The organism is Stenotrophomonas sp. GD03958 (assembly GCF_029839005.1).
GTDB lineage: Bacteria > Pseudomonadota > Gammaproteobacteria > Xanthomonadales > Xanthomonadaceae > Stenotrophomonas > Stenotrophomonas hibiscicola.
Genome location: NZ_JAOBZT010000006.1, coordinates 1 through 57345, shown reverse-complemented (window position 1 = coordinate 57345; position 57345 = coordinate 1). Strand labels below are relative to the sequence as shown.

Below are 57345 nucleotides of genomic sequence, written 5' to 3'. Positions count from 1 at the left end.
AACACCTCCTGCCCGAACGCAGCCAGCGCAATTGAACCTGCGCCCTGCTGCGACTACGCTGCGGGTCACTGGCCGTCGGTCACAGGCGGGAACCTGCTATGGATGCGCTTTCACGGGTCTCGGCCCAGGTCCTGGACAGCGCCCTGCCCAGCCTGCCGCTGTACCTGCTGCAGGCCACCGCAGTGATCGGCATGATCGGGGTGCTGTTGATCGCCACCCGCCGTGCCGGCCATGCCATTGAAGGCCGACGCCTGTATCTGGGCGTGGCACTGGGCCTGATCTACCTGTTCAATTCCTGGTTCGTGGCCCGTTACACCCAGGGCGTGGTCAAGCTGCACCTCGGCTTCGACATCCTGCTGGTCAGCGGCCTGCTCGGCGGCTGGCGCGGTGGCCTGGCCTGCCTGGGCGCCAGCCTGCTGGCCCGCTACCAGTTCGCCGGCACCCAGTATTTCCTGCCTGCCGGCCTCGAGGCCACGCTGCAGATGCTGGCCGGCGTCTGGCTGCGCAGGCGCCTGCACCCGCGCATGCTCAATGAACTCTCGCTGCGCATGATCCTGCACGCCTGGGGCGTTCGTATCGTCGTCACTGCATTAGGCCTGGCACTGGGGGTAGCAATCATCGGCGCCCATCAGCTACCCGTGGAGGAGTTGGCAATCCAGCGCCTGCTGGCACTGCCACTCTCACTGCTGATGCTCGGCGCGGTGTTCGCACTGGTCTACAACGATGCGCAGATCGATGCCCAACGCCAGCGCGAACAGGCCTGGCTGCGCATCGATCCGATCAGCGGCCTGCCCAACATGCGTGCGCTGGGCGAACGTCTGCAGCAGTACTGGCGAGACAACGACGGCCTCGGCAAGGCCTGCCTGATCGTGGCCGAGATGGGCAACCTGCGCGATCTGCGCCTGCGCTACGGTCCGCTGCAGGACAGCGGCCTGTGGCAGCGCGACAGCACCGAAGAAGTACATCGGCTGCTGCCCTCGCTGCCGGCCGGGCAACTGGAGATCTACCAGTTCGGCGATGCCGCGCTGGCGATCCTGGTGCGCGACCTGTCCTTGTCCGAACTACGTACGCAACCGCAGATCACCGAGCTGGCCAGCAACCTGGCCGAACGGGTGGGCCGCGATTGGCCGGGTTTCCGCCCGTTGTTCCGTTGCGCGGTAGTCGAACTCAAGCCCCCAACCAATACAGACGACGGTCACCTGCCGTTCCGGGCGATCACCCTGACGATGAGTGCGATCGAATCGGGCGTCGTGTTCTTCGACGACCCGATCCAGCGCGACAGCGAGATCGACGCCCTGATCGAAGTCGCTCTCGAACGCTGGCTGCAGCAGGGCGATGCACCGCTGTGCTACCAGCCCAAGCATCGCCTGCAGGACCGCCAGTTGGTCGGCGCCGAAGCGCTGCTGCGCATGCGCGATGGCGAAGGCCGGCCGATTGCACCGATGCGGGTGATCTCGCTGCTGCGCCGGCAGGGCCGGCTGGCAGACCTGGAATGGGCCACGCTGCAGTCGGCGGTGCACTTCCTGCAGCACTGCCGGCAGGACGGCGCGGCGCTGACCATCGCAGTCAATGTGTCAGCCGAATCCCTGCGCCTGCCCGACTTCGGCCTGCGCCTGCAGGAACTGCTACAACTGCATGACATCCCCGGTGCGATGCTGCGCCTGGAGATCGTCGAATGGACCGAAATCGTCGAGCGCGACGTGATCGATGCCAACATCACACAGCTGCTGGCGGCGGAGGTCACCCTGTCGCTGGATGATTTCGGCGCTGGCTATTCAACCCTGATCCTGCTCTCGCAGCTGGCCATCGCCGAGGTGAAGATCGAACAGGCGCTGATCGCCACACTGTCCGACGCCAAGTCGCAGTCGATCGTGCGCTTCATCGTCGAGGTTGCGCACCGCTGCGGCGCGATCGTGGTGGCCGAAGGTACCGAAACCCTGGCGCAGGAGCAGAAGCTGCGGGCCCTGGGCGTGGATGTCGGCCAAGGCTATCTGTACTCGGCGGCGCTGCCGGCCGACGAGTTCCTCCGCTTCGCCGCCAGCTAGACCGCGTAGAAACCCAGGAACATCGCAACCGCCGATTCGGCCACGCGCGCACGTTCCTGCGCGGTCAGCGGTGGCTGCCCCATCGTGACCTGCGGCCAGAACGCAAAGCTCTTCACCAGGCCGTGCAACTGGTGGCCGGCAAAGTCCGGATCCACCTCGCGCAGGCGGCCATCGGCAATTGCTGCGCGGATCCAGGCACTCTCGCCACTTTCCTTCTCGCCCATGCGGCAGACGATGGCCTGCGCGCGCTCCGGTGAGTGGATGACCTCGGCCATCGCCACCCGTGCCAAGTCGATGAAGTTGGCATCGCTGAGAAGTTCCAGCTTCTGGCCCAGCAACTGCAGCAGCTGCGCCTGCAACGGCTGGTCCGCGCGATACGGCAGTGCGTCGCTGGCCACGCTGCGTTCCCACAGCTCCTCCAGGATCATCGAGAACAGCGCTTCCTTGCTCGGGAAGTGGTTGTAGACGGTCCGCTTGGAGACCCCGGCCACCTCGGCGATGCGGTCCATGCTGGTCGCCTCGTAGCCCGATGCACGGAACTCCTCCACCGCCGCGCGCACGATAGCCTCGCGTTTGCGGTCGGTCAGGCGTTGCGGGGCACGGGGCATGGCGGGACCGGATAACTGAACGGACGCCACCATTTTACACCCATCAGTGTACTTTTGAAAAAGACGAAACTACACTGTGCAGTGTACCCAGCGGACGTCACCCATGAAGCGCCTGCTCCTTGTCCTCCTGCTTGGAATCCTCGCTGTGACCGCCTACACCTTCTGCAAGTCCTGGTCCCTCCCCGACTTCCCCGATTCGCCGCAGTACCGTGATGGCAAGTTCCGCAATGCCCTGCCCCGTCCGGCGATGGGCCTGCGCGACGGTGCGGAGATCTGGTGGACGTTCCTGTTCAACAAGCCCAAGGGCACCGTCCCGGCCCACCCCATTCCGGTGCAGCCGCTGGACCGCGCCACGCTGGACGCCGCGCCGGACCGCAGCCTGTTCCGGCTGGGGCACTCCACGATCCTGCTGAAGCTGCGTGGCCAGTACTGGCTGACCGACCCGGTGTTCTCCGAGCGCGCCTCGCCGGTTCAGTGGATGGGCCCGGCCCGCTTCCATGCGCCACCGATCAGCATCGACGCGCTGCCGCCGATCGCCGGTGTGATCCTCTCGCACAACCACTATGACCACCTGGACCATGCCGCGGTCATGCAGCTGGCTGGCAAGACCGCGCGCTTCATTGCACCGCTCGGCGTCGGCGACCAGCTGATTGCCTGGGGTGTGGACGCCAGCAAGGTCGAACAGCTGGACTGGTGGCAATCGACCGAGGCCAGCGGCCTGCGCCTGACCGCCACCCCGGGCCAGCACTTCTCCGGCCGCGGCCTGGGCGACAGCGACCGCAGCCTGTGGGCGTCGTGGGTGATCCAGGACGACGACTTCCGCATCTTCTTCAGCGGCGACACCGGCTACTTCGACGGCTTCAAGGCCATCGGCGAGAAGTACGGCCCGTTCGACCTGACCATGATCGAGACCGGCGCCTACGATCCGCGCTGGGCGTTCGTGCACATGCAGCCGGAACAGACGCTGCAGGCGCACCTGGACCTGCGCGGCAAGTGGCTGCTGCCGATCCACAACGGCACCTTCGACCTGGCCCTGCACGCATGGCAGCAGCCGTTCGAGCGCATCACCGCATTGGCGGCCGCGAAGAACGTGCCGGTGGCCACGCCGATGATGGGCGAAGCGCTGGACATGCAGGCGCCGCAGGCGGGTACGCGCTGGTGGGAGACGGTGGAGTTGTAACGCCTCGCTTTCCGGGTGGGTGCCGGCCGTGGCCCGCACTACACCTTTGGCTGCAACCTGCGCCCTTCGCGGGCCAGGTTGAGCTGCAGCGCCGCGGTAGCAAGCTCCGCCATTTCCGAGGTGACTTTCCCACTGCCGCGCGCCTGCAGCCAGTCGAGGATGTCAGCCAGATGCCAGATCGACGTCGTCCCTTCGTGGACCGGTGAAGGAAATGACTGCGGGTTGGCCAGCATCAGCTTGCGCATGTTCTGGCGCGATACCCCTAACAGGTCCGCCACATCGGTCAACCCCACCAGATCGGGGCTTACTTCGACCAGCTCGGCCCCCGGGACGGCACGCTGTACATCGCCCAATGCCGACGCCAGGGCAGCACCGGCATTGTCAGCCTCACGACAGAATGCCAGCGCCATCCGGCCGGGTCGCCCGATGCCCAGCAGCGCATCATCGCAACCCGTTTCCACAAGTCGCTGCTCCAGCATGCCGCCATCGTCGTACGCGTCCGGCAGGCGATACTTCAGGGTGAAATTGAATTCCATCATCTGCCCACCTCGTTTCGGCTCGCACCGTTCTCATTGCTCACGGCTGCAGTTCTCGACCACACGGCGCAGCGCTCTGGCGTGATTGCAGGTGTTGCGTGGCGTGCTCCAGATGCTCACGACGCAGAATTCCCCGCACCGGCATTTGCTGTCGTTGTAGGGGCAGTACATCCGCCCCCACGCATGGCTGCCGCCTACCCGCAATCTCCAACCCCTTGCTTCCGCAAATCGCAATGCGGCTTCAATGTCCTTGTCGGGGTGACGCACACGAGACATCCGCCTTCTCCGAAGTCTGCACCTGCCCAACGAAGGTTGTCAAATGACAACCTAATATTGAACTCCTTGGCCTCCACCCAAGCTAGCCCTTCCAGGGCGCGCGTCCAGAGCCATAGCCGTCAACGCGGTCATGCCTCCGACACGCCACGCACAGCCTGGCGCTATTGCAGTGCGTCATGTAACCGATTACATCCCTTGCTAGCGTAGCGCTCGCCCGATTCCGGCCGAACCTGCGAGGCTGTCCGTAATGACGTTGCGCGCCGAACGCTCCAAGGTCTCCACCCCGCTTTTCCAGTTGGGTCCTGCCGCGGCCCTGCTGTTGGCCGCGCTGGCCTACAGCGCGCAGGCACAGACCCTCCCCCCGCGCAGCCAATGGCAGGCCAGCAGTTCCTCGCAGCAGGTGCCGGCGATGGCGATCGGCCACCTGATCGACGGCGATCCGAAGACCGTCACCGGCGGCGCCTTCAGCCCCGGCCACTGGTTCCAGATCGACCTGGGCGCGCCCACCCAGCTGGCGGGCGCCCGCCTCACCTGGGATGTCTCCAACCCGGAAGGCTATTCACTGCAGACCTCAATGGATGGCACGCAGTGGCATACCGCGTACACCATGGCCGATTCACTGGGCGATGTGGAAACGCTGTACTTCGCGCCGCGGCAGGCGCGCTACCTGCGGCTGGCCAGCCCGCAGCGCACCTCCGATTGGGGCGTGTCGATCTTCGAGCTGGAGCCACTGGACAGCACGCTCAGCGCACGCGTCAGCGGCGTGGATGCAATGCAGGCAGCGGCACTCTGGCAAGGCGGCGGCACCGTCGCGATTCCGGCCGGCACGAATGGATCCCACGCGCTTGAGATCACGCTGCCCCGCGCTCAACCTACTGCGGGTCTGCTGGTTGAATGGGCTGATGGCGCGCGCGGCGCTGCCCGTTTACAGGCGCAGGACGGCCGGGGTCGCTGGCACGACTGGGCGCACGACGCTCAGGCGGCCAGTCATCGGCAGAGCTGGCTGGCCGCAGATAACGCCCAATCCCTGCGGGCGTTCCGGCTGAGCGTGGACGGCGCCGCACCGCAGGTGGCGCGACTGCGCCTGCTCGGCCCCAAAGCCGTAATGACACCGATGAAGCAGTACCAGATCGCCGCCAGTGGTGCGCAGCGCGCGTTGTTCCCGGCCTCGCTGCAGATGCAGCAGACCTACTGGACTGCGGTCGGCGTGCATGGCGGACGACAGAAATCGATCTTCGACGAGTACGGCAACCTGGAAGCGTTCAAGGGAGCGCCGCTGGTGCAGCCGATCTGGCGCAGCGCCAATGGGAGCACTGCAGGTGCCGCCGGGCAGAACGTGCAGCATGCATTGCGTGATGGCTGGAAGCCGATGCCCTCCGCCACCTGGTCGCCGCAGCCCGGGCTGGAACTGCGCAGCGAAGTGTTTGCCATCGAACGTGGTGGCCAGCCGGTGACCTTCCTCCGCCATCGCCTGCACAACACCGGCAGGACCCGGATCGACGGCACGCTCAGCCTGGTCGTGCGCCCGATGCAGATGAACCCGCCATGGCAGAACGGCGGGCTGTCGCCGATCCGCGATGTGGCCATCGACAGGCAATCCGTGCGCATCAATGGCCGCATGCTGCTGCAGTCGCTCACGCCAGTGGCTGCGTCCGGCGCGGCGCCGTTCGGCAGGGATGGCGCAACGGAAATCACCGCGATCCTCGCTGCCGGCCAGCTGCCCTCCACGCAACAGGCGCGCGACGACGAGGGTCTTGCCTCGGCTGCGTTGAACTACCGTGTATCACTGGCACCGGGCGCCAGCGATGCCATCGTGGTCGCGTTCCCGCTGGGCACTGCCGCCGGCGATGCCAACGGCATGCTGCCCGAAGCGCCTGCGCTTGATCTGGCTGCGCTGCCCAACGATGCCAATGCCGCGTTCGATTCCCTGGCCACGCAGGCCTCTGCGGACTGGCAGGCACGGCTGGGCCAGGTCGGGCTGCGCCTGCCCGATCCCTCACTGGTCGACATGCTGCGCGCGCAGGCCGCCTACATGCTGATCAACCAGACCGGCCCGGCCATGCAGCCCGGGCCCCGCAACTACAACCGCTCCTTCATCCGCGACGGCATGGCCACCTCGGCGGTGCTGCTGCGCATGGGCGAAGCACGCGTCGCGCGCGACTACCTGGCCTGGTACAGCGAACACGGCGTGCATGCCAACGGCCTGGTCTCGCCGATCCTCAACGACGATGGCAGTGTCAACACCGGCTTTGGATCGGACATCGAGTACGACAGCCAAGGGCAGTACGTCGCGTTGGTGGCCGATGTCGCGCGCCTGGATGGTGGACCGGAATCGGTGCGTGCCTACCTGCCCAAGGTGAAGGCCGCGCTGCACTTCCTGCAGGAACTGCGCGAACGCACGCTGGCGCCCGGCTACAAGGCCGACCAGCCAGCGCCGGAGCGCTTCGCGGGCATTCTTGCGCCGTCGATCAGCCATGAGGGTTATCCGTCTCCCACCCACAGCTACTGGGACGACTATTGGGGCCTGAAGGGCTGGCACGACGGCGCGTGGCTGGCCGAATCGCTGGGCGACCACGAGACCGCAGTGTGGGCACGCGAACAGTACAAACTGCTTTACGACGCGCTGCACGCCTCGATCCGGGCGACGATGGCGTGGAAGGGCATCGACTTCATTCCCTCCTCGGCCGACCTGGGCGATGGCGATCCCACCGGCGTATCGATCGCGCTGGACCCCACCGGGGCGCAGAGCGTACTGCCCGCAGAAGCCTTGCGTACCACCTTCGCCCGCTATCTCGATGACGTGCGCAAGCGCAGCCAGCCCGGTGCGCTGTATGCCTACACGCCGTACGAGATCCGCAACGTGCTGAGCTATGTGCACCTGGGCCAGCCGCAGGTGGCCGATGAGCTGCTGCAGGGACTGCTGCATGATCGGCGCCCGCTTGAGTGGCAGGTGCTGGCTGAGGTCGTGCACTCACGCCTACGTTTTCCGCGTTACCTGGGCGACATGCCGCATACCTGGATTGGTGCCGAGTACGGCCGCACGCTGTTCGGCATGCTGATGCGCGAAGACGATGATGCGTTGTCATTGCTGCCGGGCACGCCGCCGTCGTGGGTGGGGGGCGATGGGTTGGCTGTGGAACGCCTGCCGACAGCGTATGGCACGCTGCAGATGCAGGCGCGGCAGCGCGACGGCATGCTGACGGTCACGCTGGGCAAGGGGTTGCGCAGCGGGACGGCATTGAAGGTCTGGTGGCCGGCGCGCACCATGCCGAAGACGGTGCGTGTGGATGGGCGTAGCGTTTCCGACTTCGACGCCGAGGGCGTGCGCCTGGCGAAACCGTTCAGAACGCTGGAAGCGCGTTGGTAAAGCGGCCGAGCATGGCTCGGCTCTACAAAGACGGAGGTAGCGCCGGGCCACGCCCGGTGTCATTGCAACGTTGGCAATCCCGGCGGGTTGGTCTGCGACTGCGGCACGGCTTCCTCGGCCACGTTCCATCGCTTCAGCGCCTGCGCATAGGTACCACTGGCAATCTGCGTGTTCAGCGCCTGCGTCACCGCATCAGCCAGGCCGCTCCCCTTGCGGGTGGTCACCGAGATCGCCGCAGCGTTCGGCCAGCCACCGGGGAACAGGCCCGCGCGCCGCACCTTGCCGTCGCGTGCCGAGTACGCGCCGGTGGCATTGGGCTCGAACGAGACATCGGCCCGCCCGGTGATCACCGCCAACCGGCCGACCACCGCGTCATCGAAGTACTGGTACTCCACCGGCTTCAAGCCGGCAGCGATGTTCTGCTGGTCCCACTGCCGCAGGATCTGATCCTGGTTGGTGCTGGCACCGACCACCACCTTCAGCCCGGCAACGTCGGCCGGCTTTTCGATCTTCTGGATGGGCCCGTCGCTGCGCGTGTAGATGCCCAGCAGGTCGTAACGGTAGCTGGAGAAATCGAACTTCTTCTTTCGCTCCTCGGTGACCGTCACGTTCGACAGCACCGCATCGTACTTGCCCGATTCCAGCCCCAGCGGCCAGTCGGCCCAGGCCACCGGCACGACCACCAGCTTCAGGCCCAGCGCATCGGCGATCAGGCGCGCGATGTCCGGCTCGATGCCGACCACGTCCTTGCTGTCGGCGCCGTAGTCGGCCAGCGGCAGCTGCCCCGGATGGGTCGCCACGGTGAACGCCCCCGGCGTGACGAAGCGGTAGCGAGCCGGAATCAAGGCCTGCGCCTTCGGGTCGAGCGTGCCCTTCAGGATGGCGGTGTTCGCGCCGGCCAGGCTGGTCGCGGCCACGGCGCCGGCATCCGGGGTCTGGCGCACGCGCGAGTAGACGATGCCGGCGATGCCGACGACCAGCACGCCTGCGATCAACAAGGTGCTGCGTGAGGGGCGACGGGGTGCTGCAGGGCTCATGGCATTCCTTGAGGGTTACAGGGTCTTGGCCAGGAAATCGGCGGTGCGTTGCTGGCGCGGGCGCTCGAACAGGGCCTCGGGCGTGCCCTGCTCGATCACCCGGCCCTGGTCCATCATCACCACGTGGTCGGCCACGCGGCGGGCGAAGCTCAGCTCATGGGTGACGATCACCAGCGTGGTACCCGAACGGGCCAGTTCCTCGATCACGCTCAGCACCTCCGCCACCAGTTCCGGGTCCAGCGCCGACGTGGGTTCGTCAAACAGCAGCACCTTCGGCTGCAGCGCCAGCGCGCGGGCAATCGCGATGCGCTGCTGCTGGCCACCGGACAGCTGGCGCGGGAACGCATCGGCCTTGTCGGCCAGGCCGACCCGCTCCAGCAGCGTGCGCGCCTGCCGCTCGGCCTGCGCACGCGGCACGCCGCGCACCGCGATTGGCGCCTCGATGATGTTCTCCAATGCGGTCAGGTGCGGGAACAGATTGAAGCCCTGGAACACCATGCCCACCTCGGCACGCCGACGGCGGATCTCGCGCTCGGGAAGTTCGTACAACGTGTCACCCTCGCGGCGGTAACCGATCAGCTGGCCGCCGACGGTCACGTAGCCGCTGTCGGCACGTTCCAGGTGGTTGATCAACCGCAGCAGCGTGGATTTCCCGGCGCCGGACGGGCCGATCAGCACCGTCACGCTGCCGGCGCGCAGCTCCAGGTTCACGTCTTCCAGCACCGGCTGATCGCCGAACACCTTGCCCACGCCACGCAGCGATACCGCCGCACCCTCGCCCGCTTCCACCTGGGTGGCGATGCGCGGGCGGTTGGCCACGCGCGGCGCAGCATCACTGGATGTCCGCACCGGTGACGACACCCGCGACACCGAGCGCTCGCGCTGCAGCTGGCCGCGCGCGAAGCGCTGTTCCACGCGCCGCTGCAGCAGTGAAAGTACGGTCAGGATCACCAGGTACCAGACCGTGGCCACCATCAGCAGCGGCACCACTTCCAGGTTACGGCGGTAGATCACCTGCACGGTGTAGAACAGCTCCGGCAACGCCAGCACGTAGACCACCGAAGTGCTTTTGGCGAGGCCGATCACATCGTTGAACGCGGCCGGCAGAATCGAGCGCATTGCCTGCGGCAGGATGATGCGGCGCACCTGGCGGCCCCGCGGTAGGCCAAGCGCGGCCGAGGCCTCGTATTGGCCGTGGTCGACCGAAAGAATGCCACCGCGGATCACCTCGGCCGAGAACGCCGCCTGGTTCAGGGTCAGGCCCAGCACCGCGGCGGTGAACACACCGATCAGCTGCGTGGTCGGGTACGAGAACAGGCTGATGCCGGTGAACGGCACGCCCAGTTCGATGGTGCTGTACAGGTAGCCCAGGTTGTTCAGCAGCAACAACAGCACCAGCAACGGGATCGAACGGAACAGCCACACATAGCCCCACGACACCGCTGACAGCAGCGGCGAACCGGAGACGCGGGCCAACGCAAGCAAGGTGCCCAGTGCGAAGCCGAGGCCGGTACCGAGCGCGGTCAGCAGCAGCGTGCGACCCAGGCCTTCCAGTACCGGGCGTGCGAAGAACCATTCGGCGAAGGTGCCCCAGCCCCAGCGCGGATTGCCCAGCACGGACTGCAGCCCGATCAGGATCAGCGCCAGTGCCAGTACCGTGCCGAAGACCTGCAGCGGATGCCGGGCCGGCACGATCTTCAGTGCCGGTCCGGGCGCCGGACGAGCGGCGATGCCCTCCAGCGCGGTCGACGGTGTGCTCATGCGTGGGCTCCGTGCAGCAGTACCTGTGCAGGGGTAACGACAGGCGTCGTCGCCCGCAGGTGCTTCTCGAACGGCAGATGCGCAACGGTTTCCGGGTCAGCATTCAGATCGAACAGCGCGGTGTAACCGTGGCTGAGGTACAGACCAACAGCTTCAGGCTGGCGGAAGCCGGTGGTCAGGAACACCCGCCGGTACCCTTGCCGCGCAGCCTGCTCTTCCAGCTCCTGCAGCACGCGCCGCGCGATGCCCTGGCGGCGCAGCCCCGGCAGCGTCCAGATCCGCTTGAATTCGGCAGTGTCCGGATCGCGGTGCGGCATGAAGGCGCCACCCGAGATGGCAGCGCCATCACGCAGCAGCAGCACGAACGCCCCTACCGGTGCGGCGAAGGCCTGCGCCGGGTAGCGCTGCAGCTCCTCGCGGGCGCTGCCGCCGATGCGGCGACGCACGTCGGCGTAGCGGCTGTCGTACTCCTGCTCCAGGCCATCGAACAGCGGCCGCGCCAGTGGGTCATCCACCGAGGTATAGAGAAAGCGTTCGTTGCTGCTCATGCCACGTCCTTCACCAGATAGTCTTCGGCCAGCCGCGCCCACAGGCTGGCAGCGGGTGCAATGGCGGCGTCGTTGAACACATAGCGCGGGCTGTGCAACGGTGCGCTGTCGCCGTTGCCGACGAACACGAAACTCCCGGGCCGTGCCTGCAACAGGAAAGCGAAGTCCTCGCTGGCGGTGCGCGGCGCGAACTCCGGCACCACCTGTTCGTGGCCGAAGCCCTGTACGGCCACGTCGCGGATGTAGGCGGTCTGCTGCGGGTGGTTGATCACGCTGGGGAAGCCACGCGGGAACTCGATTTCGGCGCGTGCCCCGAAAGCGGCAGCGGTCTGCTCGGCAATCCCGGTCACCCGGCGGCGCAGCGTGTCGCGCACCTCGGGCAGGTATGCGCGCACGGTCAGCTTCAGCTCGACCACGTCCGGAATCACATTGGCGGCCTGCCCACCGTGGATCGAACCGACGGTGACCACGCCCATCTGCCGCGGGTCGACATTGCGCGACACCACACTCTGCAATGCAGTGATGATGTGCGCGGCGACCAGGATCGGGTCCACGCTGCCTTGCGGCTCGGCACCGTGGCCGCCCTTGCCGATCACCTTCAGCCGCGCCCAGTCGACCGACGCCATCGCCGGGCCGTCGACGAAGCCGAAGTGGCCGACCGGTACGCCGGGCCAGTTGTGCAGCCCATAGATCGCATCCACCGGGAAGCGCTCGAACAGGCCGTCGGCAATCATCTTCGATGCACCCGAGCCGGTTTCCTCGGCTGGCTGGAACACCAGCTGCAAGGTGCCGTCGATATTGCCGTGATGGGCCAGGTAATGCGCGGCGGACAGCAGGATGGCGGTGTGACCATCATGACCGCAGGCATGCATCAGGCCGTCGGTCTGGCTGGCGTAGGCCAGCCCCGAGTCTTCGTGGATCGGCAAGGCATCGATGTCCGCACGCAGCCCCAGCCGACGGCCGCCCTGCCCACGCTGCAACGTGCCGACCACGCCGGTGCCGCCGAGACCGGTGGTCACCTCATAGCCCCACTGCTGCAGCAACTCGGCCACACGGGCGCTGGTGCGGCGCTCCTCGAAGGCCAGCTCCGGGTGGCGGTGCAGGTCATGGCGGATCGCGATGGTTGCCTCGGCGCGTGCCGCGATCTCGGGCAATACGCCAGTCGTTTGGGAATCCCGCCGGGCATGGCCCGGTGCTGCCGCAGTTTCTCCGCTCATTGCCCTACCCCGCCTTCCGCGCCGGCTCGGCATCGGTCGAATGACGGCTGGCCTTGTAGGGCAGGCCCAGATGTTCGCGCAGGGTCTGCCCCTCCAGCTCGCGCTGGTGGTAACCGCGCGCCTGCAGGATCGGCAGCACCTGGGTCACGAAATCGTCCAGGCCTTCGCGCTGCGCCGCAAAACCGAGGATGAAGCCGTCGCTGGCACCGGCGTCGAACCAGCGGATCAGCTCATCGGCCACGTGCTCCGGCGTGCCGATGAAGTTTGGTCGCGGGCTCACCGCTTCCAACGCCACCTGGCGCAGGCTCAGGCCCTTCTCACGCGCATCCTGCTTGATGCGGTCGGTGGTGGAACGGAACGAATTGCTGCCGATGTCACCCAGCTCCGGGAACGGTGCATCCGGGTCGTACTGGCTGAAGTCGTGGTGATCGAAGAAGCGCCCCAGGTACGCCAGTGCATCCTCCAGCGTGGCCAACGCGGCAATCGCCTGATACTTGGCCTCGGCCTCCTCGGCGGTGCGGCCGACGATGGGGCCGATGCCCGGGAAGATCTTCACGTCATTGCCGCTGCGGCCGTGGGCGATCGCCGAGTTCTTCACCTTCTGGGTGAATGCACGGGTTTCTTCCAGCGACGGCGAATGGGTGAACACCGCATCGGCGTACTTGCCGGCCAGCGCGATGCCGTCGTCAGACGAACCGGCCTGGAAGATTACCGGCTGTCCCTGCGGCGAACGCTGGATGTTGAGCGGGCCTTCCACCTGGAAGAAGCGGCCCTTGTGGTCGAGGCGGCGGAATTTCTCCGATGCGAAGAAGGTGCCGCTGTCGCGCTCACGCACGAAGGCGTCGTCATCCCACGAATCCCACAGCCCCTGCACGACGTCCAGATACTCATCGGCGATCTGGTAGCGCAGCGCATGCTCCGGGTGTGGCCGGCCGTAGTTGCGGCCCGAACCCTCCAGTGGCGAGGTCACCACGTTCCAGCCGGCGCGGCCGCCACTGAGCAGATCCAGTGAAGCGAACTGGCGGGCGACAGTGAACGGGTCGCTGTACGAGGTCGACAGCGTGCCGGCCAGGCCGATCTTCTTCGTTGCCGTGGCCAGCGCCGAGAGCAGCGAGATCGGCTCGAAGCGGTTGAGGAAGTGCGGGATGGACTTTTCGTTGATGTACAGGCCGTCGGCAACGAAGCCGAAGGCGATGCCGTTTTCCTCGGCAGTGCGCGCGATGTCGATGTAGAACTGCAGGTTGACGCTGGCATCGGCCGGATTGGACGGATGCTTCCAGGCATGCATGTGGCTGCCGGGGCCCTGCAGCATGATGCCGAACGGAATGTGGCGCGGGGTGGTGCTCATGGGAATCTCTCCTGCAGGTCAGGCCACCGCCGCGCGCGGCGCGGGCGACAGCAGTTCAAGGGATGTCAGGCGTGCGTCGAGGTCGGCCACCGGTGCATCGAGGATGAATTCACCCACGCCGAAACGCCGGTGCAGCGCATCCAGTTCGCCGCGCACGTGCTGCGCATCACCGGACAGCACGCTGGGGCGCGTCTCCTCGATGCGGAAGTCGGCCACCCCCACCTGGCGCGCGTACTCGGCAGCTGCCTCGGCGCTGGGCAGGTTCACCGCCTGCCCGGGACCGAGGTGCAGCTTGTAGACGCGCAGCGCACCGATATGGCGCGAAGCGACTTCCGCAGTCGGTGCGGCGAAGGCCACCGTGGCCAGCAGCGGCGGCTGCGAGGCGACTCTGCGGTAGGCGTCGAACGCGGCCTCGATGTGCTTCGGATCACCATCGAAGTGCGCGGCGTAGACGAAGCGCCAGCCCAGCTCGGCCGCCTGCCGTGCACTCTGCGGGCTGGCACCGAGCAGGAAGCGCTCCGGCGCCTGCTGCGGAACCGGCCGCGCCAGCACATCGGCTTCGGCGCCGGACAGATAGCCCTCAAGATCGCGCAGTTGCTGGTCGAAGTCGGCGAACGCCGGGCGCCCGGCCGCCAGCGCGGCAGTCGACGCTGGCAGGCCGCCCGGTGCCTTGCCCACGCCCAGATCCACGCGCCCTGGCGCCAACGCTGCCAGCAGGTTGAAGTTCTCCGCCACCTTGTACGGCGCGTAGTGGCGCAGCATCACCCCGCCGCTGCCGACACGGATGCGCCGGGTCTGCGCCAGCACCCACGCCGCAAGCACCTCCGGTGCGGGACTCGCCAACGTCGGCGCGGCATGGTGCTCGGCAAACCAGTAGCGGTGATAGCCCAGCTGTTCGGCGCGCTGCGCCAGCTGCAGGCTGTTGCGCAGCGCCTGCTCCGGCGAGGCGCCTTCGGCCACCGGGCTCTTGTCCAACACGCTGATCTGATAGCTCATGGTCGCGTCCTCGCTCAGGGATGGGCCACGGGAATGCCGAGCAACCCGTTCAGCGCGGCCAGGATCGGCTCGGCACCGGAGATGTACTGGCGGTCCTGGTGCACGCCACTCGCGAGGTCACTGCGCACGCCCTGCGGCAGCAACAGCTTCGGCAGCGACTGGTCCTGCTCGCCGATCTCGGCGATCACCTCCCGGCGCGGCCGTGCGAAACCGATGCGGCGCACGTCCAGCTGCGCGTCCAGGCCTTCGATGCTCGACAGCGCACCTTCCAGCAACAGGCTGTGCCGGCAGAAGAAGCGCTGGCCGGGAATCTGTCCGTCCTCGAACTCACGGTCGAGCAGGAACAGGATGGGCTTGTCGGTTGCGTCCAGACTCACGGGGTCGTCCTCATCGGGGGGCGGCAATGCGATGCCGCTTCGATATCGATGCTAGAGATGACGGCGGTCGGCACGGCGATGCCAGGCGACAATCGGCGGTCAGATCCGGCCATGCAGATGCGCCTTGGCCATAAGCAAAGCGCCGCCGGTTATGCCGTCAGGCGATCCTTCGCAGCGGCGCCGGTACCGCCAGCGCCTGCGAAGCCAGATGCCCTGCCGCGCGCTCGGCCGCCAGTGCGATGCGCGCCTGCAAGGCTGCACTGTTGATCTGCTCGCCATCGAAGTCGGCAGGCGTGGCATACACCCCGATCGGCAGCGTGTGCGCCTGCAGGAAACTGAACAACGGCCGCAACTGGTGGTCGATCACCAACGCATGGCGCTCGCTGCCGCCGGTCGCCGCCAGCAACACCGGCGTATCCACCAGCGCTTCCAGCCCGATGAAATCGACCAGGTGCTTGAACAACCCGGGATAGGAACCGCGATACACCGGCGCCGCCACCACCAGCAGCCCGGCCGCCTCGATTGCCTGCAGTGCCTGCTCTACGGCTGGCTCCGCTTCATCGCGCGACAGCGACTGCCCCAGCGAACGCGCGATCGGCGCCAGCTCCACCAGCTCCACGCTGGCATGCACCCGCTGCTGCAACGACGCCAACAAGTGCCGCACCAGCAGCAACGTGCGCGACGTCGCCGAGCTGGTCGGTGACCCCACCACTGCCACCACCTTCAATGCAGAAGACATGAACTGCTCCTCGATGATGCCGAACTACGTCCGGCCGCCTTTGGCGTGATCCTCAAAACCGGTAACTGACCCGCCCGTACCAGTACGCGCCGACGTTGCTCAACACGTCGCCGTTGTCCCAGGTCGTCTCGATGCTCGCCACATCGGTGGCACTGCGCGCGTACTCCGGCACCTTGCGGGTGCGCTTGTCGAACACGTTGTTGATGCCCAGCGCCGCACTCCAGCCCGCACCCAGTTCCACGCCACCGGAGAGATTGGTCACCAGCACCGGCGGCTGTTTGTACTCCACGCCGTTGTTCAGGCGCTTGATCGGGCCGTAGTAGGTGAAGTCGACGTTCGAGCGCCAGCGCCCTTTCTGCCAGCCCAACCCCGCCACCTGCGTGTAGCTGGGCGTACGGAAGCGCAGCGCGTACTCGCTGCTCTTGGTCAGCAGGTTGATGTTCGGCAGCCCCTGCAGCGCCGCCGGAATGTCGCTGACCTTCTGGATGGTGGTGCGCCCCACGTTGGCCGCATAGCTCCAGCGCAGCTTGCCCCACACGGTTTCCTGGTTGGCCTCCAGGGTCAGCTCGACACCGCGTGTGCGGGTATTGCCCACGTTGGTGAAGTAGCTGGCATAGAACGCATCACCCGGCAGGATGCTGATGCCGGCCGAACCCAGCAGCGCATCGATGGTGTTCTTCTGCGCCGCAGTCAGCACCGTGCCGCTGTTGTCGGTGATGCGCGCTGGATCCTGCGCGTTGTAGCCGATCTGGCTGGACTGGCCGAGCTGGCCACGGATGTCGATCTGGTAGGCATCCACGGCCAGGTGGAACGCCGGGCTCGGGTCCCAGGTCACGCCCAGGCTGTAGTTGGTGGCTTTCTCGGGCTTCAGCGGCGTCGCACCCAGCGCAACCGCCGCCGGCGAAGACACCTGCGCCACCAGCGTGGTGCCGCACGGGCAGCTGCCGGTGGCCTGGTAGTACTGCGCGCCCAGGCTGGGCGCGTGGAAACCGTTGCTGACCGTGGCACGCACGCCCAGCGCGTCGGTGAAGTCGAAGCGCGTGGTCAGGCGGCCGGTGGAGACACTGCCGAAGTCGGAGTGATCTTCCCAGCGCGCGGCCGCATCCAGATACCAGCGCGAGGTGATATTGGTGGCCGCGCCCACATAGACCGCCTTGCTGTTGCGGGTAGCCTTCACCGCGTCCGCAGTGGAATAGCCGACGAAGGCCGCAGCACCAAAGCCGGTATACGACTCCCACTGCCCCGCCCCACGTTCGTACTGTTCGTGCTGGTACTCGGCACCTGCGCTCACTTCCAGCGGCGAGGCGAACGCAGCCACCTCGAAGCCACGGCGCAGGTCGAGGTTGGCGATACCCTGCTGGTAGTCCAGCTTGCCGTCGTAGAAGTCGGTAGGCGAACCGGGGTATGGCAGCGAGTAGTTCACCGAGTTGCGGGTATAGGTGCGCACCGTGCTGCGGTTGCCGGTAAGGCTGGCGTCGTAGTCCCAGCCTGCGATCTGGCCTTTCACGCCCGCGGTGCCGGTGTACTGCTTCTCCTTGGTTTCCAGCACCGGCAGGAAGCCATCGGGAAACACGCTCAGCACGCCTGGAGCCTTGTAAGTGGTGAAGATGGTCGCCGGCAGACGGAAGTTCTGGATCGCCTGCGCGGTGCGGTCACTGGCCGTAGCGTTAGCGTAGAACTGCGCGCTTTCGCCCAGGCCATGGCCCGCATTCACTGCGAAGGCCTTCAGCGCATACGATGGCGAACTGAGGATGGTGTTGGCCTCGGCATCGCGGTCGGCCTCGGCCGGGTTCGGCGATGCACCGGCCGGCAGCCGGTTGTTCGGACGCAGTGCGACCAGGTTGCCGTTGGCATCCACCGCCGGATAGCTCAGGTAGCCATCGATGTAACGGCGGGTACGGATCGCGTGGTGCTGCCGCGTGGTCTCGCCGGACAGGTTGACGAAGCCATCGGTACCCCACGGCAGGCCCACATTGGCACGCACGCTGGTTCGCGAGCCATCGCCATCAATGCTCTGCCCGCTTTCCACGGCAAACTCGCCACCGTGCGCCTGCGACTTCAGGATCACGTTGACCACACCGGTAATCGCATCGGAGCCATAAATGGCCGACGCACCATCACGCAGCACTTCCACATGGTCGATGGCCGACACCGGAATCAGCGCCAGGTCGGCCCAGGCGTGGCCTGGGAAGCCGCCGCCGTTGGCACCGCTCACATAGGCACTGGCATTGCGGCGCTTTCCGTTCACCAGCACCAGCGTGTAGCCGGGCGACAGGTTGCGCAGCTGGTAGCCACGGATCAGGCTCTCCTGGTCGCTCTGGTAGCCACCAATCTGGCTGAGCGACGGCAGTGCGCGCTGCAGTGCTTCCAGCAGGTTGGCCTGGCCGGTCGCGGTGAGGTCTTCGGCGGAGATCACGTCGATCGGCGTGGAACTGTTCTTCACCGTACGCGTACTAGTGCGCGAGCCGGTCACCACCACGGCATCCAGCGTGGACGCGGCCACGTTGGCCGTCGCGGCGGCGGCAGCAGGATCCGCATCGGCTTCAGCCGCATGGCTGGGCGAAGCGGCGAGGATGGCTGTGATCAGGACAGCGAGAGTGCTCAGGACAGGGGCGTGGGCGACAGGCATGGGGGCTCGTGGGGGTGGGCCGGAAACACGCTTCCATTCAAGGGCCTGTTCACCCACCGCGACAGGCGCGATCGCGTCACCCAACCGTCATATCCGGCCAGCCACATGACTGCTGGTAATGAGGTTAGGCAGCCGCAACGGTGCGCGGCTGCCTGTAGAGCCGAGCCCACGCTCGGCTGCTCCTCGCGACGGCGTCAGATGCATCCCCCTGCCGGTATTGAGCCGAGCGTGGGCTCGGCTCTACAAGAGGGGAGCGACCGCTCCATATGCCTGGTCGGCATCACCTCATGCCCGCGCACCACTCAGCGCCATGCATCTGCACCCGTAGCATCAAGCCATGCCCAGCCCACCCGCCGACCCCGCTGCGCCGCTCGTTGCCATCGTCGCCTGCCACGGCCAGGGGCTGTTCGAATTCGGCTGTGCGGTGGGCCTGTTCGCGCCGATAAGACCCGAGCTCGGCGTGGCCTGGTATCGCACCCAGCTGTGCGCGGGTGAACCCGGTGCGCTGCGCATGCTTGGCGGAACGCAGGTGCAGCTTCCCTACGACCTCAGCACAGTTGATGATGCCGACATCATCGTCATTCCCGGTTGGCGCGAGCCCAGCGAGCGCCCGCCACAGGCGCTGCTTGATGCACTCATCCGTGCCCACGGCCGTGGCGCGCGCATCGCTTCGATCTGCTCCGGTGCCTTCGTGCTGGCGTGGGCCGGGCTGCTCGATGGCCGCCAGGCCACAACCCACTGGCGCCTCACCGAAGCACTCGCACGTGACTTCCCGCGCATCGATGTGCGCGAGGATGTGCTGTACGTGGATACCGGCAGCATCATCACTTCGGCCGGCTCGGCCACCGGCATGGACATGATGCTGCACATGGTGCGCAAGGATTACGGCGCGCGCGTGGCCAACCTGGTGGCCGAACGGCTGGTGCTGGCGCCGTGGCGCGACGCCGGGCGCAGCCAGCGCGTCAGCCGCGCCATTCCCAACGGCGAGCCCACGCGGCTGGCGAAACTGATGGAATGGATGCGCCGCAACCTGCGCGAGCCGCACTCGCTCGGCAGCCTCGCCGAGCAGGCCGCGCTCAGCCAGCGCACGCTGCAGCGGCAGTTCCTGGAAGCCACCGGCCTGTCACCCATCGACTGGCTGATCCGCGAACGCGTGGCCTTCGCGCGCGAGCTGCTGGAAACCACCGACCGGCCCCTGCAGTGGATCGCCGAGCAAGCCGGCTTCGGCTCGCAGGAGTCCTTCCGCCGGCACTTCCGCGGCCAGGTCGACGCCAGTCCTGCCGAGTACCGCAACCAGCACCGCAGCGGTCTCGGTGCCGACCGCCTGGTGGGCTGTTGACCCGGTGCGCGGTGCCAGGCGTGGCGTGAGCAAAGCCTCACGACGGTGCGGGCTTGCGTGCGTATAGTGACGTGCGTCACAAGAAGCCCCTTCCATGCTCCATGCATTTGCTTACTCCAGCCGCATGTCGGCTGGGCTGTCCAATCACGCCCTCCGCCAGATCGTCTTGCAATCTGCCGCGTTCAATCGTCGGGTGGACGTTACCGGTGCGCTGATCGTCGACGGCCAGCGGTTTTTCCAGTACATCGAAGGCCCGCCCGATGGCATGGCGGCGGTCAGGCGCCGCATCCAGGACAGCCGTTCGCACGCCGCCGTCGCCCCGGTACTGGACATGGCAATCGGCGCCCGCGCCGTTCCGTACTGGGCGATGACCCACATCGAGACCGGACAGATCGTGGTATCCGGCCTGGTGAATGCGCGCTGGGACGAGTTCGGCCACGCCATCCCGGGCATGGACCAGCTCGTCGGCCTGCTCCGTCCGCATTTTCCACGCGTCGGCAGCGTCGGCGCGCCACGCGCAAACGCCTGATACACACTGAACCGTCGCCTTGCACGCGCACGCCGCCGCGGCCGCGCGCTGCGTTCAGGCGTCATCATCCAGATCCCCCTTCCCATTGTCTTCGCCACGCCCATCGCATGCCCGTACCCGCCCACCCTGCAACGGAAACACGCGCATCGCCTGCCGACCTGTTCGAGATCATCGTCGTGCGTGCAGGCACCGTCCTGTTCGCCATCGACGTCCAGGCGGCGGTCGAAATTCGCGGTCCGGAGAGACTCAGCCCTGCAGACCTCCATGGCAGGGCGACCCTGGAGGTCCGTGGGCAACCGTTACCCGTCGTCGACCTGCGCCGCATGAGCGGCCAACCGGCATTCGAGGGTGGCAGCCCAGCCATGCTGTTGATCAACGCCGGCACCGCACCCCTGGCGCTGGCCGTGGACGAAGTGCTGGAGATTGAGGCACCCGACGCGACCACACGCGTCCCCGAGCGTGCCGCGGGCCAATCGTTCGGCTTCTGCAGCGGGCACATTCAACTTGACCCGGCGCGCTCGGCTGCACTGATCGAACCGGTGGCACTGCTGGCCGCACTCGCCACGCAGGGGTGACCGGCGGCGTCTCAGGATCGTCCTGCCAAGGCACGGTTTCGCAGCCTCCAGCACTGCGCGGCAAAGCCGATCACGAACACCACCAGGCAGGCCAGCAGGGTGTGCAGCACCACCGGGGCCATCGGCGCCGCTGCAATCGGATGCGCTGCCGGCAAGCGGGTCAGCGTTTCGTTGACGCCGGGCACCAACGAGAGCAGGAAGCTGAACGACAGTGCGAAGGTCGACAGGTAACGCGCGGCGCGCCCCAGCCAGCGCAGCCGCGCGGCCAGCACGCCGCCGAATGCCACCAGCAGCACGACCACCCCGAAGGCGTGGCCCGGATTGAGCCCCCCGGTGCTGGAGACGGTGAACGAGGTGGCCACCGACAGCACCAGCCCCACCAGGTACAGCTTGCCCGCGCGGGTGGCGGGATCGATTGCGCGGTGGCGGATGAAGGCATACAGGCCGCTCAACACCGGGATCAGGCTGACAGCGGTATGGATCACGCCGAGCGTGGACAGAGGGTGCGACATGGACATATCTCCGGAACAGTATTAACCTACTAGTAGGTAGGCATTGGACTCAAAAAGAAGGCCCGCGTCGCCGCAGGCCCACCACACATCGCTCAGGTCGCCGCGCTCACCCGCGCGATGGCCAGCCGTGCCAGCGCAGCAAACGTCGCCGCATCGCCGAAACCGCGCGCGGCCAGCATCGCGCCATGCACCGATGACATGAACGCCTTGGCCTCGTCCGCCGCCGAACCCTGCAGGCGCAGTTGCCCAAGCGCCGCACCCTTTTCCAGGGTGAGGGCCAGCCAGCCGCTCAGGTCCTCGAAATGTCCACGCACTTCCTCGGCAATTTCCGGCGGAATCATCGGCGCCTCGGCGGCCAGCATCGCGCAGATGCAGAACGAGGACGTCTCCCCTGCAATACAGCTGGACCAGTACTCCACATACGCGCTGAGTTCCTGCAGCGGGTCGTCGAGCTGGCGATCCAGCAGCGCCAGGCCCTCGCGCGCCTCGGCCCGGTACAGCTCAACCACCGTGCGCACCAGGTCCGCCTTGCTGGGGAAGTGGTGATGGATGCTGGCCTTGCTGATGTTCACCCGCGCCGACACGTCGGCGTAGCTGAAGCCGTTGTAGCCACCAGCCTCCAGCAGCGAACGGGCGTGGGCCAGGATCTCTTGGGCCTTGGGCGAGAGCGGCTCTTTCATGCCGTCAACCTACTAGTAGGTTGACGCTCTGTCAACTATCCGCGGCCGGGTGGGCAGCATCTGGTACTGCCGGCCGCTGGCCGGCAACTGCACGCACCCAACTCCACCTGGATGCCGGCCAGCGGCCGGCACTACCACATCCGGGCGTTCATGGCCGGTTTTGACATGCAGGTAGTTACCTGCATATAGTCCACTCAAGGGCGGCACCTGCCGGCCCATGCGAGGAACCTGCAATGGTGGATATCGCACACCGGGTCGGCATCAAGGCCCCCGCAAGCCAGATGTATCAAGCACTGGCCACCCCCGAAGGCGTCGCCGCCTGGTGGGCAGAAGACGCCCATGGCGACTACAACGTCGGCGGCACGGTAAAGCTCCGTTTCACCAACAACGGCCAGGAAATCGGCGCCATGGAAATGCAGCTGGAACAGCTCATTCCCGGTGAGCTGGTGCTCTCTGGAAGTTCCTGGTCGGCCCTGCCGAATGGATCGGCACCCACGTGCGCTTCGCGCTGAAGCAGGAAGGCGACTACTGCATCGTGCTGTTCACCCACGAAGGCTGGAAGGAACGCGTCGAGTTCACCTCCCACTGCAGCACCAAGTGGGCGGTGTTCCTGATGAGCCTCAAAGCCCTGCTGGAAACCGGCAAGGGCCAGCCCAACCCCCGCGACGTCAGGATCGACAACTGGAACTGAAGACGCCCCGCATGAATGCAGACAAGGTGTTCAAGGCCCTGGCCGACCCCACACGCAGGACGCTGCTGGACCTGCTCTGCGAAGACAACGGTCAGACCCTCGGTCAGCTGTGCGAGCACCTGGACATGGCCCGGCAATCGGTCACCCAGCACCTGGGCCTGCTGGAAGACGCCAACCTGATCAGCACCGTGCGTCGTGGCCGCGAGAAGCTGCACTTCATCAACCCGGTGCCACTGCATGAAGTCTATGAGCGCTGGGTACGCAAGTTCGAGCAGCAGCGCCTGAGCCTGCTGCATGACCTGAAACGCGAACTGGAAGGAGAATGACGATGTCCGCAGAGTCCACCCGCTTCATCCACGTGATCTACATCGCCTCCACGCCACAGAAGGTGTTCGAGGCCATCACCCGCCCCGAGATCGCCCGCCGTTACTGGGGCCACGAGAACATCTCGGACTGGAAGCCCGGCTCGCGCTGGCAGCATGTGCGCGCCAACGAAACGCGCTCGGTCGAACTGGTCGGCGAGGTGGTGGAAAGTACCCCGCCCTCGCGGCTGGTCATCACCTGGGCCGCCACCTCGCAGGCCGACAACCCGGACGCCTACAGCCGGGTCACCTTCGACATCGTGCCCTACCAGGACATGGTGCGGCTGACGGTTACCCATGAGGAGCTGGAGCCGGGCAGCGGCATGGATACCGGCATCCGCCAGGGCTGGCCGATCGTGCTGTCGAGCCTGAAGTCGCTGCTGGAGACGGGCAAGGGGCTGGATGTGTTTGCCAAGCCAGCGTAGCCGTCGGGAGGGTTGGGCCGCGCGAGCGGCACCGGGCAGATGGCCCCCTGTCGCCGCCGCCGCGCAATTCCCAATCGCTCCCGCACATTGCATTTCATGGAACAATAGGGAGCACATGGTTCTCGAGTTCCGTTATGTCCCCCGCGTTGCTAACCGTCGATCAGGCTGCCCAGCAGCTCAGCCTGCACCCCAAAACCGTCCTGCGGCATATCCGTAGCGGCCAACTGCGCGCGACCCGCATCGGCAAGTCCTATCGCATCACCGCCGAAGACCTCGACGTGTTCACCGGCACCGTGCGTGAGCCCTCCGCTGCGCGCCCACAGCTGACCACAGTGGTGGACATTCCCGGATGCGGTGCGGCACGTGCCGCCGACCTGGTCCGTGCCCTGCATGCGCGCGTCACCGGCCGCGAGGCCGACGATGAGCCGCTGCGCATGGAGACGATCTATTCGCCTGAGCACGATGTGCTCAAGCTGATCGTGATCGGTGGCCTGGCAGGTTCCACGGCGCTGCTGGTCAGCCTGCAGCGTCTGCTGCAGGACCGCAGCGCATGAAGCGGCAGCGCCCCGGCATTCCCACGCAGCACGTACTTGCCGCCTATCGCCAGGTGCTTTCGGACTGGCCGGTACCACACGAATCGCACCATCTCGCCACCCGCGCCGGTTCGACATTTGTGGTCAGCTGCGGCCCGGAACACGGCCCTGCCCTGGTGCTGCTGCATGGCACCCACAGCAATGCCGCCAGCTGGATGTTCGATGCCGAACGTTGGAGCGAGTACTACCGCGTGCATGCCGTCGACATCATTGGCGAACCGGGCCTCAGCGAAGGCACGCAACCTGCGCTGGACAGCGACGCGCATGCGCAATGGCTGGATGATGTCCTCGACGCACTTGGCGTGGAAAGCGCAGCATTCGTGGGCCTGTCGTTCGGCGGCTTCCTGGCACTGGACTACGCGCTGCGAAGGCCTGCCCGGGTCAACGCACTGGTCCTGGTCAGCCCCTCGGGTATCGGGCGCCAGCGTGCATTCCTGCTCAAGGCGCTGCCACTGTTGCTGCTTGGCCGATGGGGACGCGAGCGCCTGCGCCGCGCGGTCATGGGTCCCGCGCCACTGCATGCACCTGCACGTGCGCAGCCGCTGCTCGACCTGCTGGCATTGATCCGTGCCGAGGTTCGGCCACGTCCGCTGCGCATTCCCCGCATCAGCGACGAGCGCCTGGCTACGTTGCATCCGCCGGCAGCCCTTGTCATGGGCGCGCGTGATGCCCTCATCGACACCCCTGCCGCCGCCGAACGTATGAAGCGGCTCGTCCCGACGGCGGACGTCACCCTGCTCGCAGACGCCTATCACTACATCCCCGGCCTGCGCGAAGACATCCTCGCCCGGCTGCGTCAACTGCAGAACCTCCAGCATGAATGATTCCATTGAACACATCGGCACCACCGGCCTCCTGCGCATCGCGCCGCAGGGCCCCGCACTCGATGCCAACGGCCTGCGCGATGTGGTCGGCGATGCCCTCGGGCATCAGGCCGAGTGGATTGCCGTGCCGGTGCAGCGCCTTTCGGCAGACTTCTTCGAGCTGCGCTCCGGCATGGCCGGGCAATGGCTGCAGATGCTGGTGAACTACCGCCTGCGTTTCGCCGTGCTGGGCGATGTCAGCGCTTACCGCGCACAAAGCGAATCACTGGACGCGTGGATCACCGAATGCAACCGCGGCCACAACGGCTGCTTCGTGTCCGACTGGGATGCCCTGCTGGCACGTCTTCCCGTGTCGGCCAGCTAGCGCGCCGTCCAGCCCCCATCCACCGGTAGCGCCGTGCCGGTAATCTGCGCCGCAGCGTCCGAGGCCAGGAACACCACCATTTCTCCCAGCTGCTCGGGCGTCACGAACTGCAACGACGGCTGCTTCTCGGCCAGCAGCGCACGCGCGGCGGACTCCTGATCCGTGCCCTCGCGCTCGGCCAACGCGGTGATCTGCTGCGCGACCAGCGCCGTTCGCACCCAGCCTGGGCAGATCGCGTTTGCGGTGATGCCGGTGCCCGCATTCTCAAGCGCGGTCACCTTGGTGAAGCCGACCACGCCATGCTTGGCCACCACATAGGCCGACTTGTTCACTGAGCCGACCAGTCCGTGCACCGATGCGATGTTGATGATGCGGCCGGCGCCCTGCTGCTTCATGTGCGGCAACGCCGCCGCCGTTGCATGGAACACCGCCGACAGGTTCAGCGCCAGGATCGCGTCCCACTTCTCGACCGGGAATTCCTCGATCGACGCGGTGTGCTGGATGCCCGCATTGTTCACCAGAATGTCGATGCGCCCCATCGTCGCCACGGCGTGGTCGATCAGTCCGCGCACTGCCTCGCCACGGGAAAGGTCCGCGCCATCATGCGCCACCCGTACACCGAACTCAGTTTCGAGTTGGGTACGGATGCGCTCGATTTCCGCCGCGTCGCCGAAGCCATTCAGCACGATGTCGGCACCTTGCCGCGCCAGCGCGGTGGCGATGCCAAGACCGATACCGCTGGTGGAACCGGTGACCACCGCAACCTTTCCACTGAACATGGGCAAGCTTCCATTGGGCGTAGGTGGCCAGTGTAGCTTCACCGGCGCGCCCCTTTAAGCGGCGCTACCTTGGTCAATCAACGGTTAAAACGCGTTGGGTAGCCGCCGAGGGAAGTGTCCAGCATTCATTCAAAACGGGCGGTACGCCTCAGAGGGGGCGCAGCCGTGGCCTGCTGGCGATGCTGTCCGACTCTCACAAGGGCAATGCATCCATGCTTTGCCCGGCGGATCGAAATCGAACAGGTCCGAAAATAGCTTCTGCGGCCGTTCTACTCCCCCCACCGCCAACCGGGCGGGGCGCCTTTAATCCAGCAGATAAGGACAAGGACCAACACTACGGTCCACGTGTAGAGCTGAAATGCGATGGGCTCGCGAAATGGAGAGAACAGAAACGGACCCGCCAGCAGCAGGCCGAATGCGACTGCGTACACAAGCCAGCCCTGCCATGCGCACGGTATCCCCCAACCCCATCCGTACTTTTTCCTGGTAAACCAGTACTTCCTGCTGATCATTGCAATCTTCCTCGATGGCCGCCGATCTCACGTACCTGATCCAAGCATGCTTTGAGCTGTTCGTGAAGGCGTCGGTCCAGAATCAAGTCAGTATCCCCTCTGGCTGTGACGAGAACAGAGCTACGGTCCGTGCGCAGCACGAAGACGTTGCGACCGTTCTGCATGCGGAACTTGCCAAGTTCAACGCCCCCTGTGCTGGTCCCAAGTTGCCGGTGAGGCAGCGTGATCCTTGAAGCATCGGAAGCGTCCTGCCACGAGACACTGGAAAGCGGGAGCTGCAGTCGGACAAACGCTGCTGACCCAATCAGCTGGCCATCTGTAACGGCGATGTACGCTGTCCGCGCTTGATATACGAGGCCAAAGGCAACTACGACAACAACGGCCAGCGCCGAGCCGAGCGCAATATTCCTGGCTGGCACCCCGCCAGAGCGGGATGCAAGCCATATTGCGATCAGAACCACGGCTGCTGCCACGCATATGCCGAGAGGAAGCGCGTAGGCGTGAATCAGGGATACATCCAGCGTCGATCGGCACATCATCAGGAACTACTCCGCAGAGATTGACCGCATGCCATAAACGTAAGTCGCCTCGACAATCGTCTCAAATGCATCTTCGTCACAGGTGACAAGGCCGACGTTTCGCATCGCGCGCAGAACCGAGCGGACCTCGTTCCATGTTACGGGCTTTGCGTGTTCATCGCAGATCATACTTGCACTGCCACGCATGAGAGTGCTTCGGCATCAGATACCGCGCAACAAACGCCCATTTCTCATCGATCGCATTGGCCGAACAGGAGCTGCGCGCAGTCATGCCATTGCAGTGACACTGTTCATACCGAACTTCAAACACGCTCTAGAAGAGAACGCTCGCTCGATCAACGGTCGCCAGCGGATTGGCCTTCCGCACCGCCTCCAGAAAGAGCAGGAAGTCGCGGTTGAACAGCGACAGGTTGTTGGTGAACGTCACGCACTTTCTACCCGATGCTCTGCTGAAGCACACCTGCCAGACATAGCGCGAATAGATGACGTCGGACGTTCGTGTGACTGAGGTGATCTGCGAAAGCGGAACCGCCGTGGGCACCGGCCCACGCCGCAGGTAAAAGGACTCCGCATCAAAGAAATAGTGCTCGCGATCCTCTTTGCCATCCACCATCACCAAGGTCATGGATGTTCCGGAGATCCGGCGAGGGGCATGCAAATGCAGCCCCGTCTCTACGGACGAGCGAGCAGTTACTGACATTCGCCGAAGGGTGAACCAGAGGATCACCAACGGAAGGGCCGCGAGGATAATGAAACCTACGGTCTTCAAAACAGTTTCCAGCGTGCTGGGCACACAGATCTCCAGGATGAACGTTCAGGCGATGCCCAAGTAGATCCACGCCATGCGTGGATGCTCTCCCTCAGCGCCCCATTACTTCCAATGATCCGGCCCCAGGAACGGCAGGCTCAACACAAACACCGGAACCGCCACCGGTACCAACGCGGCGCCCAGGACCTTGCCCGCCGCCGAACCCACACCCGGCTTGTCCTCCCTCTCCGGCAGGATCCGCTGCGCCCGCGCATTGATCGGCTGTGCCAGCTTACCCTTCTCCGCCAGTGCCGCAGCCTCCGGCAACTGCACCTGCTCGCCGTCGCCCTCGAACAGCGCGCTGTAATAGCTGCCGCCCTTCCGTGAAAGATTGCAGGCGCGATCAAACGCCAGCGCGTAGCGGGTCCGGTCCATCGGCAGGTAGTAGCGCGCCCGCTCCTCCACGGCCTTGGCCTCGCGCGGGGGGACCTCAATCCGCTCCAGCTTGAACTGCGCGGCCTGCTCCGGCGTCACCTGCTCCGGCCGCAGCAGCAGCGCATAGCTGCCGTGCACCTTGGCCTTGTTGGCCGGGTCGCGCCAGTCTTCATGGAAGTACATCTGCGCGCAGGCCACCGCCTCGCGCAGCGGGCTGTCCATCAGCGCCCGATATTCGCGGAACGGCGCGGCATTGAAGCGCATCGGCGCGTCATAGCGCGGCAGCAGGTACAGCTGTCCGTCTTCGGCCACAAAGGCGCTGGTGACCTCACGGTTCCAGACGTGTTCCTCCGGCCCGCTGGCGCAACCACCCAGCAGGCCAAGGCACAGGGCGGAGAGAATGAAGAAGGACGTTCGCATGTCGTGTTGAAGGCTTCCCTGGGAAAACGGCCCCGCCCGAAGAGCGGCGCCGGTCCGCCATGGTGCCACGCGCCACATCACGCGCCAAACCGGCCCAACCGCCGCATCACAGAATGGACCGGTAGGTGCCGCCCTCTACGCGCACCGCCGCGCCATTGGAGGCCGCGCCCAGCGGGCTGGCCAGCAGCGCCACCATCGCCGCGATCTCGTCGGCCTCGATCATCCGCGCGATCAGCGAACTGGGCCGGTAGGTCTGGAAGAAGTGCGCTTCAATCTCTGCATCGGTCATGCCCGGTCGCGGCGCGGTCTGGCGCAGGTATTCCACAATGCCGTCCGAGCGTGTGGCCGATGGCAGCACGCTGTTGACCGTCACCCCGGTGCCCCGAGTCAGCTCAGCCAGGCCACGCGACACCGCCAGCTGCGCCGACTTGCTCACCCCGTAATGCACCATGTCCGGCGGCGTGAACGCACCTACCTCGCTGGACATGAAGATCACCCTGCCCCAATTACGTTCCAGCATGCGCGGGAAGTAGTGCCGCGACAGGCGCACGCCGGACAGTACGTTGACCTCCAGCATGCGCATCCAGTCATCGTCGCTGATGTCGGCAAAGGCCTTCGCTTCGTAGTAGCCCAGGTTATTGATCAGGATATCGGTATCGGGCTGTGCCGCGAGCACGGCGGCCGCGCCCTCGGCGCTGGCCAGATCAGCCACCACCGTAGCCAGTTGCGCGCCCGGCGCCACAGCGCTGATCTCGGCCATGGCTGCCTGCAGCTTTCCCGGGTCACGCCCGGTGAGGGTCACGCTTACGCCTTCGCGTGCCAACGTGCGCGTGATAGCCAGGCCAATACCAGCGGTCGCGCCGGTGACGAGTGCGGTCTTGCCCGCAAGTTGAAGATCCACGAGGTTTATCCTTTGAGTAGGAAGTGGGCGTCCCGCGCGCCGAGCGCAGGACTCACCGAAAAAACAGATGTGCTGTCGGGCTTACTTCAACCGCTCCACCAACCGCTGCCCGACCTCCAGCGCCGAGGCCGGGTTCTGCCCGGTAATCAGCTCGCGGTCCACCACCACATGCCCGGTCCACGGCGTGGTATTGCTGCTGAACGTCGCACCCGCCCGCACCAACGCGAACTGCGGGTAGAACTTCATCTCGCCACCACCCAGCAGCGGCTTGGCCTGCTCCTCTTCCTGGTTGCTGATCACCGTCATCTGGTAGCCGCTGTAGATCCACTTCGGCGTGACCGGCGCCGCACCCGCTTCCAGCTTTGCCACGAAACCCGCCGCATCCGGCAGCGTGGAAAGCAGCGCGATGGGTCCGTGGCAGACCAGCGCGGTGGTCTTGTTGCGCTGGTGGAAGTCGGCCAGCAGCCGGCCCAGCGCCGGGCTCTTCAGCAGATCCTGCGTCGGCGCGTGGCCACCGGGAATGTAGACCGCATCGAATCGCGCGTAGCCCTGCTGCTCCACGCGCGCCAGGCTGACCACCGGCGAGGCCGTCGGCGAGGTCAGCGCCAGTTTCTCCAGCAGCTCCTTGTGCAGCGTCAGCTGCGCGGCATCGTTGCCGAAGTACGCCGGCGTCACCGAGGACGCATCCACCGTCGGCGCCCGCCCCTGCGGCGTGGCGAAGGTCACCTCGTGGCCCGCGTCCAGCAGCAGCTTGACCGGCTGCATCAGCTCGTTGAGATAGAAGCCGGTGGACAGCACCTTGCCGTCCTTCAGGTCCAGGTGGTTTTCGTCGGACAGCACCACCAGCACGTTGGCGGCCTGCGCGCCGGTGGCGGCCAGGGTCAGGGCCAGCGCTGCGGCCAGCCGGGTCATCAGGTTCATGGGGTAGCTCCTATCGGGGGATGGCCGCCACTTTATTCATCGCCCCAGCGGCGATAAATTGGCCCCATCGCAAAACATCTGTTCCCCGGAGAGCCAAATGAGCCGCAAGTTCGACTACCTGGGCGATGTGGAGGTGTTCCTGGCGGTGGTCGAGCACGGCTCGTTCACGGCCGGCGCGGTGGCGCTGTCCACCACGCCCTCGGTGCTGAGCCGCGCGGTCACCCGCCTCGAAGCGCGGCTGGGCCGGCAATTGCTGCAGCGGACCACCCGCCGCGTGGGCCTGACCGACGCCGGGCGGCTCTATCTGGAACAGGTGCGCACCGCCTTCGGCCTGCTGGACGACGCCGAGCGCGACGTACTGGTCCAGGACGGTGCGCTGGCCGGCCGCGTGCGCCTGAGCGTGCCCACCACCTATGGCCACTACCGGCTGCCGCCCGTGCTGGCGCGCTTTGCGCAGCAGTACCCGCAGGTGCAGGTGGAACTGAACATCACCAACCGCAACGTGGATCTGGTGGCTGAAGGCTTCGACCTGGCCATCCGCCTGGGCCAGCTGCCGGACAGTGGGCTGGTGGGGCGGAAGCTGGAGGATGCGCCACTGCTGCTGGTGGCCGCGCCGGACTACCTGCAACGCCGTGGCACGCCGCAGACGCTGGACGACCTGCAGCAGCACCTGTGCCTGCCGTTCGTGATGCCGCGCACCGGGCGGCTCGCGCCGTGGATCTTCCGCGACGGCGGGCGTGACGTGGACTGGCTGCCGCGTTCGTCCATCGAGACTTCCGACGATGTGCTGGGCGTGGTGTCGCTGGCCGAACAAGGGATCGGCATCTGCCAGAGCTACGAGTTCATCGTGCGCGAGCGGTTGCAGCGTGGGCAGCTGGTGGAAGTGCTGCCGCAACTGCGGGGGCGGTCAAGGCCGTTCTCGGTGATCTATGCGCCGCATCGGCGGCAGTCGGCGGCGGCGCGGGCGATGATTGAGTTGCTGGTGGGGAATGCGGCTGAGGATGGCGTTGGTTGAAGCTGCGAGCCTGTTAACGGTGTCGGGTTTGAACCGATTTTCTGGCTGTGCGGATGATCCGGCGCCGCTGCTTGGCGAGGCGGACTAAGAACTGTTGCAAAGAAGGCTGTCGCGCTATTCGCTTGTGGCATGGGCGATTGCGCCACTGTGATTCGCAGTCGACAGAGCATCTGCACGAATGCGTCTCTTGGCGTCGCGTGCTGCACGAATCGTGCGTGCAACAATAGTTCTTCGCTCTCGGATTCAGAGATTCCTTCGCGAATTTCTATTGGCATTCAGAGCGGCGGCGTAAACACCATGACGCGCCACCGACAACGGGTGGCCGGGTCTGCAAACCCGCATTGATGTACGCGTCTGTAGTTTGCGCTTGCCCGCCGGCACCGTCCTTAACCGGTGCCGGCGGGCAATCCGTCGGCCTTTCTGGCGGGCGGTGCGTGGGGATCTTCGGATCCACCGGTTCTATGACGCTACATCATCCGGTTTGCAGCCATGCATCGTCCGCCACCTCTTCACGGTGGCGCTGTTAAGCACAGCCACGGAAGCCGACGCCATGAACGAATCCGACACCTTCTCCTCGTACACCGTTGTTGAGCCCATCAACGACGACACTCCCCTGCCCGACCTGAACTCCCTGCTCGGCATCCTCAAGCGCATGCGCGGCTGCGAGGGGGCTGATGGGCACCCTTGGCCGGAAACCGATGTGTCGCCCGGCCGCCGCGTGAGCCTGGCGAGGACCGAGCGGGCATTGGTGGGGCTGCTGACGGTGCTGGAGGTGTTGCACGCCGCGGACCGCTGCCGGGTGGCAGCTGAGCCGGAGCGGCATTTGGATGAGGGGGTGGTGGATGGGTTGTTTCTGGCTTGCAGGGGGTTGGTTGAGTGGGCTTGCCATGAGGTGAGACCGGAGTGACCCGCAATGGCCGCCGTGCTCAGATTGGAGTCTGCTCACAAAGCGGAAGCCACCATCAAGTCACGGGCACGCGCCATCAGCAGTTCACGGCTGCCCAAGGAAACGCTGGGGCAAGCCAAGCTGAGGCATCAGACTCTGGCAAAATCCCTTCGGAACTCCGATATCTCGAATAGACTAACCCTAGCTATTCCTTTCGTTCGGGAACGGCTTCTTCGCGGATGATCATAGACAATCTCCGAAGCCACCTGATTATCAATATTGTAAAGAATAGCGCCGAGGCAGTGCGGCTTGGTGCCAATAGGCGCGATCCGCAAGTGTTGCCCGGGACGCTGAGCGGCTATTTTCTCAATTGCATAGTAGGCACTGAAGGGACAATTGGCGCGCGAGTAGGTTGCATTGCGCCAAGCTCGAGTTTCCTCCAAAGGGACCTGATTGCCGAGATACGTACTAAATGGGTATTCCTTCTTAAATCCCGGAACACCAATTATTGGAAAAACTCGATCAGGACTGGGCTCAATCTGATCAAGCATATAGGACAGTCTTGCTCCTTCGAAACCCATCAAGGGGATAAATATCGAAGATTCGTCATCGATAGACCGCAATGCAGCAAAGCCTGGAATTGGCTGAATTCCAGTTATTCTTTCGCTAAGATCAAAAAGAGATCCCACCCCGGGCGTAGAGCTCCTCGCGTAATCCTCCGGCTCGATATAAATACTCCTAATTTGCACACCAATCTCAATACATGCACGAACAATTGGCGCCCAAATGTGGGCGGGGATGCTCGTCAGATCGACATCAAGAGATCCACCAGTCACCGCTTGTATTGTAGATCTGAGCTGATCGGGGTCTCTCAAGTTAAGGAACGTACTACAGCCACGGAAATGACTCTCCGCCTGATTAAGATTATCCGTCTCCTTCAGCACCCAGAAGCTATCCGGGGCCCGCTCATTCATTGCCTGAACATGACTCCCCCTTTCTTCGGTACTATCACCAACGGCAATCACCACCTCCGAGCTTAAAAGGAGATCAGGAAGACTATTGAAAGTCTGAGAATAAATAGGACGATCAGTAATTCTTGTCATCGCCTCAGATCCCAAGATCCATCTGACTGGGCAATCCAAAAATCGAGCCCTCTCTATTTTGCCGGAGCAGCACTGCCCGAATCCCCTCGGCCTTGCCCTCCGACAGAGAAATTATATCATCCGAAGTAAGTAACATCTTGCGCTTCTGGCGATAGCTGTATTCGAAGTAAGCACTAAAGATGGGGTGCAGGGAGTAGTCATAATCTCTAATATCCTCGGATTGTTGCAACTTCGTGCCGGGCCGCCTGACCAATGCAAGATGCATCACGCACTGTTCAAGAAGTTCTTGTGCAGCACGGTCACCGCCAGCGCTTGGTGGAGATTCCAAGCGAAACTGCGTGACTTCCGGCGTATGCCCTAAGGGAGACAAGGCCATCACCTGGAAGACACGACCCAAGCTCAAGGCGAGCTTTGTCATTCGCCCGCCGAGCACTGAAAGACCTTCAAGCTCCCTAAGGTTCTTCTGTCCAATCAATCGCGCCGCCTCAGTCTGCGCTTCGATTGACACATGACTTGAAGGACCGGACTCGAGTTGAAGATAGATAGACCTATGAACCAGCTCAAGCAAGTACCTAATATTTCCATTTGCGAGCTTGCAGAGAACATCCCATCCACAATAATATTTTCTGAATCCTCGCTTACCCTGCTTAAGACTGAAGAGTATTGGAATTTTGTAATTATTAAGCCGGTCAGCGATGCTTGAATCCGTAGTCGTCCGCATGAGCTCGCGGACACGAGTGGGACTGCCATCTTCCAGCATAAAAAGACAATACTGCTCGAGAAGCGAGTATGTTTTGAATCGCTCCCGCTCTGCTGAGTCCATCACGGCAAACACACTTGCTACTGGCTCCTGCGCAACCCGCTCGATTCCTAGCTTAAGCGCTTCATCGTCCGCGCTTATTCCCGGGAAGAGCGACCTAACCACCTCGGGATCATCAAGCCTAGCCCGCCTTGCGCACACCTGCGCCGCAAAGACCTCAAACGAAGCCCCAGATGTTAGGCGCTCCGATATGTCAATTCTTCGGAAATCGGCTGGATCAATCAGCTGTTCAGTAGCGTTTACAGTGCATCGCTCACGGACTCCGAGTTCTTTCACGCCAATTTTAAAGGTATATGGCGGCCGCGAATGCTTGACAAGCGTATTAACAATTCTCTGCTGATAGTTGGAAAGATTCTCGAACTCATCAATAAGAAAGTAAAACGAGGCATCGCCCACCACACCCGAATCGGCAATGCTATCAAGGAGTGAGTCAATGGGCATTCCCAACGGAGTAAGTCTAAGGTTCGGCTTTCGACCTATCGAATTGATCGCGGTTTCAAAATCTGCCATCTCAGATTTAACAGCTAACAGAGCACCCGAAGCTGTACCCACTCGCATGCACGAGAATATTGTAGCAACCAAGTCCAGAACTTCAGAAGGCAGCGGGCGCTCACCCTCCTGATTGGATTCCCTCCAAGCGAAGAACTCCAATATTGACACGACTAACGTGAGATTAAGGTAGTGTCCAAAGAGTCGATCCCACTCACTTTGGTCAAGCTCTGGCCCTTGAAAGGCTGCGACACGACCAGTGTTGATCTTGTGATACAGACCAATGATCCCTAAATCATCCAATTGATCTTGAATCCGGTCCGGGGGAGTAGCGAGCCGAACACGATACGAGAGAGATTGCAGAGTTGTGGTTTTTCCAGTTCCTCGTCCGCCAATAAGGAAGCAGGGCTGCAACGTTAGCAGCTCTGGAAAGTATCCTGGCTGCGTAAACTGATGGGCAAGACTGAGCTTGTCGTGCTCAGCTCTAAAGCTTGAGAACACCTGCGCCATGCTGGCATCAATGAGCTGTGTAGGCACGATCACGTCCTCTTAATAAGCGGGTGCCAGTTTTCTTCATGATAGAAGATCGGCAAAGTTGCATCTGGCGTGGAGTGCTCAAAAGACAAGCAAAGTCCCAATTTCCCAAAACCCTGCCAATCATCTCCTTGAATGCCTGCGCGAGAACTTGCGGCGTGGATCATCTCAACACCCTGCTCCCTAAGGTCTTCAGGCCAGACCTGAGAATCTGGAGTAAGGGCGCTATCTCGCCCATCAAGCACATGGGCAGCACAAATCGATACTTGCGGCGCGACCTCCGCGACGCAGTCGACCCCCGACTTTGTAGCAATCAACGGTATAAAGTAAATGGAAGTGGAATGATGGGAAACCTCCCTCTTAAAGTTTGACTCATGAGCGGAAGAGATTGAATAGAACCTCTCCCAAGTAGCCGAGAACTGGTTTCCACTTCCCAGAAAATCGTCGACAAAGACAATCGGTCGGCCAGATCCGGACGAGAGAATACGCAGAGCGCGCTCCGGCGCAACTATGTTAGCTTCCGGTATTCCTAGCGCCGTTCTTGCCAGCCGAGCGAATATATGTCCGCTATCAGTAGTACTCGGAGTCTCACCCTCCACATGAGTTACCACTACATTCTGCCTGAACCACTCCCAATTCTCTCGTCTAGAGTCCGTCGGCCCGGTTAAGTATGGACTAGTACTTAGCTGATGAAATGCAGATATAAATAGGGCGGTAACAACGGATCTATTCAAGTACACGAAACCACTAAGAAGATGCCCAGCTAGAATTCGCTCATCTTCATTAAAGTTAGAAAGCCATCCACTCACATCCAAGTCTGCGGTATTGGGCCACAGATTTATGAGGCTGAAGAATTCCGCCTTGCGCAACGACAGTTCCGGCTCTTCCAGAATCCATTCCACTATTAGTTATCCTATTTAAGCAATGTCGAAAGCAGATTATTTAATCTAGACACTGTAATAAATGGTGCGCCCGTGCCGATGTATGCGGATTTCAGAGCCGCGTAATGCTCCATGAGAGCCTCAAAGATCGATTCGATCTCTTCGCGATCTTGGGCTTGGATGGCAATTACACAATCAGAAAGCTGAACCCGTCGCCCCGCCTCCAACATGCATACCTTCGACTTCGATGGCCTCCCGACGCGGTGGATTAGTATCGCGGGGCCTGTGATGACCTGAACTGGATCAACATGCAGGCCGGACCTGCCCACTCTGGAATTTGTAAGATTCGTGCTGTGTATGAATTCGACCCGGGGCCCTCCACGCTTAGGCTTTGCAGTGTGGACATGAACACGCCCGCGAGTGATGGTAGCGTGACTAAAGAGTGTCGGCGCCTCTGCCCTTCTTTCTTCACCCTCTAACAACTTTCGTGAAAGCCGCACGATAGCCGCCTCGGCAAAGCAACCCGGAAACGAGCCTCGCGGAAGCTTTTCTACTAGATGGATGGACCAATCACGCTCAAGGCGTAGTCTTGCACTACGATCTTTCTCCCCATACAAGGAAGAGATAGGGAGAATGGCACAGATCTCGGCGTGCGGTGACGCGTATGCAGTAGCGCGAAGTAGAAACCGCAACGCAATGCTTGGCACAGGTCTACTGTTCCCGGCGACAGCCTGCCCTCTCATGGAAAAGGGCGGATTCAGGAGAACCAGATCAACCGCCCCTTCGCGTCCAGCCAACGACTTACAGGACCTTACCGATCGCTCCAGCAAAAAATCACATGTTCCAGCTATCCAAGTAGGGTTCGCAGCTTTAATCTGACGTACAAGCTTGCTCTGTATGTCAGTTGCAATAATTACTGCAGATGGCCACCTATCACTTGCTGCGCGCAAGAGACTGCCGTCTCCGGCCGAGAAATCCGCAACCAGCTTCGGCAAGGAAATACTCGAGGCTGCTGCCACTCTTCTCGCAATCGTAGCTGGCGTTGGATAGAAATCAAAAACCATTGATGAAGACCTGGCCGAACCTTCCTGATTGAGACACTTAGCGCTTGATTCCAACATAGGATATCCTGCCTAGCTGACCACAGTTGACGTGGTGTAGCACTGAGTGACGTTCACCGAATCGCTCTAGGCAGCAACGGGGTGCGGACTTTCATACGTAGAAATTAGCATGTAGTCCATACAACAAGGGCGCCTCTCGGCGCCCTCGTTCGTTCAACTCATTCCCACTCAATAGTCGCCGGCGGCTTCCCCGAGATGTCATAGACAACCCGCGACACCCCCCGCAACTCATTGATGATCCGGTTGCTCACCGTACCCAGGAACTCATACGGCAGATGGGCCCAATGCGCGGTCATGAAGTCGATGGTCTCGACAGCCCGCAGCGCAATCACCCACTCATAAGCCCGCGCATCACCCACCACGCCCACCGACTTCACCGGCAGGAACACGGCGAATGCCTGGCTGGTCTTGTCGTACAGGTCCGCCTTGCGCAGCTCATCAATGAAGATGGCATCGGCCTTGGCCAGCAGCTCGGCGTATTCGCGCTTCACTTCACCCAGAATGCGCACGCCCAGGCCCGGGCCCGGGAACGGATGGCGGTAGACCATGGTGCGCGGCAGGCCCAGCTCGACGCCCAGGCGGCGCACTTCGTCCTTGAACAGCTCGCGCAGCGGCTCCACCAGGCCCAGCTTCATGTGCTCCGGCAGGCCGCCCACGTTGTGGTGGCTCTTGATCACATGCGCCTTGCCGGTCTTGCTGCCAGCCGACTCGATCACGTCCGGGTAGATGGTGCCCTGCGCCAGCCACTTGGCGTTCTTCAGCTTGCTGGACTCTTCGTCGAAGATCTCGACGAACAGGTTGCCGATGATCTTGCGCTTGGCTTCCGGGTCGCTCACGCCTTCCAGTGCTGCGAAGTAACGGTCGGCGGCATTCACGCGCACAACCTTTACGCCCATGTGCTCGGCGAACATCGCCATCACCTGGTCGCCTTCCTGCCAGCGCAGCAGGCCGGTATCCACGAACACGCAGGTCAGTTTCTCGCCGATGGCCTTGTGCAGCAGCGCGGCCACCACGGACGAATCGACGCCGCCGGACAAGCCCAGGATCACTTCGTCATCGCCCACCTGTTCGCGTACGCGGGCGATCTGGTCGTCGATGATGTTGGCGGCGGTCCACAGGGTCTGGCAGCCGCACACGTCCACCACGAAGCGGCGCAGCAGCGCCTGGCCCTGCAGGGTGTGGGTCACTTCCGGGTGGAACTGCACGCCGTACCAGCGCTTTTCTTCGTTGGCCATGGCGGCCACCGGAATGCGGTCGGTGGTGGCGGTGATGGTGAAGCCCGGCGGTGCAACGGAGACGTGGTCGCCGTGGCTCATCCAGACATTCAGCTTCGGCTCGCCGCCGTGGTCGCTCAGGCCCTTGAACAGTGCATCGGGGTTGATCACGTTCACTTCGGCGTGGCCGAATTCGCGCTGATCCGCTGCTTCGGTCGCGCCGCCCAGCTGCGCGGCCAGGGTCTGCATGCCGTAGCAGATGCCGAAGATCGGCAGGCCGCTGTCGAACACTTCCTGCGGCGCGGCCGGGGCGCCCGGCAGCGTGGTCGATTCCGGGCCACCGGACAGGATGATGCCCTTGGCGCCAAACGCGGCAATCTCGGCCGGGTTGTGGTCCCACGCCCAGATTTCGCAGTAGACGCCCAGCTCGCGGATGCGGCGGGCGATCAGCTGCGTGTACTGCGCGCCGAAATCGAGGATGAGGATCTTGTCGTTATGGATGTTGGTCATGGTGCCGTTCCAGTGGTGTTTTTCGCAGCGCCCGGCGCTTCAAGGCTCTGCGTCAGCGTGGCGATGAACGCCTCGCGTTGTTGAATATGTGAGGGATCTTCCTCGTCCCAGCGCAGCATCAGCAGGCTGTGCGGTGCGTTGGGGTTGGCCCGGTCGGCGCGCGGCAGTTCGCCGATTTCCTGCACTTCGGTGCCGGGCACGATGCGCCGTTGAAAGGCGTGCATCGGGTAGCCGGAATCCACGGCGTTGCCCCAGAACGCGGACTGTACGCTCATCCGTTTCGGCTCCAGCGGCCCCAGCTCGGCGGTGACCACAGGATCTTCAAGCCTGTCACCCAGATCGGTAACGCACCGCAGGATGACCTGCAGCGGGCGCTCGCCGGTACCTTTCAGCAGCCAGCGCTGTTCGCCTGCGGGCTGCACCTGCCAGCCCTTCGGCAGCGAAAACGCGTTCTGGCACGCCTGTACGTCCTGCAATTGCGAAACCGCCGCGCCCGGAGACCCGGAGCGCGGCGGCGGTTCGGACAACGAACAGCCTGCCATCAGCAGGCTGCCCGTAATCGCAAGAGCAGTTCGCAAGCGCATCAGGCGCGGTAGTTCGGCGGCTCTTTGGTGATCGTCACGTCGTGGACGTGGCTCTCACGCTGGCCGGCGCCGCTGATCTTCACGAACTTGGGCTTGCTGCGCATCTCGTCGATGGTGGCGCACCCCACGTAGCCCATGGTGGCGCGCAGGCCGCCCATCAGCTGGTGGATGATGCCGCCCACCGGGCCGCGGTACGGCACGCGGCCTTCGATGCCTTCGGGCACCAGCTTGTCGGCGGTGGCGGCGTCCTGGAAGTAGCGGTCCTTCGACCCCTTCTCCATGGCAGCCAGCGAACCCATGCCGCGGTAGCTCTTGTACGAACGGCCCTGGTACAGCTCGGTCTCGCCCGGCGATTCCTCGGTACCGGCCAGCAGGCCACCGACCATGATGGTCGAGGCACCGGCGGCCAGCGCCTTGCCGATGTCGCCCGAGTAGCGGATGCCACCGTCGGCGATCAGCGGGATGCGATCCTGCAGGGCTTCGGCCACCAGGTCGATGGCGGTCACCTGCGGCACGCCGACGCCGGCAACGACGCGGGTGGTGCAGATCGAGCCCGGGCCGATGCCGACCTTCACGGCGTCCGCGCCGCTGTCCAGCAGCGCCAGTGCGGCTTCGCCGGTGCAGATGTTGCCACCGATGACCTGCACGTTCGGGAAGTTCTTCTTGACCCAGCTGACGCGGTCCAGCACACCCTGCGAGTGACCGTGCGCGGTATCGACCACGATCACGTCCACGCCGGCGGCGACGAGCGCTTCCACGCGGCGATCGGTATCGCCACCCACGCCGACGGCAGCGCCGACCAGCAGGCGGGTCGACAGATCCTTGGCAGCGTTCGGGAAGTCGGTGTTCTTCTGGATGTCCTTGACGGTGATCAGGCCACGCAGTTCGAACGAATCATTGACCACCAGCACCTTTTCGATGCGGTTGCGGTGCAGCAGCTGCAGCACTTCATCAGACGCGGCGCCTTCCTTGACCGTGATCAGGCGATCCTTCTTGGTCATGATGTGGCGGACCGGATCATCCAGCTCGGTCTCGAAGCGCATGTCGCGGTGGGTCACGATGCCGGCCAGCTGGCCGTCGCTGCCCACCACCGGCACGCCGGAGATGTTGTGCGCCTGGGTCAGGGCCAGCACGTCGCGGATGGTGGTTTCCGGGCCGACGGTGATCGGGTCGCGGATGACACCGGCCTCGAACTTCTTGACCTTGGCCACTTCCGCGGCCTGCTGTTCCAGGCTGAGATTCTTGTGGATGATGCCCATGCCACCCAGCTGGGCCATGGCGATGGCCAGGCGGGCTTCGGTGACGGTATCCATCGCGGCGGACAGGATCGGAAGCTTCAGCTTCAGGTCTCGGGTCAACCGCGTTTCGAGGTTGACGTCCTTGGGCAGGATGGTCGAGTGGGCGGGGACGAGCGAGACGTCGTCGTAAGTGAGTGCTTCAGCCTGGATGCGCAGCATCGGCATACCCGAGATGTGGGGAAGCGCGACATTTTACCCTGTTTTCGTGCCGCGTGGCAGGGGGTAGATGCGACGCAGTGTCGCGCCGGCGGTGATTGGTTCAGGGCGGCTTGGGTGGGTGCCGACCTTGGTTGGCACCTACCAGGAGCGAGTCATCGGCCTGCCTTTGGTGGGTGCGGACCGTTGGTCCGCACTCCCCTTCAGACACCTGTGCCCCAGCATTGCGCCGACCAACGGTCGGCACCCACCTTAAGAGGATCACTCGGGCCGGCCTGGAACCGCCTTTGGTAGGTGCCAACCTTGGTTGGCACGATCCGTCCGGCACCGGCACCCCAGATGGGCCGATGGCTCCGATGGATGTGTGCCAACCAAGGTTGGCACCTACCAGGAGCGGATCATGCAGGGCATCCAAGCCACCCGGCATTTGCCTTGGGTGGGTGCCAACCTTGGTTGGCACGATCCGTCCGGCCCCGGCACCCCAGATGGGCCGATGGCCCTGATGGATGTGTGCCAACCAAGGTTGGCACCTACCAGGAGCGGGTCATCGGCCTGCCCGGCATTGTGCCGACCAACGGTCGGCACCCACCAACAGTAGATCTCCCCAATCGCAGGTCAGCTCAGCGCTTCCGCCGCTTCCAGCGTGTTCTGCATCAACGTGGCCACGGTCATCGGGCCCACGCCACCCGGCACCGGGGTGATCCAGCTCGCCCGCTGGGCGGCCGCCTCAAACCCAACGTCGCCCACCAGCCGGCCGTCGTCCAACCGGTTGATGCCGACGTCGATCACCACCGCGCCCGGCTTCACCCACTCGCCCGGCACGATGCCCGGGCGGCCCACCGCGACCACCAGGATGTCGGCGTTGCGCACGGCCTGTTCCAGTACGTCCTTGGGGGTGAACTTGTGGCAGCTGGTCACGGTGCAGCCGGCGATCAGCAGCTCCAGGCCCATCGGGCGGCCGACGTGGTTGCTCACGCCCACGATGGTGGCATTGCGGCCGCGTACCGGCTGGTCGGTGTGGCCCAGCAGCGTGGTGATGCCGCGCGGGGTGCACGGGCGCAGGCCGAACTCACGCAGGGCCAGGTGGCCGACGTTTTCCGGGTGGAAGCCGTCCACGTCCTTGCGCGGATCGATGCGCTGGATCAGCCGGCGCGCGTCGGGGATGCCCGGCAGCGGCAGCTGGATCAGGATGCCGTTGATCTTCGGATCGGCGTTGAGCTGGTCGATCAGGTCGAGCAGCTCGGCCTCGGTGGTACCGGCCGGCAGGTCGTAATCATGTGCTTCGATGCCGACCTTCTCGGCGGCGCGGCGCTTGTTGCGCACGTACACCGTCGAGGCCGGGTCGCCACCGACCAGCACCACGGCCAGGCCCGGGCGGCTGCCGCCGGCGGCCACGCGGGCGTCGACGCGCACCTTCAGGCTGTCGAGCAGGTCCTCGGCGATACGGCGGCCATCAAGGATGCGGGCAGGATGCTGGGGGGCGGAATCGGTCATTGGGAGCAGGCGTGGGGCGGCGGGGACGCTATTGTCCCTGATTCAGGCCCCCTCGCCCACCGCCGGCTTCGGCGATCCCCCACCTGCCTGGTAGTGCCGGCCGCCGGCCGGCAACCGGATCAATCAGGCCGCGCGCATCAGCGCGTCCTTCGCTGCGGCGGTGGTCGACAGGTCGAACACATCCACCGCGTCGATCAACCGGTTCGCCTGCTGTTCCAGGCTGCGTGCGGCGGCGCTGGCTTCCTCCACCAACGCGGCATTCTGCTGGGTGGTGCCGTCCATCTGGATCACGGTCTGGCTGACCTGTTCGATGCCCGCGCTCTGCTCCTGCGAGGCGGCGGAGATCTCGGCCATGATGTGAGTGACGCGCTGCACCGACGCCACGATCTCGGCCATGGTGTCACCGGCCTCGCGCACGCGCCGTGCACCGTGGCCGACCTGTTCCACCGACGCTTCGATCAACGCCTTGATCTCCTTCGCGGCTGCCGCCGAACGCTGTGCCAGGGTGCGCACTTCGCTGGCAACCACCGCGAAGCCGCGGCCCTGCTCGCCGGCGCGTGCCGCTTCCACCGCGGCGTTCAGCGCCAGGATGTTGGTCTGGAAGGCGATGCCGTCGATCACACTGATGATCTCGGCGATCTGCCGCGACGAGGTTTCGATCGCGCCCATCGTCGTCACCACCTGGCCGACCACGCTGCCGCCGTGAGAGGCAACGGTGTGCGCGCCGATCGCCAGCTGGTTGGCCTGGCGCGCATGCTCGGCGTTCTGGCGCACGGTGGAGGTCAGTTCCTCCATCGATGCCGCCGTCTCTTCCAGGTTGGCGGCCTGCTGTTCGGTACGGCGCGACAGATCGTTGTTGCCGGCGGCGATCTCCGCCGCCGCCGTGTGGATGTTGCCGGAGGCGTGCTTGATGTCGGTGACGATGGTTGCCAGCTGCGTAGCGGTGGTGTTGGCGTCGCCGGCGATACGCGCGAACACGCCCTGGAAATCACCGTGCATGCGCGCGCCGAGGCGGCCATCGGCAATCGCGCGCAGCATGCTGGAGACCTCGCCTAGGTTCAGTTCAGTGGTCTGCATCAATCGGTTCAAGCCGTCGACCATTGCGTGGAAATCATGCTCGAAGCGTGCGCTGTCGCCGCGCTGGCTGAAGTCACCGGCGGCGGCGGCTTCGGCCAGGCGGCGGATCTCGCCGTTGATCATGCCGAGATTGGCCTTGGCCGTATCCAATGCGTTGGTGATCACGGCCTTTTCGCCGGGCAGGCGTTCCATGTCCTGGCTGAGGTCACCGACGGCATAGCGGCCCATGATCGAGATCGCGCGCATCTTCACCTGGATGTGCGCGTCAACCAGCGTGTTGCAGTCGGCCACCATGGTGCCGAACGCGCCCGGGAACGCACTGGCATCCATGCGATGGCTGATGGTGCCGGCGTCATGCGCCTGCGCCATCGTCGCCTGTGCGTCCAGTACGCCGCGCAGCGTGGACTGCACCGCCTGCATCGCCTGCGCGAGGCGACCGATCTCGTCGCGGCTGCGCACCTGCACCACGTGCTGCAGATCACCAGCGGCCACGGCACGCGCAGCGGCTTCCACCGCCAGCACCGGCTGCACCACCGCGCGCCGCAGCCACCAGGCCAGGCCCATCAGCAGCAACACGGCGGCCAGCACGGTCAGCGCCGCGCACATCAGCAGGGTCTGCCGCGCCTGCTGCGACCGCGCCGCTACGGTTGCTTCGGCCACCTGCGTGGCATGCGTGCTCAGCGCATCCAGTGCGGTCGCCACCGGGCGGTCCTTGCCACGCACCAGATTGTCGCCGGCGGCGGGATCGTAGCCGGCTTCCGCAAACGCCTGCAGGGCGGCGTGGTAGTCCTTCTGCAGCTGCGTGTGCAGGCCCATGAAGGACTGTGCCAGTTCGCGCGTGCGTATGTCCGGGCTGGCTACGAGGCCCCTGGCCAGCTGCTCGACCAGGCGGCCCTCGCTGTCAAAGGCGTCCAGATGGCGCTGGCGCAGCGCGTCGTCGTGGCCGCGCAACAGCACGTTCTTCCATTCCTGCACCTGGCCGCGGAACTCGCGCTGCAGGCGTTCGGCGTCGCGGCTGTGCGCGACTTCGGGTGGAACCTCGGTGGACAGCTTCAACCAGGCGGAGGCCAGGCCCGCCAATGCGCAGAGCAGGACCACGGCCAGACCAACGGAAACCGCGCCGAGCAGCTTGGACTGCAGGCGCGGAGCACGGACAGACGCTTTCATGGAAGGGACTCTCGGGAAGGGGCAATGCGGTATCGACCTGTCCCCACGCGTCTGAAGTGCGACGTTCATCACATTACCGTTTCGTTTAGTGATGTGAAGGGGATGTTTCATAGGACAAATGTGTCCATATGGAACGAAAGAATACCCTCGACAGAGAATTTAAATGTAACTATCGTTGTTACATGAAATCAGCGAATCCACTGTCCGACGCCCTGCATGTGATGGCGCACCTGGTCGGCCATGCTGCCCCGCGCACGTCCGAGCAGCTGGCATCCTGCCTGCCGACCCATCCGGTGGTGATCCGTCGCCTGCTGGCGCAGCTGCACAAGGCCGGCTTGGTGCGCAGCACCCGCGGCCACGGCGGCGGCAGCCTGCTGGCACGCGACGCCGCGGCGATCACCCTGCATGACATCTACCTGGCGGCGGGCGCACCGCCGCTGGTCCAGGTCGGCGCACGCGACTCCGGCGGTGGCTGCCCGATCCAGCAGCTGGTCAACAGCGCCTTGCTCGAAGGGGCGCGCGAAGCGCAGCGCCTGCTCGAAGCGCGGCTGCAGGCGACCACGCTGGACCAGCTTGGCGCCGACTTCGCCCGCCATCTCGCCCATCACCGTTCCCTGGAAGGTCACCATGAATCCTGATGTGCTCATCGTCGGCGGCAGCTATGCCGGCATTGCAGCCGGCCTGATCCTGGCCCGTGCCCGTCGCCCGGTCACCGTCATCGACGCCGGTTCGCCGCGCAACCGTTTCGCCAGTCATTCGCACGGGGTGCTCGGGCTGGATGGCATCAGTGGCGCCGAGCTGCTGAAGACGGCGCGCCAGCAGCTGCTGGACTACCCCACGGTGCGTTGGGTGCATGCCGAAGCCGTGCAGGCCACCGCCCGCGCCGAAGGCGTGGAAGTGCGTACCGCCGATGGCCAGGTGCTGGCCGCGCGCAAGCTGCTGCTCGCCAGCGGCATCGCCGACCAGTTGCCGGCGTTGCCGGGCCTCGCCGAGCGCTGGGGCAGCACCGTGCTGCACTGCCCGTACTGTCATGGCTATGAAGTGGGTGGTGGTGCCATTGGCCTGCTTGGCGGTCATCCGATGTCCGCCAGCAAGGCGCCGCTGTTCGCCGACTGGGGCAATGTCACGTTCTTCAGCATGGGACTGGACATCACGGATGAGGAACGCGCCGCCATGCAGCAGCGCGGCGTGCAGATCGAGACGTCACCCTTGCTGGGCGTGCAGGGCGACCAGCCGACCTGGCTGGAAGTGGAGCTGGCCGACGGCCGCCGAATCGCCCAGCGTGCGTTGTTCGTGCCGGCCACCCAGGCGATGGCCACGCCATTGGTGCAGCAGCTGGGCTGCACGTTGGTCGAGAGCCCGCTGGGCGTGCTGATCGAGGTCGATGCGATGAAGCAGACCTCGGTGCCGAACGTGTATGCCGCAGGCGATGCGACGACGGTCGGCAACATCACCCTGGCCATGGCCGAAGGCGTGCGCGCGGGCATCGGCGTGCACCACGCGCTGGTGGCCGAAGACAGCATCGCGGGCTGAACGTTGCACAGGTAGAGGCCGACCTTGGTCGGCGCTGTTCCATCCACGCATGGCGTGGATCTACTGCAATCGGGTGCGGTGGGTGCCGGCCTTGGCCGGCACCGCTCCGTTACCCCTTCACGCACAACACCTGGCGCAGGGTGTGCACCACGTCGACCAGGTCCAGCTGCGCGGCCATCACATCGTCGATCGACTTGTACGCGGCCGGTGACTCGTCCAGCACGCCGCTGTCCTTGCGGCATTCCACGTGCGCGGTGGCCTCGCGATGCTGGGCCAGCGTGATCTGCTGGCGCGCGGCGCCACGGCTCATCACCCGGCCGGCACCGTGGCTGCAGCTGTGGAAGCTGTCCGCGTTGCCCTTGCCACGCACGATGTAGCTGCGCGTGCCCATGCTGCCGGGAATGATGCCCAGCTCACCCTCGCGGGCGCTGACGGCCCCCTTCCGGGTCACCAGCAGCTCCTGCCCGTGGTGCGTTTCCTTCTGCACGTAGTTGTGGTGGCAGTTCACCGCCATTGCCGCCAGCTGGAACTTCGGCAGCCGGTGGCGCATCTCGGCCAGCACGCGCGACATCATCGCCTCGCGGTTCTGCCGGGCGTAGTCCTGCGCCCACGACACGGCTTCGACGTAGTCATCGAACAGCGGCTCGCCTTCCATGAAGAACGCCAGGTCCTTGTCCGGCATGTGGAAGCCGAGCACGCGCCGGGCCAGTTCCTCGCGCGCCTTCTCGATGAAGTAGGTGCCGATCAGGTTGCCGGTGCCGCGCGATCCGCTGTGCAGCATCACCCACACCGTGTCCGTCTCGTCCAGGCACAGTTCGATGAAGTGGTTGCCGCCACCCAGCGTACCCAGCTGGCGGTCCAGCTTATCGGTGCGGATCCTGCGGTGCCTGTCCTTGATCTTCTCCAGGCCGGTGGCCAGCCCGGACTGCACCAGCCGCGTGTGGATGCTGTCGGGCATGCGGTGATGCTCGCCGCCGCGCCCGTTGCCGACCGGAATGCTGCGCTCGATGCTGTTGCGCAGCTGCCGCAGGTCGTCGGGCAGGTCGTTGGCGCGCAGCGTGGTGCGCACCGCCGCCATGCCGCAGCCGATGTCAACGCCGACCGCGGCCGGAATGATCGCACCGTGGGTCGGGATCACCGAGCCGACGGTCGCGCCCTTGCCCAGGTGCACGTCCGGCATCACGGCCACCCACGGTCCGACGAACGGGATCGCGGCGATGTTGCGCAGCTGCTCATGCGCCTGCGCTTCCAGCGGCACACCGTTTACCCAGCCCTTGATCGGCGTGGTGCCCTCGACGTGCAGCCATTGATAGTTGTGTTGAGTGTCCATGTCTTCGTGTATGTCCTTGATGGGCCGGGGGCGCGTCCCTGCGCCGCCGCTACCCCCTACCTGATCGTCACCAGCTGCTTCAGCACGCCATCCAGGCCGCCGAACACGGTGAGCGTGTCGATCTTCTCGGTGACCTTCTCCAGTGCCTCCAGCTCCTTCAAGCGCATCAGCACCGGGTTGTCCTCGATCAGCTTTGCGGTGTTGAGCTGTGATCGCGTGGCGTTGGCCTCCTCGCGGCGACGGATCACGCTGGCCTGGGCCTGCTTCTCGGCCAGCACCACGCCGTTGAGGATCTCCTTCATCTCGCCCGGCAGGATCACGTCCTTGATGCCGACGCCGAGCAACCGCACGCCGTGGCCCTCGATTGCCGCCTGCACATGTGAGGCGATCTCGCCGTCCAGCGCCGCCTTGTCGCCCAGCAGCTCGTCCAGGCTGCGCGCGGCAATTGCCTGGCGCAGGCCGAACTGCAGCTGCCGGTAGACGAACTCATCGGCATTGCTGAGCGTGCGGTGTGCACGCACCGGGTCGACCACCTGCACGGTCGCGGCCAGGTTCACCCGCAGGGTGACTTTGTCGCGGCTGAGCAGTTCCTGGCCGGACACGTCCAGCGAACGTGCACGCAGTTCCACACGCTCCACCGACACGTTGCCGTTGAAGTTCCAGAACGCGTGCAGGCCGGCGTCCAGCGTCTGCCGCAGCGTGCCATCGATGAACAGCAGGCCCACCGACTCGCTCGGCACGGTGCTGATCACCGCCACACGCGGCAGCACGCCCAGCTGGCCCAGGCGCTGCTGCACGTCCACCGGAATGCGCGGCTCGTCACCCAGCGCCATCACGCGCACCTGGGTGTCGACCGAACCGCGCCAGTACAGGCGACGGCTGCCCGGCGGCAGCACTTCATCGATGCGGCCATTGCGCAGCAACAAGCCGACCTCGCTGGCGCCGACATTGGCCAGCACGAAGTGCGTGTCCAGCTGTGCGCCCAGCGCTTCGATCAGGCTGTCCTGGTCGCTGCCAGTGTAGGCCGCGCCCTTCGATGCAGTGTGGATGTCCACGTGCGGCCGGCCGCCGAACGGCGAGGGGCGGTGCACGCCCGGCAGCAGGATCTGCTGGAAACGACGGTTGCGATACACCAGGCCGCGCTCGCCGTCGCCGATCACGACCTTGATGGTCCAGAACATGGGAGTCTCTCCTTGTATGGCTCTGGTGGTTCGACCCGTTGCGGATGAATCGCCATGACCCGGGTCGATCCGGTCGTGGCGAGGCTGCCTGCACATTACGTGCAGGCAGCGGAAGAGGGCGGCCATCGGCGGACGGTCCGCGCGCGGAGCCTTCGGTGCGCCGGCAGAGCTGCCATCGTCGTTCCCGGCAGGCAGCACCGGTGCGGAACGTGGCTGGCAGTGGCGGCGGGCCGGGGCCCGGCGTGCGGTCCGTTGCCGTCCACGCCCCGCCCGAAGGCGATGGCGGTGGACGGCGACGATGGCCGCTGGGGCTTGCGCCCCGGGTGTTGCTTCAAGTCATGACGTGACAGGTCATGTGGTTTGGAGTGGGAGTCGAACCCACGACAGACGGAATCGGGATCCGTTGCTCTACCCTACTGAGCTATCCAGTTGGGGACCGCGCGGAATCGAACCGCGTACCGGCGAACCGGCGCCTGCCTCCAGCAGGCGATCCAGGCGATGGCATGTCCGCGACCTCCGGCATACGCCACGGCAACGCCGCGCGCACCAGCCCGTGGTGGAAACGGGACCGTTGGAGAATCGAGGGTGCAGGCCACCGACATTATCGACGAACGATAATGTTTTGATGCGATGCAGATAATGTCCAGGCGCAGCCGATCGCGCGAAGTAAATCCTTCGGCGGGGCGGGAGAAACCTGTGTCAGTGAGCGGCGGGTTGCCGCGCGGGGTGCAGTTCTGGCATCGCGGGTCCTTGCGCCGACGCAAACGAAAACGCCCCCGGGACTTGCGTTCCGAGGGCGTCGTCAAGCCTCGGAGATCGGGGTGGCCGATCTCCGCAGGGCGGATATCAGGCCGTTGTAAGCTGGTCTTCCTTGCCGAACGCGCGCGCCAGCACGTCCATGCGCAGGCATGGCAGCAGTTTGGCGGTGGCGACGGAATGCGCGTTCAAGGGAAGTTTCCAGTGGTTGTTGAAACGAGGTGCGCACGATAAACCACGATTTACTCGCGCGCAACCATTTTGTTCAATTATTTTCTTCTTTACCGCGCGATGCCGGCCAGCGACCGGCACTACCTGACTGTGTCATGCCGGCCAGCGGCCGGCACCACCGGGTCTCAGGCTTCCGCGCTGGCGGCGTCAAGTTGCGCGATGTCCTGCACGCTCAGCGACAGGTTGGCCGCTGCCAGCAGATCGTGCAGCTGTTCGACGCTGGTGGCGCTGACGATCGGCGCGGTGATCGACGGCCGTGCGATCTGCCATGCCAGTGCGATCTGCGCGGCACTGGCGTTGTGCTTGCTGGCCACGTCATCCAGTGCCTGCAGGATGCGCAGGCCACGCGGATTCAGATAGCGCTTCACCACGTTCTCGCCACGCGCCGGGCTCTTGGCCGCATCGGCCGGCGTGCGGTACTTGCCGCTGAGGAAGCCGCTGGCCAGCGCGTAGTAGCCGATCACGCCGATCTGTTCGCGCTGCACCAGCGGTTCCAGTTCCTTTTCGTAGCCGGCGCGGTCATACAGGTTGTACTCCGGCTGCAGGGTTTCGTAACGCGGCAGCTTGTAGTCGGTGGACACCTTCAGGGCATCGGCCAGGCGCGTGGCGCTGTAGTTGGACGCACCGATGGCGCGCACCTTGCCGGCTTCGATCAGCCGGCCGAACGCGGCCAGGGTCGCTTCCAGCGGCGTCGACTCGTCATCCTCGTGGGCCTGGTACAGATCGATCACGTCGGTCTGCAGGCGGCGCAGCGAATCCTCGACGGCCGCATTGATGTTGTCCGGGGTCAGACCGGGGCGTTCGGCCCATTTGGCCACCTTGGTCGCCAGCACCACCTTGTCGCGCTTGCCGCTGCGCGCGAACCACTTGCCGATCAGCGTTTCCGATTCGCCGCCGGCGTTGCCCGGCACCCAGGCCGAGTACACATCGGCGGTGTCGACCAGGTTGAAGCCGGCGTCGACGAAGGCATCGAGCAGGGCGAAGCTGGCCTTTTCATCGGCGCTCCAGCCGAACACGTTGCCACCGAAGGCGAGCGGACGTACATGCAGGCCGGAACGGCCCAGTTCGCGGGTTGCCGTCATGGGCACGGACTCCTTGGGGGAAGTGCTCCAGAATAAAACGCGTAGTGTGACCGTGCTGCGGCGGTGACCACAAAACAGTGTTCCGCGCCGCGCACGCCGCTAACGTTTTGTGAACACCTGGGACGCCGCGGCTGCTAGTCTCGCCGCATCTTCCGCTGGAGTCGCTCCGATGATGCCTGCTTCGTCCCTGCGTGGTTGCCGCCTGCTGCTTGCTTCGGCCCTGCTTGCCGCCGTTCCCGCGTTCGCCGCACCGTCCACGGTGGCGCCGGCGAAGATCCAGGTCTCACCGGCCATCGATGCGGCGGTGAAGGCGTCGACCCGTGATGCCAACAACGTCAAGCGCGATGGCTTCCGTCATCCGGCGCAGACGCTGTCGTTCTTCAAGGTGGCACCGGAAAAGACCGTCATCGAGATCACCCCCGGCAACGGCTGGTACTCGGAGATCCTGGCGCCGCTGTTGCACGACAAGGGCCACTACGTTGCTGCGGTGGTCGATCCGATGGCGGTGCCCGAAGGCCGCGGCCGTGACTACCAGCAGCGCAGCCGCGACAGCCTGGAGAAGAAGTACGCCGGTGCGCCGGCACAGTTCGGCAAGACTGCCGTGGTCGCCTACGATCCGGCCAAGCCGGTGTTCGGCCCGGCCAATTCAGCCGATGTGGTGCTGACCTTCCGCAACGTGCACAACTGGCGCAAGGCCGGCCAGGCGCAGGGCATGTTCCAGGGCTTCTTCAACGTGCTCAAGCCGGGCGGCGTGCTGGGCGTGGTCGAGCATCGCGCCAAGGCCGATGTGGCCGATGACGATGACACCGGCTATGTCGGCCAGCAGCAGGTGATCGCAATGGCCGAAGCCGCCGGCTTCAAACTGGACGCGCGCAGCGAGGTCAACGCCAACCCGCGTGACACCAAGGACCACCCGAACGGCGTGTGGACGCTGCCGCCGACCAATCAGCACGACAAGGCCGATGATGCGAAGTACCAGGCGATTGGCGAAAGCGACCGGATGACCCTGCGCTTCATCAAGCCGTAGCGGGTGGCGCCGGGCTGCGCCCGGTGAGCGCTGCGGCGTCACAATGGACGTAACGTGTATCCGCCGGGCGTGGCCCGGCCCTGCTGCCAATGGAGTGGACAGTTGAAGAAGGTGTTCTATATCGCTGTTGCAGTGCTGGTGTTGGCGCGGCTGATTGACTTCGTGTTCTACGGTGGCCATGCCTACGACCTGGTGGCGACGGTGGGGTTTGCCGTGCTGTTTGCCGGTGCGCTGCTGGAGGAGCGTGCGCGTGCCATGAATCCGCCGCCGGTTCGCCTGCGGCGCCGGGCCAATGTCATCGCGGCGTGCGGCATCGCACTGGTGCTGGGCTCTTTCCTGCTGGAGTGGAAGGTCTTCGGTTGATCGCGCCGCAGCCTCGGCCGGCGTGATGCCCGGCAGCACCGGGGCCGCGCTCGGCCGAGGTTGCGCGGCATGGGACAATGCTGCACCCGCCGCCTGCCGTGCCCGCAATGCTGATCGCCTTCAACAAGCCCTTCAACGTGCTCTGCCAGTTCACCGACCGCAGCGTACCGCCGCGGCCGACGCTGGCCGGGTTCGGCCTGCCGCCGCGCGTGTATGCCGCCGGTCGCCTGGACCATGACAGCGAAGGCCTGCTGCTGCTGACGGATAACGGTACGCTGGCGCACAAGCTGACCGACCCCAGGCACAAGGCCGACAAGACCTACTGGGTGCAGGTCGAAGGCACGCCCAGCGATGAGCAGCTGCAACGGCTGCGCGATGGGGTGGAGCTGAATGACGGACCGACCTTGCCGGCGAAGATCGAGCGCCTCGATCCGGCGCCGTCGCTGTGGACACGCGATCCGCCGGTGCGCTTCCGCAAGACCGTGCCCGACAGTTGGCTGGCGATCACGATCCGCGAGGGCCGCAACCGCCAGGTGCGGCGGATGACCGCGGCGGTGAACCTGCCGACGCTGCGGCTGGTCCGCGTGTCGATGGGACCCTACCGCCTGGACGACCTGCAGCCGGGGCAGTGGCGGCAGATCGGCTGAAACAGGAAGGGCCGGATACCCTACGGTATCCGGCCCTCATAGCGGGCTGATGGGCTCAGTTCCTGCGGAAGGAAGCCGACCCCGGCAGACTCAGGCGTCGCTGCCGATATCGCTGTGCTCGTCCACCACGGTGTCGTTGCGGCGGTCACGCGCATTGATGCGCTGCGCCTGGCCATTCACCACGTGGCCGTTGGCGGCCTTCTTCTTCTGCTGCTTGCGGTACAGCGCATAGCCGAGCAGGCCGACACCCACCGCAGCGGCGGCAATGGTCACCGCCGGGTTGCGCCGGGCGAACTTGGTGGCCACCTTGCCACCGGTCTTGACGGCGCCCAGCGCCGCGCCGGTCTTGATCCAGTCACTGGCCTGCGGCCCAAGGTGGCGCAGGCTGCCACCGGCACTCTTCAGGCCGTCGCCGGCGCTGTGGGCCAGGTCCAGGGCGCGCTCCAGAGCGCGGTCGGTGATTACGGTCAGCTTGCTCATGCGGGGGTCCTTTGCCTCGGGTCGAAGTCCAGTGTCGCGTGTTGCCCGTAAACGGGATGTCAGTCGGGGTGGCACGCGGTGTGACTTTACCGCAGCCATTCAGGATCAGGCAGGCTCCGCACCCGGTAGTGCCGGCCGCTGGCCGGCAATGCTCTCCGCCTGGTGCCAAGGGGCTGCCGGCCAGCGGCCGGCACTACCAATCAGGTTCCGCGCGGCTTGGCCCGGTGCGTGGCCGTGGCCGTCCACGGGTCATCCGGCCACGGATGACGCGGGTAACGGCCCTTCATTTCCTTTCTCACCTCGGCGTAGGTGCTTTCCCAGAAGTTGCGCAGGTCCTGGGTGACCTGCAGCGGGCGGCCGCCGGGGGAGAGCAGGTGCAGGGTCAGCGGCACGCGGCCATCGGCGATGCGCGGCGTATCGGCCAGACCGAACAGTTCCTGTAGCTTCACCGCCAGCACCGGCGGCAGCGGATCGCCGCTCTCGCTGTCCAGCGCATAGGTGATCGGCCGCTCCAGTCCGGACGGCACGGTGATGCGGGTCGGCGCATGACGCTCGACCAGCTGCCGTTGTGACCACTCCAGTGGCGATTTCAGCGCTTCGCCGAAGCTGGATTCGTCCAGCGCATCCAGTCGCGTCTTGCCGGCGAACGCGGGCTGCAGCCATTGTGCGCGCGTGGCCAGCAGGACATCCTCGCTGCAGTCGGGCAGGCCGAGCTCGGGCATCCAGCGCCGCAGCGATTCCACCCGTGCCTGCCACTGGCGCAGGCCTTCGGTCCACGGCAGCGCCTGCAGGCCGAGCTCGGCCACCGCATCGGTCAGCGCCTGCGCGGCGTGCTGCGGATCGACCCGGCCGGCCGAGCGGCTGTCCAGCACTATGCGGTCGAAACGGGTCTCGCGCAGCGCAACCAGGGCGCGGCGTTCGCTGTCCCAGCGGACCACGTCTTCGGTGACGAAGCGCTCCGGCCACGCATGGCGCAGAGCACTTTCATCTACCGGTGCGGCACGCAGCAACAACGCATCGCGCGCTTCGAAGCGCAGTTCGCTGGCCACCAGCCACGGCTCGCCGCGCAGGTCGCTCAGCTCGTGCAGGCGCGCGCTGCGGCCATTGGCCAGGAGGTAGCGCAGCGGATCGCCGGGATGCTGGAAACCGATCCGGTCGGGAAAGGCGTGTGCAAGTAGATCGCCCAGTTCGTGCGCCTCGATGCTGGCCGGCGGCGCGGCATCACAGCGCAGGCGCCGCCGCCATTGCCTGGCGGCGGCATCGATCGCGGCCAGCCCGCTGCGGTTGGCGTCGCCCGGTGCACGGCCATTGCGGAACGCCGCCAGTGCACGCCAGCGCGCGGCCAAGGCATCACCGCCCTGGCGCAGCGGGTCGCGCGCTTCCAGCAGGGCGGCCAGATCGGCGGCCAGGGCCTGCGCACGTGCATCGCGCGCTGCCAGCAGCATGGCGGCCATCCTTGGATGCGTACCCAGCGCCAGCACGCTGCGTCCGAGCGCGGTGATCGCGCCACTGCTGGACAGCGCGCCCAGCCGCTGCAGCAGTTCGCGCGCCGCGCCCATCGGGCCGGCAGGTGGCGGATCGAGGAAGCGCAGGTCACTGCTGCCCCAGGCGGCCAGTTCCAGCGCCAGTCCGGCCAGTTCCACCTGGTCGATCTCGGCGCGGCGTTGCGGCTCCAGCCGCTGCGACTGCGGCCACAACCGCCAGGCCACGCCTTCGGCCACGCGGCCGGCACGGCCGGCGCGCTGGTCCGCCGAGGCCTGTGCGATGGCCACCACGTCCAGCCGGGTGAAGCCGCTGTTGGGGTCGTAGCGCGGCTCGCGCGCCTGGCCGCTGTCGATCACCACGCGCACGCCGGGCAGCGTCACCGACGACTCGGCGACGTTGGTGGCCAGCACCACGCGGCGGCGCCCATCGCTGGCCGCCTGCAGTACGCGCGCCTGCTGTTCCACCGGCAGTTCACCGTGCAGGGCCAGCACCTCCACGCCGGCATCCAGCGATTCCTGCAGGCCCGCTTGCACGCGTGCGATTTCGCGCTGGCCGGGCAGGAACACCAGCAGGTCACCCGGATGCTCGGCCAGGGCCTGCTGCACCGCGCGGCGCACCTGCAGTTCCAGCGTCTCATCGCGGCGCGCCGGGAAATGGCTGATCGCCACCGGGTAGCTGCGGCCCTCGCTGCTCAGCCGCGGCGCATCGAGGAAGCGTGCCAGGCGCTCGCCATCCAGCGTGGCCGACATCACTACCAGACGCAGGTCATCGCGCAGCTGCGCCTGCACGTCCAGCGCCAGCGCCAGGCCGAGGTCACCGCTGAGATGGCGCTCGTGGAATTCGTCGAACAGGATCGCACCGACCTCTTCCAGCATCGGGTCGTCCTGCAGCATGCGGGTCAGGATGCCTTCGGTGACGACTTCAATGCGGGTGCGTGCCGAGACCTTGTTCTCGAAGCGGATGCGGTAGCCGACCGTGCCGCCGACCTCTTCGCCCAGCTGCCGTGCCATGAACAGCGCGGCGCTGCGTGCGGCGACCCGGCGCGGCTCCAGCAGGATGATTTTCCGGCCTTGCAGCCATGGCGCTTCGAGCAGGGCCAGTGGTACCTGGGTGGTCTTGCCGGCGCCGGGCGGGGCTTCCAGCACCAGCCGTGGCTGCACGGCCAGGTGCTGCTGGATCTGCGGCAGCAGCGGGGAAATCGGGAAGAGCGGGGCATTCATGGGCAAAGGATAAGGGGCCATGGAGGCCGCAGGTACAATGCGCGGGCACTTTTCCCCCGCGATGACCATGCACCTGATCGATATCGGCGCCAACCTGACCCACGACTCCTTCGACCGCGACCGCGATGCCGTGCTGGACCGCGCACGGCAGGCCGGCGTGGTGCAGATGGTCATCACCGGTGCCAGCCGCGAGCACTCGCCGCTGGCCGTGCAGCTGGCGCAGCAGCACCCGGGCTTCCTGTATGCGACCGCCGGCGTGCACCCGCATCATGCGGTGGAGTACACCGAGGAATGTGATGCCGAGATGCGCGCGCTGCATGCCCACCCCGAAGTGGTGGCGGTGGGCGAGTGCGGGCTGGACTACTTCCGTGACTTCTCGCCGCGCCCGGCCCAGCACCGTGCCTTCGAGCGCCAGCTGCAGCTGGCGGCAGACAACGGCAAGCCCCTGTTCCTGCACCAGCGCGATGCACACGCCGATTTCATGGCACAGATGAAGAACTTCGAAGGCCGCATCGGCCCGGCGGTGGTGCATTGCTTCACCGGCGAACGCGATGAGCTGTTCGATTACCTGGACCAGGACTGGTACATCGGCATCACCGGCTGGCTGTGCGACGAGCGCCGTGGCGCGCACCTGCGCGAACTGGTGAAGAACATCCCGGCCAACCGCCTGATGATCGAGACCGATGCGCCCTACCTGTTGCCACGCACGCTGAAGCCGATGCCGAAGGACCGCCGCAACGAACCGATGTTCCTCTCGCACATCGTGGAAGAACTGGCGCGTGACCGTGGCGAGGACGTTGCAGTGACGGCGGCCAATGCGACTGCGGCGACGCGTGCGTTCTTCCGCC

General features: G+C 65.2%; 52 protein-coding genes, 1 tRNA gene and 1 pseudogene (1 of these 54 only partly in view). 21 read left to right on the top strand and 33 right to left on the bottom strand.

Features of this window, described 5'->3' with window-relative positions:
• Positions 1 to 35, top strand: the end of a protein-coding gene (locus N5C25_RS03390; RefSeq protein ID WP_251102379.1) for a LysR substrate-binding domain-containing protein. The gene continues 949 nt to the left of window position 1, outside the view; the window shows 35 of its 984 coding nt (coding positions 950-984); its start codon lies off the left edge, out of view; its stop codon occupies positions 33 to 35.
• Between the two features lie 63 nt (positions 36 to 98).
• Entirely contained in the window at positions 99 to 2045 is a 1947-nt protein-coding gene (locus N5C25_RS03385) for an EAL domain-containing protein (RefSeq protein ID WP_279936417.1), read from the top strand.
• Here the strand turns inward: N5C25_RS03385 and N5C25_RS03380 are convergent.
• Positions 2042 to 2653, bottom strand: coding sequence for a TetR/AcrR family transcriptional regulator (locus tag N5C25_RS03380; RefSeq protein WP_021202877.1), 612 nt, complete (start codon positions 2651 to 2653; stop codon positions 2042 to 2044). The two genes, N5C25_RS03385 and N5C25_RS03380, sit on opposite strands and share 4 nt — an antisense overlap.
• A gap of 103 nt (positions 2654 to 2756) precedes the next feature.
• On the opposite strand from N5C25_RS03380, the gene N5C25_RS03375 reads away from it, so the two are divergent.
• The gene (locus tag N5C25_RS03375) at positions 2757 to 3833 is read left to right on the top strand and encodes an MBL fold metallo-hydrolase (RefSeq protein WP_155029424.1); all 1077 of its coding nucleotides are present in this window, start codon (positions 2757 to 2759) and stop codon (positions 3831 to 3833) included.
• Between the two features lie 38 nt (positions 3834 to 3871).
• On the opposite strand, the gene N5C25_RS03370 is transcribed toward N5C25_RS03375, so the two are convergent.
• Positions 3872 to 4369 carry a DNA-binding protein gene (locus N5C25_RS03370; protein ID WP_071305819.1) on the bottom strand — a complete coding sequence of 166 codons (498 nt, stop codon included), beginning with the start codon at positions 4367 to 4369 and terminating at the stop codon, positions 3872 to 3874.
• Positions 4370 to 4402: 33 nt separating this feature from the next.
• On the bottom strand, positions 4403 to 4645 hold the full coding sequence (locus N5C25_RS03365; RefSeq protein WP_100053209.1) for a hypothetical protein: 243 nt from the start codon (positions 4643 to 4645) through the stop codon (positions 4403 to 4405).
• Positions 4646 to 4892: 247 nt separating this feature from the next.
• Between N5C25_RS03365 and N5C25_RS03360 the strand changes: the two genes are divergently transcribed.
• Positions 4893 to 8012, top strand: coding sequence for a discoidin domain-containing protein (locus N5C25_RS03360; protein ID WP_279936416.1), 3120 nt, complete (start codon positions 4893 to 4895; stop codon positions 8010 to 8012).
• Between the two features lie 59 nt (positions 8013 to 8071).
• Here N5C25_RS03360 and N5C25_RS03355 read toward each other — a convergent pair whose 3' ends face one another.
• The 9 genes from N5C25_RS03355 to N5C25_RS03315 form a co-directional block, all read right to left on the bottom strand.
• Positions 8072 to 9049 carry an ABC transporter substrate-binding protein gene (locus tag N5C25_RS03355; protein WP_279936415.1) on the bottom strand — a complete coding sequence of 326 codons (978 nt, stop codon included), beginning with the start codon at positions 9047 to 9049 and terminating at the stop codon, positions 8072 to 8074.
• A gap of 15 nt (positions 9050 to 9064) precedes the next feature.
• Positions 9065 to 10810 (bottom strand): amino acid ABC transporter permease/ATP-binding protein, encoded by a 1746-nt coding sequence (locus N5C25_RS03350; protein WP_279936414.1) that lies wholly within the window; start codon positions 10808 to 10810, stop codon positions 9065 to 9067.
• Positions 10807 to 11358 carry a GNAT family N-acetyltransferase gene (locus N5C25_RS03345; protein ID WP_279936413.1) on the bottom strand — a complete coding sequence of 184 codons (552 nt, stop codon included), beginning with the start codon at positions 11356 to 11358 and terminating at the stop codon, positions 10807 to 10809. The genes N5C25_RS03350 and N5C25_RS03345 overlap by 4 nt, the downstream gene beginning before the upstream one ends.
• Positions 11355 to 12575, bottom strand: a complete 1221-nt coding sequence (locus tag N5C25_RS03340; RefSeq protein ID WP_345781908.1) for a M20 aminoacylase family protein — start codon at positions 12573 to 12575, stop codon at positions 11355 to 11357. Before N5C25_RS03340 ends, N5C25_RS03345 begins: the two co-directional genes overlap by 4 nt.
• Before the next feature lie 4 nt (positions 12576 to 12579).
• Positions 12580 to 13923: an LLM class flavin-dependent oxidoreductase gene (locus N5C25_RS03335; protein ID WP_279936411.1), complete on the bottom strand. Its 1344-nt coding sequence runs from the start codon at positions 13921 to 13923 to the stop codon at positions 12580 to 12582.
• Between the two features lie 18 nt (positions 13924 to 13941).
• Positions 13942 to 14919, bottom strand: a complete 978-nt coding sequence (locus N5C25_RS03330; protein ID WP_279936410.1) for an LLM class flavin-dependent oxidoreductase — start codon at positions 14917 to 14919, stop codon at positions 13942 to 13944.
• 14 nt (positions 14920 to 14933) lie between these two features.
• A complete protein-coding gene (locus tag N5C25_RS03325; protein WP_279936409.1) occupies positions 14934 to 15296 on the bottom strand; it encodes a DUF3088 family protein in 363 nt (120 codons plus the stop codon).
• A gap of 157 nt (positions 15297 to 15453) precedes the next feature.
• Positions 15454 to 16035, bottom strand: coding sequence for an FMN reductase (gene msuE, locus N5C25_RS03320; RefSeq protein WP_024956916.1), 582 nt, complete (start codon positions 16033 to 16035; stop codon positions 15454 to 15456).
• A 52-nt stretch (positions 16036 to 16087) separates the two neighbouring features.
• Positions 16088 to 18664, bottom strand: coding sequence for a TonB-dependent receptor (locus tag N5C25_RS03315; protein WP_279936408.1), 2577 nt, complete (start codon positions 18662 to 18664; stop codon positions 16088 to 16090).
• Between the two features lie 337 nt (positions 18665 to 19001).
• On the opposite strand from N5C25_RS03315, the gene ftrA reads away from it, so the two are divergent.
• The 3 genes from ftrA (at position 19002) to N5C25_RS03300 (ending at position 21107) form a co-directional block, all read left to right on the top strand.
• Positions 19002 to 20003, top strand: coding sequence for a transcriptional regulator FtrA (ftrA, locus tag N5C25_RS03310; RefSeq protein WP_279936407.1), 1002 nt, complete (start codon positions 19002 to 19004; stop codon positions 20001 to 20003).
• Between the two features lie 94 nt (positions 20004 to 20097).
• Positions 20098 to 20532, top strand: coding sequence for a BLUF domain-containing protein (locus N5C25_RS03305; RefSeq protein WP_058982597.1), 435 nt, complete (start codon positions 20098 to 20100; stop codon positions 20530 to 20532).
• 107 nt (positions 20533 to 20639) lie between these two features.
• Positions 20640 to 21107 carry a chemotaxis protein CheW gene (locus N5C25_RS03300; protein WP_058982596.1) on the top strand — a complete coding sequence of 156 codons (468 nt, stop codon included), beginning with the start codon at positions 20640 to 20642 and terminating at the stop codon, positions 21105 to 21107.
• Positions 21108 to 21118: 11 nt separating this feature from the next.
• On the opposite strand, the gene N5C25_RS03295 is transcribed toward N5C25_RS03300, so the two are convergent.
• The gene (locus N5C25_RS03295; RefSeq protein WP_058982594.1) at positions 21119 to 21619 is read right to left on the bottom strand and encodes a hypothetical protein; all 501 of its coding nucleotides are present in this window, start codon (positions 21617 to 21619) and stop codon (positions 21119 to 21121) included.
• Positions 21620 to 21711: 92 nt separating this feature from the next.
• Positions 21712 to 22299, bottom strand: coding sequence for a TetR/AcrR family transcriptional regulator (locus N5C25_RS03290; protein WP_058982591.1), 588 nt, complete (start codon positions 22297 to 22299; stop codon positions 21712 to 21714).
• Between the two features lie 233 nt (positions 22300 to 22532).
• On the opposite strand from N5C25_RS03290, the pseudogene N5C25_RS20485 reads away from it, so the two are divergent.
• The 6 genes and pseudogenes from N5C25_RS20485 (at position 22533) to N5C25_RS03255 (ending at position 25558) form a co-directional block, all read left to right on the top strand.
• A pseudogene (locus N5C25_RS20485) lies at positions 22533 to 22990 on the top strand (SRPBCC domain-containing protein).
• Between the two features lie 11 nt (positions 22991 to 23001).
• Positions 23002 to 23316, top strand: coding sequence for a metalloregulator ArsR/SmtB family transcription factor (locus N5C25_RS03275; RefSeq protein WP_005416268.1), 315 nt, complete (start codon positions 23002 to 23004; stop codon positions 23314 to 23316).
• A gap of 2 nt (positions 23317 to 23318) precedes the next feature.
• Positions 23319 to 23777: an SRPBCC family protein gene (locus N5C25_RS03270; RefSeq protein ID WP_058982588.1), complete on the top strand. Its 459-nt coding sequence runs from the start codon at positions 23319 to 23321 to the stop codon at positions 23775 to 23777.
• Positions 23778 to 23911: 134 nt separating this feature from the next.
• A complete protein-coding gene (locus tag N5C25_RS03265) occupies positions 23912 to 24331 on the top strand; it encodes a helix-turn-helix domain-containing protein (RefSeq protein ID WP_058982586.1) in 420 nt (139 codons plus the stop codon).
• A complete protein-coding gene (locus N5C25_RS03260; RefSeq protein WP_058982584.1) occupies positions 24328 to 25194 on the top strand; it encodes an alpha/beta hydrolase in 867 nt (288 codons plus the stop codon). Before N5C25_RS03265 ends, N5C25_RS03260 begins: the two co-directional genes overlap by 4 nt.
• Positions 25187 to 25558 carry a DUF4180 domain-containing protein gene (locus tag N5C25_RS03255; RefSeq protein ID WP_058982582.1) on the top strand — a complete coding sequence of 124 codons (372 nt, stop codon included), beginning with the start codon at positions 25187 to 25189 and terminating at the stop codon, positions 25556 to 25558. Before N5C25_RS03260 ends, N5C25_RS03255 begins: the two co-directional genes overlap by 8 nt.
• Here N5C25_RS03255 and N5C25_RS03250 read toward each other — a convergent pair.
• The 5 genes from N5C25_RS03250 to N5C25_RS03230 form a co-directional block, all read right to left on the bottom strand.
• Entirely contained in the window at positions 25555 to 26337 is a 783-nt protein-coding gene (locus N5C25_RS03250; RefSeq protein ID WP_058982580.1) for a 3-hydroxybutyrate dehydrogenase, read from the bottom strand. The genes N5C25_RS03255 and N5C25_RS03250 overlap by 4 nt on opposite strands.
• A 1364-nt stretch (positions 26338 to 27701) precedes the next feature.
• Positions 27702 to 28181: a hypothetical protein gene (locus N5C25_RS03245; RefSeq protein ID WP_279936406.1), complete on the bottom strand. Its 480-nt coding sequence runs from the start codon at positions 28179 to 28181 to the stop codon at positions 27702 to 27704.
• A gap of 78 nt (positions 28182 to 28259) precedes the next feature.
• Positions 28260 to 28991 (bottom strand): hypothetical protein, encoded by a 732-nt coding sequence (locus N5C25_RS03240; RefSeq protein ID WP_279936405.1) that lies wholly within the window; start codon positions 28989 to 28991, stop codon positions 28260 to 28262.
• 106 nt (positions 28992 to 29097) lie between these two features.
• Complete coding sequence (locus N5C25_RS03235) at positions 29098 to 29892, bottom strand: SDR family NAD(P)-dependent oxidoreductase (RefSeq protein WP_279936404.1); 795 nt, start codon at positions 29890 to 29892, stop codon at positions 29098 to 29100.
• Positions 29893 to 29973: 81 nt separating this feature from the next.
• A complete protein-coding gene (locus N5C25_RS03230) occupies positions 29974 to 30813 on the bottom strand; it encodes a type 1 glutamine amidotransferase domain-containing protein (RefSeq protein WP_279936403.1) in 840 nt (279 codons plus the stop codon).
• A 97-nt stretch (positions 30814 to 30910) separates the two neighbouring features.
• On the opposite strand from N5C25_RS03230, the gene N5C25_RS03225 reads away from it, so the two are divergent.
• Complete coding sequence (locus N5C25_RS03225) at positions 30911 to 31828, top strand: LysR family transcriptional regulator (protein WP_279936402.1); 918 nt, start codon at positions 30911 to 30913, stop codon at positions 31826 to 31828.
• Positions 31829 to 32378: 550 nt separating this feature from the next.
• Positions 32379 to 32735 (top strand): hypothetical protein, encoded by a 357-nt coding sequence (locus tag N5C25_RS03220; RefSeq protein ID WP_180884453.1) that lies wholly within the window; start codon positions 32379 to 32381, stop codon positions 32733 to 32735.
• Between the two features lie 128 nt (positions 32736 to 32863).
• Here N5C25_RS03220 and N5C25_RS03215 read toward each other — a convergent pair whose 3' ends face one another.
• The 8 genes from N5C25_RS03215 to N5C25_RS03180 all read right to left on the bottom strand — a co-directional run bounded on the left by N5C25_RS03215 (position 32864) and on the right by N5C25_RS03180 (position 45162).
• A complete protein-coding gene (locus tag N5C25_RS03215; RefSeq protein WP_279936401.1) occupies positions 32864 to 33817 on the bottom strand; it encodes a hypothetical protein in 954 nt (317 codons plus the stop codon).
• A 4-nt stretch (positions 33818 to 33821) separates the two neighbouring features.
• A complete protein-coding gene (locus tag N5C25_RS03210) occupies positions 33822 to 35663 on the bottom strand; it encodes a hypothetical protein (protein ID WP_279936400.1) in 1842 nt (613 codons plus the stop codon).
• A gap of 2 nt (positions 35664 to 35665) precedes the next feature.
• Positions 35666 to 36562: a hypothetical protein gene (locus tag N5C25_RS03205; protein WP_279936399.1), complete on the bottom strand. Its 897-nt coding sequence runs from the start codon at positions 36560 to 36562 to the stop codon at positions 35666 to 35668.
• A gap of 1258 nt (positions 36563 to 37820) precedes the next feature.
• Entirely contained in the window at positions 37821 to 39386 is a 1566-nt protein-coding gene (gene guaA, locus N5C25_RS03200; protein WP_019661318.1) for a glutamine-hydrolyzing GMP synthase, read from the bottom strand.
• Positions 39383 to 39862: a hypothetical protein gene (locus tag N5C25_RS03195; RefSeq protein ID WP_345781909.1), complete on the bottom strand. Its 480-nt coding sequence runs from the start codon at positions 39860 to 39862 to the stop codon at positions 39383 to 39385. The genes guaA and N5C25_RS03195 overlap by 4 nt, the downstream gene beginning before the upstream one ends.
• A 107-nt stretch (positions 39863 to 39969) precedes the next feature.
• On the bottom strand, positions 39970 to 41427 hold the full coding sequence (gene guaB / locus N5C25_RS03190; RefSeq protein ID WP_032958143.1) for an IMP dehydrogenase: 1458 nt from the start codon (positions 41425 to 41427) through the stop codon (positions 39970 to 39972).
• Between the two features lie 612 nt (positions 41428 to 42039).
• A complete protein-coding gene (gene folD, locus N5C25_RS03185) occupies positions 42040 to 42918 on the bottom strand; it encodes a bifunctional methylenetetrahydrofolate dehydrogenase/methenyltetrahydrofolate cyclohydrolase FolD (protein ID WP_049402332.1) in 879 nt (292 codons plus the stop codon).
• Between the two features lie 123 nt (positions 42919 to 43041).
• Complete coding sequence (locus N5C25_RS03180) at positions 43042 to 45162, bottom strand: methyl-accepting chemotaxis protein (protein ID WP_279936397.1); 2121 nt, start codon at positions 45160 to 45162, stop codon at positions 43042 to 43044.
• Between the two features lie 182 nt (positions 45163 to 45344).
• On the opposite strand from N5C25_RS03180, the gene N5C25_RS03175 reads away from it, so the two are divergent.
• A complete protein-coding gene (locus N5C25_RS03175; protein ID WP_279936396.1) occupies positions 45345 to 45800 on the top strand; it encodes an Rrf2 family transcriptional regulator in 456 nt (151 codons plus the stop codon).
• The gene (locus N5C25_RS03170) at positions 45790 to 46695 is read left to right on the top strand and encodes an NAD(P)/FAD-dependent oxidoreductase (protein ID WP_251102413.1); all 906 of its coding nucleotides are present in this window, start codon (positions 45790 to 45792) and stop codon (positions 46693 to 46695) included. The genes N5C25_RS03175 and N5C25_RS03170 overlap by 11 nt, the downstream gene beginning before the upstream one ends.
• Before the next feature lie 109 nt (positions 46696 to 46804).
• Here the strand turns inward: N5C25_RS03170 and N5C25_RS03165 are convergent, their stop codons facing one another.
• The 4 genes from N5C25_RS03165 to N5C25_RS03150 form a co-directional block, all read right to left on the bottom strand.
• Positions 46805 to 48025 (bottom strand): RtcB family protein, encoded by a 1221-nt coding sequence (locus N5C25_RS03165; RefSeq protein ID WP_279936395.1) that lies wholly within the window; start codon positions 48023 to 48025, stop codon positions 46805 to 46807.
• Between the two features lie 56 nt (positions 48026 to 48081).
• Complete coding sequence (locus N5C25_RS03160; protein ID WP_279936394.1) at positions 48082 to 49206, bottom strand: slipin family protein; 1125 nt, start codon at positions 49204 to 49206, stop codon at positions 48082 to 48084.
• 356 nt (positions 49207 to 49562) lie between these two features.
• Positions 49563 to 49635, bottom strand: a tRNA-Arg gene (locus N5C25_RS03155).
• Between the two features lie 683 nt (positions 49636 to 50318).
• Complete coding sequence (locus N5C25_RS03150) at positions 50319 to 51275, bottom strand: aldo/keto reductase (RefSeq protein WP_279936393.1); 957 nt, start codon at positions 51273 to 51275, stop codon at positions 50319 to 50321.
• Between the two features lie 169 nt (positions 51276 to 51444).
• Between N5C25_RS03150 and N5C25_RS03145 the strand changes: the two genes are divergently transcribed.
• The 3 genes from N5C25_RS03145 (at position 51445) to N5C25_RS03135 (ending at position 53312) form a co-directional block, all read left to right on the top strand.
• Complete coding sequence (locus N5C25_RS03145; protein WP_019661688.1) at positions 51445 to 52302, top strand: class I SAM-dependent methyltransferase; 858 nt, start codon at positions 51445 to 51447, stop codon at positions 52300 to 52302.
• A 111-nt stretch (positions 52303 to 52413) separates the two neighbouring features.
• Positions 52414 to 52665: a hypothetical protein gene (locus N5C25_RS03140; RefSeq protein ID WP_224329425.1), complete on the top strand. Its 252-nt coding sequence runs from the start codon at positions 52414 to 52416 to the stop codon at positions 52663 to 52665.
• A 107-nt stretch (positions 52666 to 52772) separates the two neighbouring features.
• Positions 52773 to 53312, top strand: a complete 540-nt coding sequence (locus tag N5C25_RS03135) for a pseudouridine synthase (protein WP_026347220.1) — start codon at positions 52773 to 52775, stop codon at positions 53310 to 53312.
• A gap of 90 nt (positions 53313 to 53402) precedes the next feature.
• Here N5C25_RS03135 and N5C25_RS03130 read toward each other — a convergent pair whose 3' ends face one another.
• Together N5C25_RS03130 and hrpB are read right to left on the bottom strand one after the other, a co-directional pair.
• Entirely contained in the window at positions 53403 to 53792 is a 390-nt protein-coding gene (locus N5C25_RS03130; protein WP_019661686.1) for a hypothetical protein, read from the bottom strand.
• A gap of 200 nt (positions 53793 to 53992) precedes the next feature.
• Positions 53993 to 56497 carry an ATP-dependent helicase HrpB gene (gene hrpB / locus N5C25_RS03125; RefSeq protein WP_251103429.1) on the bottom strand — a complete coding sequence of 835 codons (2505 nt, stop codon included), beginning with the start codon at positions 56495 to 56497 and terminating at the stop codon, positions 53993 to 53995.
• A 67-nt stretch (positions 56498 to 56564) separates the two neighbouring features.
• Here hrpB and N5C25_RS03120 point away from each other — a divergent pair.
• Positions 56565 to 57345 (top strand): TatD family hydrolase (locus N5C25_RS03120; RefSeq protein ID WP_279936450.1); only part of this gene is annotated, 781 nt, incomplete at its 3' end.

Bases quoted from the DNA above. Each gene is read 5' to 3' on its own strand.
- N5C25_RS03240 (WP_279936405.1), bottom strand. From the start codon at position 28,991: ATGCGAACGTCCTTCTTCATTCTCTCCGCCCTGTGCCTTGGCCTGCTG.
- N5C25_RS03255 (WP_058982582.1), top strand. From the start codon at position 25,187: ATGAATGATTCCATTGAACACATCGGCACCACCGGCCTCCTGCGCATC.
- N5C25_RS03295 (WP_058982594.1), bottom strand. From the start codon at position 21,619: ATGTCGCACCCTCTGTCCACGCTCGGCGTGATCCATACCGCTGTCAGC.
- N5C25_RS03385 (WP_279936417.1), top strand. From the start codon at position 99: ATGGATGCGCTTTCACGGGTCTCGGCCCAGGTCCTGGACAGCGCCCTG.
- N5C25_RS03305 (WP_058982597.1), top strand. From the start codon at position 20,098: ATGCTCCATGCATTTGCTTACTCCAGCCGCATGTCGGCTGGGCTGTCC.
- msuE (WP_024956916.1), bottom strand. From the start codon at position 16,035: ATGTCTTCTGCATTGAAGGTGGTGGCAGTGGTGGGGTCACCGACCAGC.
- N5C25_RS03355 (WP_279936415.1), bottom strand. From the start codon at position 9,049: ATGAGCCCTGCAGCACCCCGTCGCCCCTCACGCAGCACCTTGTTGATC.
- N5C25_RS03365 (WP_100053209.1), bottom strand. From the start codon at position 4,645: ATGTCTCGTGTGCGTCACCCCGACAAGGACATTGAAGCCGCATTGCGA.
- hrpB (WP_251103429.1), bottom strand. From the start codon at position 56,497: ATGAATGCCCCGCTCTTCCCGATTTCCCCGCTGCTGCCGCAGATCCAG.
- N5C25_RS03330 (WP_279936410.1), bottom strand. From the start codon at position 14,919: ATGAGCTATCAGATCAGCGTGTTGGACAAGAGCCCGGTGGCCGAAGGC.
- N5C25_RS03315 (WP_279936408.1), bottom strand. From the start codon at position 18,664: ATGCCTGTCGCCCACGCCCCTGTCCTGAGCACTCTCGCTGTCCTGATC.
- N5C25_RS03215 (WP_279936401.1), bottom strand. From the start codon at position 33,817: ATGACAAGAATTACTGATCGTCCTATTTATTCTCAGACTTTCAATAGT.
- N5C25_RS03370 (WP_071305819.1), bottom strand. From the start codon at position 4,369: ATGGAATTCAATTTCACCCTGAAGTATCGCCTGCCGGACGCGTACGAC.
- N5C25_RS03350 (WP_279936414.1), bottom strand. From the start codon at position 10,810: ATGAGCACACCGTCGACCGCGCTGGAGGGCATCGCCGCTCGTCCGGCG.
- N5C25_RS03175 (WP_279936396.1), top strand. From the start codon at position 45,345: ATGAAATCAGCGAATCCACTGTCCGACGCCCTGCATGTGATGGCGCAC.
- N5C25_RS03135 (WP_026347220.1), top strand. From the start codon at position 52,773: ATGCTGATCGCCTTCAACAAGCCCTTCAACGTGCTCTGCCAGTTCACC.
- N5C25_RS03260 (WP_058982584.1), top strand. From the start codon at position 24,328: ATGAAGCGGCAGCGCCCCGGCATTCCCACGCAGCACGTACTTGCCGCC.
- N5C25_RS03380 (WP_021202877.1), bottom strand. From the start codon at position 2,653: ATGCCCCGTGCCCCGCAACGCCTGACCGACCGCAAACGCGAGGCTATC.
- N5C25_RS03345 (WP_279936413.1), bottom strand. From the start codon at position 11,358: ATGAGCAGCAACGAACGCTTTCTCTATACCTCGGTGGATGACCCACTG.
- N5C25_RS03250 (WP_058982580.1), bottom strand. From the start codon at position 26,337: ATGTTCAGTGGAAAGGTTGCGGTGGTCACCGGTTCCACCAGCGGTATC.
- ftrA (WP_279936407.1), top strand. From the start codon at position 19,002: ATGCCCAGCCCACCCGCCGACCCCGCTGCGCCGCTCGTTGCCATCGTC.
- N5C25_RS03290 (WP_058982591.1), bottom strand. From the start codon at position 22,299: ATGAAAGAGCCGCTCTCGCCCAAGGCCCAAGAGATCCTGGCCCACGCC.
- N5C25_RS03165 (WP_279936395.1), bottom strand. From the start codon at position 48,025: ATGGACACTCAACACAACTATCAATGGCTGCACGTCGAGGGCACCACG.
- N5C25_RS03230 (WP_279936403.1), bottom strand. From the start codon at position 30,813: ATGAACCTGATGACCCGGCTGGCCGCAGCGCTGGCCCTGACCCTGGCC.
- N5C25_RS03225 (WP_279936402.1), top strand. From the start codon at position 30,911: ATGAGCCGCAAGTTCGACTACCTGGGCGATGTGGAGGTGTTCCTGGCG.
- N5C25_RS03360 (WP_279936416.1), top strand. From the start codon at position 4,893: ATGACGTTGCGCGCCGAACGCTCCAAGGTCTCCACCCCGCTTTTCCAG.
- N5C25_RS03145 (WP_019661688.1), top strand. From the start codon at position 51,445: ATGATGCCTGCTTCGTCCCTGCGTGGTTGCCGCCTGCTGCTTGCTTCG.
- N5C25_RS03270 (WP_058982588.1), top strand. From the start codon at position 23,319: ATGTCCGCAGAGTCCACCCGCTTCATCCACGTGATCTACATCGCCTCC.
- N5C25_RS03160 (WP_279936394.1), bottom strand. From the start codon at position 49,206: ATGTTCTGGACCATCAAGGTCGTGATCGGCGACGGCGAGCGCGGCCTG.
- folD (WP_049402332.1), bottom strand. From the start codon at position 42,918: ATGACCGATTCCGCCCCCCAGCATCCTGCCCGCATCCTTGATGGCCGC.
- N5C25_RS03275 (WP_005416268.1), top strand. From the start codon at position 23,002: ATGAATGCAGACAAGGTGTTCAAGGCCCTGGCCGACCCCACACGCAGG.
- N5C25_RS03335 (WP_279936411.1), bottom strand. From the start codon at position 13,923: ATGAGCACCACCCCGCGCCACATTCCGTTCGGCATCATGCTGCAGGGC.
- N5C25_RS03375 (WP_155029424.1), top strand. From the start codon at position 2,757: ATGAAGCGCCTGCTCCTTGTCCTCCTGCTTGGAATCCTCGCTGTGACC.
- N5C25_RS03220 (WP_180884453.1), top strand. From the start codon at position 32,379: ATGAACGAATCCGACACCTTCTCCTCGTACACCGTTGTTGAGCCCATC.
- guaB (WP_032958143.1), bottom strand. From the start codon at position 41,427: ATGCTGCGCATCCAGGCTGAAGCACTCACTTACGACGACGTCTCGCTC.
- guaA (WP_019661318.1), bottom strand. From the start codon at position 39,386: ATGACCAACATCCATAACGACAAGATCCTCATCCTCGATTTCGGCGCG.
- N5C25_RS03265 (WP_058982586.1), top strand. From the start codon at position 23,912: ATGTCCCCCGCGTTGCTAACCGTCGATCAGGCTGCCCAGCAGCTCAGC.
- N5C25_RS03130 (WP_019661686.1), bottom strand. From the start codon at position 53,792: ATGAGCAAGCTGACCGTAATCACCGACCGCGCTCTGGAGCGCGCCCTG.
- N5C25_RS03170 (WP_251102413.1), top strand. From the start codon at position 45,790: ATGAATCCTGATGTGCTCATCGTCGGCGGCAGCTATGCCGGCATTGCA.
- N5C25_RS03180 (WP_279936397.1), bottom strand. From the start codon at position 45,162: ATGAAAGCGTCTGTCCGTGCTCCGCGCCTGCAGTCCAAGCTGCTCGGC.
- N5C25_RS03150 (WP_279936393.1), bottom strand. From the start codon at position 51,275: ATGACGGCAACCCGCGAACTGGGCCGTTCCGGCCTGCATGTACGTCCG.
- N5C25_RS03340 (WP_345781908.1), bottom strand. From the start codon at position 12,575: ATGAGCGGAGAAACTGCGGCAGCACCGGGCCATGCCCGGCGGGATTCC.
- N5C25_RS03300 (WP_058982596.1), top strand. From the start codon at position 20,640: ATGCCCGTACCCGCCCACCCTGCAACGGAAACACGCGCATCGCCTGCC.